The sequence below is a fragment of the Streptomyces sp. NPDC029164 genome, from assembly GCF_055563995.1.
On the sequence record NZ_JBVHWW010000007.1, the window covers coordinates 1 to 56,900 of the forward strand.

Sequence of the window (56,900 nt, forward strand, 5' to 3'; positions counted from 1 at the left end):
TTGGTGTCGAGGGGGGGGGGGGGGGTGGGGGGGGTGTGTGGGGGGGGGGGGCGGGGGGGGGGGGGGGGGGGGGCGGGGGTGGGGGGGGGGGGGGGTCGCCCCCTCCCCCCCCCCCCCCCCACCCCGGCGACCTAAACTGGCGGCTTGCCGTCGAGCAGCAGGGAGCAGGACATTGGGGACCGTGGCACCGGAGCAGACCGCAGTCGGCGCTCCTCCCCCCGACCCCGTCCCCGGTCCCGCCCGGCGGCCCCGCCGCCGGGCCGCGCGGCTCTGCGGGCCGCTGCTCGCCTTCTTCGTCACCTCGGCCGCCTTCTGCGCGGCGTGGGTGGCGCGTGGCACGTTCCCCCTCGGCGACACCGGCCGCGCCCTCAACGACCAGGCCAACCAGTACGTGCCCTTCCACCGGGCGCTGTGGGACCTGGTCCACGGGCAGGCCGCCGGTGACCTGCTCTTCACCTGGCGCGGCGGCTTCGGACAGCAGTTCCTGTCCGACTACTACACGTACCTCGGCAACCCCTTCTCCTGGCTGGCCGTCCTCGTCCCGCGCGCCCACGTCGACCTGGCCGTCTTCGCGATCACCCCGCTCACGATGGGCGCCGCCGCGGCCGTGATGACGGTGTACCTCGGCAAGCTGCGCCCCGGCCCGTGGTGGCAGCGGGGCGTGCTCGGAGCCACGTACGGCCTGTGCGGCTGGGCGCTCAGCGACGCCTCGTACATCCCGATGTGGCTGTGGGGCCTGGTCGCGCTCCCGCTGCTCGGCATCGCCGTCGAGTGGTGCCTGGAGGAACGCCGCTGGCCGGGCGTGGCCCTGCTGGTCGCCCTCGCCTGGTTCGGGAACTTCTACACCGCGATGATGGCCACGATGGCCGCCTGCCTCCTGCTGGCCATCCGCCTGATCACCCGTGACATGACGGGCCGGCAGAGGCTGCGCGCCGTGTGGCGGGCCGCGACGGCCGCCGGGACCGGGATCCTGCTCACCCTCCCGCTCCTCCTGCCGTCGTTCCTGTCCAGCGGAGCCGCGCAGCCCACCAAGGCCGCCGCCTTCGACCCCGTACGCGTCGAGGTGTTCTTCGCGGGCATGCTCCCGGCCACCCACCTGTGGGGCGGCCGGCCACGGCTGTACGTGGCCTCGCTGGGCCTGATCCTGGCAGGAAGCTTCCTCCTCAACACCCGGGTCGCGAAGCGGACCCGCCTGGTGTGGGCGGCGGCGACCCTGCTCGTGCTCGCCTCCTTCCAGTTCCCGCCGACGCAGTTCGTCTGGCACGGGCTGGCGGTGCCGAACGGCAACCCGTACCGCGAGACCTTCGTCTTCAGCGGCATGGTGGTGATCGTCGCCTGGCTGGCGCTCGCCAACCGGCCGCGTCCCCTCCACCTGGCCCTGGTCGCCGCCCTGCTCGTCGCGGCCACCTTCGTCCTGCGCCGCACCGACGACTTCGGCGGCTGGACCTGGCCCGCCGTCCTCGGCGGCGGCGCGGTTTCGCTGCTCGCGCTCCTCCTGCTCTCCCTCGGCGAGAAGCGCCGCCTCCTCATCCCCGTGGCGGCGGCCCTGATGATCGGCGTGGTCTTCGCGGAGTCCACCGTCGCCGCGGCGAACGCCGATTCCCGCCGGGCCCGCGAGCGCTGGGCCAAGCCGATCGCCACCTCGAACCGGACGATCACCGGCCACTTCGACGCGGTCCGCGGCGTGGCCGGCTGGCCGGCGTACCGCACCGACTCGGGCGCACCCCAGACCTCGTACAACGACGCCCTCGCCCTGCGGGCGGAGGGCCCGCAGTACTACAGCAGCTATCTCCCGGAGGCCACGTACCAGGCCCTCGAACCCCTCGGCTACGGCTTCAAGAACGACGGCCGGACCTTCTTCGGGGCCGACAACCCGGTGCTCGACGCGATCTTCTCGATCGGCGCGCGGGTCCGCCCGGGTTCGGCCCCGGGCACCTGGACGGCCTCGAAGTTCCCCGCGCCGCCGCTCGTCACCGTCCGCAGCGGCCCCTACGCCTCCCCCAACCCGGCCGACAGCGTCTACGCCCGCCAGGAGAACGTCCTGGGCGCGACCGTCTACCAGGTCCCGCAGGTCACCCGCGCGGGCAGCGCCACCGAGCAGACGTACGCCGCCCGGTGCACCCCCGGCTCCGAGGCCTACTGGTTCTCCCCCGCCCTCTACGGAACCCTCGAAACGGGCGGCGCCCAGCACCGGCTGGAGGACGAGATGACCGGAGTCGTCCCGCTCGGCCCGGTCCCCGCTTCCGGCCGGATCGACGCGACGGTGCGGACGCAGACCAAGGACGCCACCGCCGGCGACCACCCGCTGGGCTGCCTGAACCGGGCGGACCTCGACACGGCGGTCCGCCACCTCACCAGCACCGGCGCCACGAAGGTCACCACGGGCGGCCACTCCATCGAGGCCACCCTCCCCCAGGACGCCACCGGCACGGCGGTCCTGGCGATGACCGACATCCCGGGCTGGGAGTGCTCCGCCCCGGCCAAGAGCTTCCACGGACTGCTCTCCGTGGACCTCCCCCCGGGCACCCGCAAGCTCTCCTGCACCTTCACCCCCAGGGGCCTCACCCCAGGCCTCGCAGCCGGCACCCTCGCCCTGATGATCCTCCTCGCCGTCACCACCACCCCCCTCCTCCGCCGCCGCGCCTGAGCCCGTCCCCGGGGCCCGTCCGCGTCCCCCGGGTCCCGTGGGACGGGGGACCCGGGAACGAGGAAACCCCCCGCCGCTCCTCTCGGAGCGACGGGGGGTTTCTTCATACGATCTCTCAGCCGTTGTACGGGCCGTAGTCGTAGTCCTCCAGCGGGACAGCCTGGCCGGAGCCGGTGCCGAAGGGCGAGTAGTCGATGTCGTCGTAACCGACGGCCGAGTACATCGCGGCCTTGGCTTCCTCGGTGGGCTCGACCCGGATGTTGCGGTAGCGGGCGAGGCCCGTACCGGCCGGGATGAGCTTACCGATGATGACGTTCTCCTTGAGGCCGATGAGGCTGTCGGACTTGGCGTTGATCGCCGCATCCGTCAGGACTCGGGTCGTCTCCTGGAAGGAGGCGGCCGACAGCCAGGATTCCGTCGCCAGCGAGGCCTTGGTGATACCCATCAGCTGCGGACGGCCGGAGGCGGGGTGACCGCCCTCGGTGACCACACGACGGTTCTCGGTCTCGAACTTCGACCGCTCGACCAGCTCGCCCGGCAGGAGCTCCGCGTCGCCGGACTCGATGATCGTCACGCGGCGCAGCATCTGCCGGATGATGATCTCGATGTGCTTGTCGTGGATCGACACGCCCTGCGAGTTGTAGACCTTCTGGACTTCGCCGACCAGGTGGACCTGGACGGCACGCTGGCCGAGGATGCGCAGCACGTCGTGCGGGTTGGTGGCACCCATGGTGAGCTTCTGGCCCACCTCGACGTGGTCGCCCTCGTGCACGATGACCTTGGCGCGCTTCGAGATCGGGAACGCCGTCTCGTCGCTGCCGTCGTCGGGCGTGATGACGATCTTCTTCGTCTTCTCGGTCTCCTCGATCCGCACGCGGCCGGCGGCCTCGGAGATCGGGGCGACACCCTTCGGGGTACGGGCCTCGAAGAGCTCGACGACACGCGGCAGACCCTGCGTGATGTCGTCACCGGCCACACCACCGGTGTGGAAGGTACGCATCGTCAGCTGGGTACCGGGCTCACCGATGGACTGGGCGGCGATGATGCCGACCGCCTCACCGATGTCGACCAGCTTGCCGGTGGCGAGCGAGCGTCCGTAGCAGAAGGCACAGGTGCCGACCGCGGACTCACAGGTCAGGACCGAGCGGGTCTTGACCTCCTCGACGCCGTTGGCGACCAGGGCGTCGATGAGCACGTCACCGAGGTCGACGTTGGCCGGCGCGATGACCTTGCCGTCGATGACGACGTCCTCGGCCAGCATGCGGGCGTAGATCGAGGTCTCGACGTCGTCGGCCTTGCGCAGCACGCCGTCCTCGCCGCGAACGGCGATCTTCAGCTTCAGACCGCGCTCGGTGCCACAGTCCTCCTCGCGGATGATCACGTCCTGCGAGACGTCCACCAGACGACGGGTCAGGTAGCCCGAGTCGGCGGTACGCAGGGCGGTGTCCGCCAGACCCTTACGGGCACCGTGCGTGGAGATGAAGTACTCCAGGACGGTGAGGCCCTCACGGAAGGACGCCTTGATCGGACGCGGGATGGTCTCGTTCTTCGCGTTCGACACCAGACCACGCATACCGGCGATCTGTCGCATCTGCATCATGTTTCCTCGGGCACCCGAGTCAACCATCATGAAGATGGGGTTCGTCTTGGGGAAGTTCGCGTTCATCGCCTCGGCAACCTCGTTGGTCGCCTTGGTCCAGATCGCGATGAGCTCCTGCGTGCGCTCGTCCTTGGTGATCAGACCGCGCTCGTACTGCTTCTGGACCTTCTCGTCCTGCGCCTCGTAACCCGCGACGATGGCCTTCTTGGCCTCGGGCACGACGACGTCGGAGATGGCCACGGTGACGCCCGAACGGGTCGCCCAGTGGAAGCCGGCCGCCTTCAGGTTGTCGAGCGTCGCCGCCACGATGACCTTGGGGTAGCGCTCCGCCAGGTCGTTGACGATCTCGGAGAGCTGCTTCTTGCCCACCGAGTAGTCGACGAACGGGTAGTCCTCGGGCAGCAGCTCGTTGAAGAGCGCGCGGCCCAGGGTGGTGCGCAGACGGAAGCTGTCGCCCGGCTGGAACTCCTGCTCGCCCTCCTCGGCGACCGGCGCCACCCAGCCACGCGGCGGGATGGTGCCCACCGGGAAGCGGATGTCGACGGACGACTGGAGCGCCAGCTCACCGTTGTCGAACGCCATGGTCGCCTCGGCCGTGGAGCCGAACGCGCGGCCCTCGCCCTTGGTGTCACGGAGCTCACCGTCGGTGGTCAGGAAGAACAGACCGAGGACCATGTCCTGGGTCGGCATCGTGACCGGACGGCCGTCGGCCGGCTTCAGGATGTTGTTCGAGGACAGCATCAGGATGCGGGCCTCGGCCTGCGCCTCCGCGGAGAGCGGCAGGTGCACGGCCATCTGGTCACCGTCGAAGTCCGCGTTGAACGCGGTGCAGACGAGCGGGTGGATCTGGATGGCCTTGCCTTCGACCAGCTGGGGCTCGAAGGCCTGGATGCCGAGGCGGTGCAGCGTGGGCGCACGGTTCAGGAGGACCGGGTGCTCGGCGATGACCTCTTCGAGCACGTCGTACACGACCGTGCGGCCGCGCTCGACCATGCGCTTCGCCGACTTGATGTTCTGCGCGTGGTTCAGGTCGACCAGGCGCTTCATCACGAACGGCTTGAAGAGCTCCAGCGCCATGGCCTTGGGCAGACCACACTGGTGCAGCTTCAGCTGGGGACCGACGACGATCACGGAACGCGCGGAGTAGTCCACGCGCTTGCCGAGAAGGTTCTGACGGAATCGACCCTGCTTGCCCTTCAGCATGTCGCTGAGGGACTTCAGGGGACGGTTGCCGGGACCGGTCACCGGACGACCACGACGACCGTTGTCGAAGAGGGCGTCGACGGCCTCCTGGAGCATGCGCTTCTCGTTGTTCACGATGATCTCGGGGGCACCGAGGTCGAGAAGGCGCTTCAGGCGGTTGTTGCGGTTGATCACGCGGCGGTACAGGTCGTTCAGGTCGGAGGTCGCGAAGCGGCCACCGTCCAGCTGCACCATCGGACGCAGGTCCGGCGGGATCACCGGCACGCAGTCCAGAACCATGCCCTTGGGCTTGTTGCTGGTCTGCAGGAACGCGGAGACGACCTTGAGGCGCTTGAGCGCACGGGTCTTCTTCTGGCCCTTGCCGGTACGGATGATCTCGCGGAGGCGCTCGGCCTCCTCCTCGAGGTCGAAGGACTCCAGGCGCTTCTGCAGCGCGGCGGCGCCCATGCAGCCGTCGAAGTACGTGCCGAAGCGGTCACGCAGCTCGCGGTAGAGGAGCTCGTCGCCCTCCAGGTCCTGGACCTTGAGGTTCTTGAAGCGGGCCCACACCTCGTCGAGGCGGTCGATCTCGCGCTGGGCGCGGTCACGGAGCTGCTTCATCTCGCGCTCGGCACCTTCGCGCACCTTGCGGCGTACGTCGGCCTTCGCGCCCTCGGCCTCAAGCTCGCCCAGGTCGGTCTCGAGCTTCTTGGCACGGCCTTCGAGGTCCGCGTCACGGCGGTTCTCGATCTGCTGGCGCTCGACGGAGACGTGCGCCTCCAGCGACGGGAGGTCGCGGGTGCGACGCTCGTCGTCGACGAACGTGATCATGTACGCGGCGAAGTAGATGACCTTCTCGAGGTCCTTCGGCGCGAGGTCCAGCAGGTATCCGAGGCGCGACGGGACGCCCTTGAAGTACCAGATGTGGGTGACGGGAGCGGCAAGCTCGATGTGGCCCATCCGCTCACGGCGCACCTTGGCGCGCGTGACCTCGACGCCACAACGCTCACAGATGATGCCCTTGAAGCGGACACGCTTGTACTTGCCGCAGTAGCACTCCCAGTCCCGGGTAGGACCGAAGATCTTCTCGCAGAAGAGTCCGTCCTTCTCGGGCTTGAGGGTGCGGTAGTTGATGGTCTCCGGCTTCTTGACCTCGCCGTGCGACCAGGTTCGGATGTCGTCCGCGGTGGCAAGGCCGATCCGCAGCTCGTCGAAGAAGTTGACGTCGAGCACTGTGCGTCAATCCCTCTTTCGGGGTCGAGTCTCAATCATGGTCTGAACGGTCCCGGGGATGACGGGGGGCTCTTGAGCGAGCCCCCCGTCAGGCCCGTCAGACCTCTTCGACGCTGCTCGGCTCGCGCCGGGACAGGTCGATACCGAGCTCCTCCGCCGCGCGGAAGACGTCCTCGTCGGTGTCGCGCATCTCGATGGACATGCCGTCCGAGGACAGCACCTCCACGTTGAGGCAGAGCGACTGCATTTCCTTGATGAGCACCTTGAAGGACTCGGGAATGCCCGGCTCGGGGATGTTCTCGCCCTTGACGATGGCCTCGTAGACCTTCACGCGGCCGGTGACGTCGTCGGACTTGATGGTCAGCAGCTCCTGGAGGGCGTAAGCGGCGCCATAAGCCTCGAGCGCCCACACCTCCATCTCACCGAAGCGCTGGCCACCGAACTGAGCCTTACCACCCAGCGGCTGCTGCGTGATCATGGAGTACGGACCGGTCGACCGCGCGTGGAGCTTGTCGTCGACCAGGTGGTGGAGCTTGAGGATGTACATGTACCCGATCGAGATCGGGTCCGGGAACGGCTCGCCGGAGCGGCCGTCGAACAGACGCGCCTTGCCGGACGGGAGGACCAGGCGGTCGCCGTCACGGTTCGGGATGGTGTGCTCGAACAGGCCCGCGAGCTCGTCCTCACGCGCACCGTCGAACACCGGGGTGGCGACGTTGGTACCCGGCGCGACCTTGTCGGCGCCGATGACCTTCAGTCGCTCGGCCCATTCCTCGCCGAGCCCGGAGACGTCCCAGCCGCGGCTGGCGAGCCAGCCGAGGTGGATCTCCAGGACCTGTCCCGGGTTCATTCGGGACGGGACACCCAGCGGGTTCAGGATGATGTCGACCGGCGTGCCGTCCTCAAGGAAGGGCATGTCCTCGATCGGAAGGATCTTGGAGATGACACCCTTGTTGCCGTGGCGGCCGGCGAGCTTGTCACCGTCGGTGATCTTGCGCTTCTGGGCGACGTAGACGCGGACCAGCTGGTTCACGCCCGGAGGAAGCTCGTCGCCCTCCTCGCGGTCGAAGACGCGGACACCGATGACCTTGCCGATCTCACCGTGAGGGACCTTGAGCGAGGTGTCACGCACCTCGCGGGCCTTCTCACCGAAGATCGCGCGGAGCAGGCGCTCCTCCGGGGTCAGCTCGGTCTCACCCTTGGGCGTGACCTTGCCGACCAGGATGTCGCCGGCGACGACGTCCGCACCGATGCGGATGATGCCGCGCTCGTCGAGGTCCGCGAGGACCTCCTCGGAGACGTTCGGGATGTCCCGGGTGATCTCCTCGGGGCCGAGCTTGGTGTCACGGGCGTCGACCTCGTGCTCCTCGATGTGGATCGAGGAGAGGACGTCGTCCTGCACGAGGCGCTGCGACAGGATGATCGCGTCCTCGTAGTTGTGACCTTCCCACGGCATGAACGCGACGAGCAGGTTCTTGCCGAGGGCCATCTCGCCCTCTTCGGTCGCCGGTCCGTCGGCGAGGACCTGGGACTCGATGATCCGGTCACCCTCGTTGACGATGACCTTCTGGTTGACCGAGGTGCCCTGGTTCGAGCGGGAGAACTTGGCGACGCGGTACGTGGTGTACGTGCCGTCGTCGTTGGCGACGGTGATGTAGTCGGCCGAGACCTCCTGGACGACACCGTCCTTCTCCGCACGGATCGAGTCACCGGCGTCGACCGCACAGCGGTACTCCATGCCGGTGCCGACGAGCGGGGCCTCCGCCTTGATGAGCGGAACGGCCTGGCGCATCATGTTCGCGCCCATGAGGGCGCGGTTGGCGTCGTCGTGCTCCAGGAAGGGGATCATCGCGGTCGCGACGGACACCATCTGGCGCGGGGAGACGTCCATGTAGTCGACGTCGTCGCCGGCGATGTAGTCGATCTCGCCGCCACGACGGCGCACCAGCACGCGGTTCTCGGTGAAGCGCATGTCCTCGGACAGGCCGGCGTTGGCCTGGGCGATGACGAAGCGGTCTTCCTCGTCGGCCGTCAGGTAGTCGACCTCGTCGGTGACGACGCCGTCGATGACCTTGCGGTACGGGGTCTCCACGAAGCCGAACGCGTTGACGCGGCCGTAGGAGGCGAGCGAGCCGATCAGACCGATGTTCGGGCCTTCAGGGGTCTCGATCGGGCACATGCGGCCGTAGTGCGACGGGTGAACGTCACGGACCTCGAAGCCGGCCCGCTCACGGGACAGACCGCCGGGGCCCAGCGCCGACAGGCGGCGCTTGTGGGTCAGGCCCGAGAGCGGGTTGTTCTGGTCCATGAACTGCGACAGCTGGCTGGTGCCGAAGAACTCCTTGATGGAGGCGACGACCGGCCGGATGTTGATCAGGGTCTGCGGCGTGATGGCCTCGACGTCCTGCGTGGTCATGCGCTCGCGGACGACGCGCTCCATACGAGCCAGACCCGTGCGGACCTGGTTCTGGATGAGCTCGCCGACGTTGCGCAGACGACGGTTGCCGAAGTGGTCGATGTCATCGGTCTCGACCACGATCGAACGGCCGGACTCGCCGGTCGTCTCGGTCTCGCCGGCGTGCAGCTTGACCAGGTACTTGATCGTCGCGATGACGTCGTCGGTGGTGAGCACACCGGCGTCGAGCGGCTCGTCGGCGCCGAGCTTCTTGTTCACCTTGTAGCGGCCGACCTTGGCGAGGTCGTAGCGCTTCGGGTTGAAGTAGAGGTTCTCGAGCAGCGTCTGAGCGGCCTCGCGGGTCGGCGGCTCGCCCGGGCGCAGCTTGCGGTAGATGTCGAGCAGCGCGTCGTCCTGACCCTGGGTGTGGTCCTTCTCCAGGGTGGCGCGCATGGACTCGTACTCGCCGAACTCCTCGAGGATCTGCTCGGTGGTCCAGCCGAGAGCCTTCAGGAGGACGGTGACGGACTGCTTGCGCTTGCGGTCGATGCGTACACCGACCATGTCGCGCTTGTCGATCTCCATCTCCAGCCAGGCACCCCGGGACGGGATGATCTTGGCGGAGAAGATGTCCTTGTCGGACGTCTTGTCGATGGAGGAGTCGAAGTAGACACCAGGGGAGCGGACAAGCTGCGACACGACGACACGCTCGGTGCCGTTGATGACGAAGGTGCCCTTGTTGGTCATGAGCGGGAAATCGCCCATGAAGACCGTCTGAGACTTGATCTCTCCGGTCTCGTTGTTCGTGAACTCGGCCGTGACGAACAGCGGAGCCGCGTACGTGAAGTCGCGCTCCTTGCACTCGTCGACAGAGTTCTTCGCCGGCTCGAAACGGTGGTCGCGGAAGGTCAGCGACATCGACCCGGAGAAGTCCTCGATCGGCGAGATCTCCTCGAAGATCTCTTCCAGACCGGACTTGGTGGGGACGTCCTGTCCACTCTCAAGCGCCGACTCGACGCGAGACTTCCAGGCAGCATTGCCGAGAAGCCAGTCAAAGCTCTCGGTCTGCAGCGCCAGGAGGTTCGGAACCTCGAGGGGCTCCTTGATCTTTGCAAAGGAGATGCGCAGCGGGGCGGTGCTGGCACCGTTGTTCGTATTGGTCGAGGCGTTGCGCGAGGCGGCCAAGAGGGGGTCCTTCCGAGGGCTCGGACTCACTACGCGCGTACCGGTCCCAGCAGACACAGAAGACAAGCCCCCCAAATCCAGCTGAAAAGCCAGGTCAGGGTGGATCAATCAAGTGTGCTCAAGCGTGGGCATGTCCCTGGCGACGGGCAGGGGACAGCTAACAGGCAGCGCAAAGGGTCAGTGTAGCCACTTGGCTCACTGATGTCCAGACCAGGTTTCCGGAAACCGGCAACAGGCCTTCCCCAACTCGTTCCACCAGCGCAGTGGTCATCCGACCCTGCGTCCAACGCGTGCGGCTCTCGTACACAGAGCGCGTATCAGTACTGCCCTCTTCGTAGTCGATCCATGCCTCGGATCTCGGATCGAGGCGGTCGACCTCTCGACGGGTCTGAGAATTGCGCGCCGCGTCCCGTTCGTCAAGGCCCCCTGCTCCGAGCGGATCATCTTCGGACCCTGCTTCGGGGCAACGATGATCACCCTACTCCCCAACGAGACCAGGGCAAGTCAGGCACTGCGGGTACGCCAAAGGGCGACCACCCTTACGGGTGATCGCCCTTGGTTGAGGCCTCAGAGAGGCCTCAGAGGTGTTACTTGACCTCGACAGCCGCGCCGGCAGCCTTGAGGGACTCGGCGGCCTTGTCAGCGGCCTCCTTGGCGACCTTCTCGAGGACCGGCTTCGGAGCGCCGTCCACGAGGTCCTTGGCCTCCTTGAGGCCCAGGGAGGTCAGCTCACGCACGACCTTGATGACCTGGATCTTCTTGTCGCCGGCACCGGTGAGGATGACGTCGAACTCGTCCTGCTCCTCGACGGCCTCGGGGGCGGCAGCGCCACCGGCCGGGGCAGCGGCGACGGCCGCGGCGGCGGTGACGTCGAACTTCTCCTCGAAGGCCTTCACGAACTCAGAGAGCTCGATGAGGGTCATCTCCTCGAACTGGGCGAGGAGGTCGTCCTGAGAGAGCTTCGCCATGATGGGCGATCCTTCCACTAATTCGGCAGGTGCCGGATGTATATAGAGGCGGGCGTAACGGCCCGCTACGACCCACGCACTAGGCGGCGTGGATCAGTGCGCGAGCCGAATTACTCGGCACCGCCCTGCTCGGCGAGCTTGACGCGAAGCGCTTCCGCGGTGCGGACGAACTTCGACGGCAGCGCCTGGAAGAGCGAGGCAGCCTGAGACTGCTTGCCCTTGAACGCGCCGGCCAGCTTGCTGAGCAGAACCTCGCGGGACTCGAGGTCCGCAAGCTTCTTGATCTCATCGGCGGTGAGCGCCTTACCATCAAGGACACCCGCCTTGATGATGAGATTCGGGTTGTCCTTGGCGAAGTCACGCAGGCTCTTCGCCGACTCCACCGGGTCACCGGTGATGAAGGCGACCGCGGTCGGACCAGCGAAGTGCTCGTCCAGCGCGGTGATCCCGGCCTGGTTGGCCGCAATCTTGGTCAGCGTGTTCTTCACCACGGCGTACTGGGCGTTCTCACCGAGCGAACGACGCAGCGTCTTGAGCTGCGCGACGGTGAGACCCCGGTACTCGGTCAGCACGGCGGCGTTCGAGCTCTGGAACTGGTCCGTGAGCTCGGCTACCGCGGCAGCCTTGTCGGGCCTTGCCATAGAGCGTCGGCCTCCTTCCGGGTGATGAGGACCGCTCAGAAGGGGCTGAACAAAACGAAACGCCCCGGCGCAAGCGCACGGGGCTTAAGCTCGACCGAATCACTCCGGGAGCTTTTCCACGAACACCTGCGCAGGACGTCCGCACTCAGCGGATCCTTCGGCCGCCGCAACCCTTGCGGGCACGGCAACGACCAGCGGTCTTTGGCTTCTCCGGAAGAGTACGTGAAGGCCGCCAGTCGAGGCAAATCGCCTCGGCCCCGCCCTCTCGGGAGGGGCCGAGACCGGGCTCAGGAGCCGCCGAGACCGCCCAGTCCGGCGTCCCGCAGCGTCTTGTCGGCCTCCTTCAGGTCCGCGTCGACGTCCTTCAGCTTCTGGTCCGTCTCCTTCAGGCTCTCGCGGGTGTCCTTCAGGCTCTGGTCGGTCTCCTTCAGGCTGTCGTCCAGGTCGACGACCTGGTCGGCCGGCGGGGCCTGGACCGGAGCGGCCTTGCCGAAGTCCGAGAACCTCGCCGTGGTCTTCGTGGAGCCGGTCCCGTCCGTGCTCACACTGTCGACGCGGACGGGGTAGCCGTCCTCGTCGATCCACAGGTCCACCTCGAAGGTCTTGACGTTCTTCACGGACTCGTGGAGGTACTGGCGGTTCTTCTCCTCCATGACCTTGGTGGACTCGTCCGCCTTGAGCAGGTCCTCGTTGGTGAAGGTGCCCTTGTAGTGCTGGGCGTCGATGCCGTCGGTCTTCTCGGCCCCGACGTGGGTCAGCTTCTCCTGGCCCAGCGCCATCGCCAGGTACTCGGCCGGGTCGTCGTTCAGCCGGACCCCCGGCTTGCCGTCCTTGGCCAGGCTCATCCTCATCCAGGTCTTGCCCTTGAGGGGCTTGTCCAGCTGGGTGTAGATGAGGTCCTCGATCATGATCGAGCGGGCGTCGGGCCGCTCGCCCTTCAGCAGCACGTCGTGGCTGGACGGGTACCAGCCCTTCGTACCGGACTGGGCGCTGGTCTTGCCGTCGGCCCCGACGATGGTCAGCTCCGCCTTGGCGAACTTCGCGGCCACCGTCTTCAGGTAGGACGCCTTCACCGCCTCCACGGGCGAGTGCGCCTTCGCGTCCGCCCCGTGGCCCCCCTCGGCCTTGCCGCTGCCCGCGTCGGCCTTGTCGCCGCCGCAGGCCGTGAGGCCGCCCACGAGCAGTGCGGTACCCGCGATCGCGATACCGGCTCGGGTCCGGACAGCCTTGTGCATGTGTTTCTCCCCCATGATCGTGCGTCGAATTCAACGCGACCTTACGTGCCCCCTCGGCCGGATCTCGCCCCCATTACGCCCGTATCGGGGGAGATGTGGCCCGGAACACGGAAACGGGCCCCTCGCCGCCCTGTGAAGGGGGCGAGGGGCCCGTTCAGCCACTCAGCGAGCCGTCAGGCTCAGACAGCAGCCGGGTCTTCCTCGACGAGGAGGTTCCGGGTGCGGTTCGAGTCCAGCTGGATGCCGGGACCCATCGTGGTGCTCAGGGCGGCCTTCTTGATGTAGCGGCCCTTCGCGGCGGACGGCTTCAGACGAAGGATCTCGTCGAGGGCCGCGCCGTAGTTCTCGACCAGCTGCTCATCGGAGAAGGAGACCTTGCCGATGATGAAGTGCAGGTTCGAGTGCTTGTCGACGCGGAACTCGATCTTGCCACCCTTGATCTCGGTGACAGCCTTCGCGACGTCCATCGTGACGGTGCCGGTCTTCGGGTTCGGCATGAGGCCACGGGGACCGAGCACGCGGCCGAGGCGGCCGACCTTGCCCATGAGGTCCGGGGTGGCCACAACGGCGTCGAACTCGTTCAGGCGGTTGCCCTTGGCGATCTCGTTGATCAGCTCGTCGTCGCCGACAATGTCGGCGCCGGCGGCTTCCGCGGCCGCAGCACGGTCACCGGTCGCGAAGACCAGGACCCGGGCGGTCTTGCCGGTGCCGTGCGGGAGGTTCACGGTGCCACGCACCATCTGGTCGGCCTTGCGCGGGTCGACACCCAGGCGGAAGGCGACCTCGACGGTGCTGTCGAACTTGGTCGCGGAGGTCTCCTTGGCGAGACGGACGGCCTCGAGCGGGGCGTACAGCTTCTCCCGGTCGACCTTGGCGTCCGCAGCGCGGAGAGTCTTGCTGCGCTTCACTTCTGCTCCTGTTTGTTTTCTTCAGGCGTGGAGTCGTGGTGCGGACCAGCGCTTGGTCCTACCACTGGTGGTGCTGGAGGGGGGCTTGATCAGCCTTCGACGGTGATGCCCATCGAGCGCGCGGTGCCGGAAATGATCTTCACGGCGGCGTCGATGTCGTTGGCGTTCAGGTCGGGCATCTTCAGCTCGGCGATCTCCTTGACCTGGGCAGCCGTGAGCTTGGCGACCTTGGTCTTGTGGGGCTCGCCGGAGCCCTTCTCCACGCCCGCGTGCTTCAGGATGAGGCGCGCGGCCGGCGGAGTCTTGGTGATGAAGGTGAAGGAGCGGTCGTCGTAGACCGTGATCTCCACCGGCACGACCATGCCACGCTGCGACTCGGTCGCGGCGTTGTAGGCCTTGCAGAACTCCATGATGTTGACGCCGTGCTGACCGAGCGCGGGGCCGACCGGCGGAGCCGGGTTGGCCGCACCGGCCTTGATCTGGAGCTTGATGAGCCCCGTGATCTTCTTCTTCTTGGGAGGCATTGCTCTCTCCGGGTCCTAGTGAGAGTTTTTCGCCGCCAACCGGTCATCCGGATGGAGGCATACCGCACCACGATAACGGGTATCGGTGCGGGGCTGAAAACCGAGCAGGTCAGACCGCCCTTTACGGGGCGATCTGACCTGTCCGGAAGCGTTGTCTCAGAAGATCAGTTCTTCTGGATCTGGTCGAAGCTGAGCTCGACCGGGGTCTCGCGACCGAAGATCTCGACGAGGCCCTTGACCTTCTTCGAGTCGGGGTTGATCTCGTTGATCGTCGCCTGCAGCGTCGCGAACGGGCCGTCGGTGACGGTGACCGAGTCGCCGACCTCGAAGTCCAGGACCTCGATGGTGCGCTTGACGGCGGGCGCCGGCAGACCGGCGGCCTCCGCGGCGGCCTTGTCGGCCTTCTCCTTGGCCTCCGGCGCGAGCATCTTGACGATCTCGTCCAGGGTCAGCGGGTACGGGTCGTACGCGTTGCCGACGAAGCCGGTGACACCAGGCGTGTTGCGGACGACGCCCCAGGACTCGTTCGTCAGATCCATGCGGACGAGAACGTAACCGGGCAGCTTGTTCTGCCGGACGTTCTTGCGCTCGCCGTTCTTGATCTGGACGATCTCTTCCTCGGGCACCTCGGCCTGGTAGATGAACTCCTCGACGTTCAGCGAGACGGCGCGCTGCTCCAGGTTGGCCTTCACGCGCTTCTCGTAGCCGGCGTAGGTGTGGATCACGTACCACTCGCCGGGAAGCAGACGAAGCTCGTCGCGCAGGGCCTGGACGGGGTCCACGGGCTCGGCGGGCTCGACCGGAGCGGCCTCTTCGGCCTCTGCGTCGTCAGCCTCGGCCTCGGCCTCGACGTCCGTCTCGGCCTCGTCGGCGGCCTCTTCGAACTCGGCGTCGTCCTCGATCTCGGCGTCGGCGTCGATCTCGTCCTCGACGTGCAGCGCGGCCTCCTCGGCGGCGACACCCGCCTTGGCGTCGGCGTGCTCGGCCTCATCGGGGTCCACAGCGTCTGCCGCCTCGACGATGTCGAGCTCGTCCTCGACGGACTCGACGGAGTCGTGGCTCGCGTTCAGGTTCGGGTCAGACACGGTGGCTGCTTCTTCCTGGATACAAAAGGTGGTGGTACATGCGAAAACGGGCGACACCCATCAAGGCGCCGCCCTCCGCGGGGATCAGCCGAAGACGAACTTGATGGCTTTTTCGAACCCAAAGTCAATCACGGTCACGAGACCGATCATGATGACGACGAAGACAATCACCACAGTGGTGTACGTCGTGAGCTGGTTGCGAGTGGGCCAGACAACCTTGCGGAGTTCCGCGACGATCTGGCGGTAGAAAAGCGCGAGCCGGCCCAGAGGGCCCTTCTTGCCGCGCTTGCCGCCCTTGCGGGCCTTCTTCTCGCGCGTCTCGTCCTCGGCGTCAGGCATGTCGATGGAGCCCAGGGCGTCCGTCACGTCTCTCACCTGAATCCGGGTCGTGGCCGTACCGCGCCCGGTTGCGCCGCACGGCGTTGCATCTAAGTACGTACCTGCGCACACACATCCGAGAAGGAGTGTGGAGCAGGGCCGGAGGGACTCGAACCCCCAACCGCTGGTTTTGGAGACCAGTGCTCTACCAATTGAGCTACGACCCTTTGCGTCCCCCAACCTACCGCATCCGGGCGAGTGCACGGAGTGCTCACGCTTTGCAGCGGCTGGCGAGGTCCAACGACAGGTGAGTGTACGTGAACTGGGCCCTGACGTCGAACAGCACCCGCGCTGACATGCTCCGGTCGCCGTCCGGTGGGATGTCGGCGCGTGTCCGTCCCATGTGCCGTGCGGGTCCGGTCCGATGACTGAAACGGTGTGCGGCGCTTCTTTGCCGTCTGGGACGATTGCTCGTATGACCTCTGCAACGCCTTCCTCCGAGCGCCGGGTGTCCGCCCGTATCGGCGCCATTTCCGAGTCCGCCACCCTCGCCGTCGACGCCAAGGCCAAGGCCCTCAAGGCCGCCGGGCGCCCGGTGATCGGCTTCGGTGCCGGCGAGCCCGACTTCCCGACCCCGGACTACATCGTCGAGGCGGCGGTCGAGGCCTGCCGCAACCCGAAGTACCACCGCTACACGCCGGCCGGCGGCCTGCCCGAGCTGAAGGCCGCGATCGCCGCCAAGACGCTCCGCGACTCCGGCTACGAGGTCGACGCGTCGCAGGTCCTGGTGACCAACGGCGGCAAGCAGGCGATCTACGAGGCCTTCGCGGCCGTCCTGGACCCGGGTGACGAGGTCATCGTCCCGGCTCCGTACTGGACCACCTACCCGGAGTCCATCCGTCTCGCCGGCGGTGTCCCGGTGGAGGTCGTCGCCGACGAGACGACGGGCTACCGCGTCTCCGTCGAGCAGCTCGAAGCCGCGCGCACCGAGCGCACCAAGGTCGTCCTCTTCGTCTCCCCGTCCAACCCGACGGGCGCGGTCTACAGCGAGGCCGACGCCCGCGCGATCGGCGAGTGGGCCGCCGAGCACGGCCTGTGGGTGCTCACGGACGAGATCTACGAGCACCTCGTCTACGGCGAGGCGAAGTTCACCTCGCTGCCGGTCCTGGTCCCGGCCCTGCGCGACAAGTGCATCGTCGTCAACGGCGTCGCCAAGACGTACGCGATGACCGGCTGGCGCGTGGGCTGGGTCATCGCCCCGCAGGACGTCATCAAGGCGGCGACCAACCTGCAGTCGCACGCCACCTCCAACGTCTCCAACGTGGCCCAGGTCGCCGCGCTGGCCGCCGTCTCGGGCAACCTCGACGCGGTCGCGGAGATGCGCAAGGCCTTCGACCGCCGCCGCCAGACGATGGTGAAGATGCTCAACGAGATCGACGGCGTCTTCTGCCCGACGCCCGAGGGCGCGTTCTACGCGTACCCGTCGGTCAAGGAGCTCATCGGCAAGGAGATCCGCGGCAAGCGCCCGCAGAGCTCCGTCGAGCTCGCCGCCCTGATCCTCGACGAGGTGGAGGTCGCGGTCGTCCCCGGCGAGGCCTTCGGCACCCCGGGCTACCTGCGCCTGTCCTACGCCCTGGGCGACGAGGACCTGGTCGAGGGCGTCTCCCGCATCCAGAAGCTCCTGGCCGAGGCCAAGGCCTAGGCAAGGTCCCGAGCGGCGCCACCCCGAACAGGGGTGGCGCCGCTCAGCCATGTCCAGCCCCGCCGGCGTTTGAGGCGCGGGCCCGGGCAGCGCCCGGCACCCCACACGCACGCCCCGCTCTCGCGTTCGGGCAAGCCCCCAAAAGGTAAAACCCCCTCCCGCCGAGCGCAGCGGTACGGCAGGATCAACAAATGGAGCACGCACGCGATCTCACGCTTCTGCCGAAAGCCCACCTCCACCTGCACTTCACCGGGTCGATGCGACCATCGACCCTCCTGGAGCTCGCCGACAAGTACGGGGTGCGCCTCCCGGACGCCCTCACCGCCGGCGAGCCCCCGAAGCTCCGCGCCACCGACGAGCGCGGCTGGTTCCGCTTCCAGCGGCTCTACGACGCCGCCCGCTCCTGCCTCCGTGAGCCCGACGACATCCGCCGCCTCGTCCGCGAGGCCGCGGAGGAGGACGTACGGGACGGCAGCGGCTGGCTGGAGATCCAGGTGGATCCCACCTCCTACGCCCCCCTGCTCGGCGGCATGATCCCGGCCGTCGAGATCATCCTCGACGCCGTCGACGCGGCCTCCCGCGAGACCGGCCTCGGCATGCGGGTCCTCATCGCCGCGAACCGCATGAAGCACCCCCTCGACGCCCGCACCCTCGCCCGCCTCGCCGTCCGCTACGCCGACCGCGGGGTCGTCGGCTTCGGGCTCTCCAACGACGAGCGCCGCGGCATGGCCCGCGACTTCGACCGGGCCTTCGCCATCGCCCGCGAGGGCGGCCTCCTCGCCGCCCCGCACGGCGGCGAGCTCACCGGCCCGTCCTCGGTCCGCGACTGCCTCGACGATCTGCACGCCGCCCGGATCGGGCACGGCGTGCGGGCCGCCGAGGACCCCCGGCTGCTGAAGCGGCTCGCCGACCGGCAGATCACCTGCGAGGTCTGCCCGGCCTCCAACGTCGCCCTCGGGGTGTACGAGCGGCCCGAGGACGTCCCGCTGCGCACGCTCTTCGAGGCCGGGGTGCCGATGGCGCTGGGCGCGGACGACCCGTTGCTGTTCGGGTCCCGGCTCGCCGCCCAGTACGAGATCGCCCGCCGCCACCACGGTTTCACGGACCCGGAGCTCGCCGAGCTGGCCCGCCAGTCCGTCCGCGGCTCGGCCGCGCCCGCCGACGTACAGGAGAAGCTGCTGGCCGGGATCGACCACTGGCTCACCGGGTGAGCCGCAGGTCCCCCTCGTAGCAGTCGGCCCGCACCCGGTGCCCGTCCTGGAAGCCGATCTCCAGGTGGGTGCGGCCCTGCTCGGGCAGCGCGAACTCGGCGACCGAGGCGACGGTCTCGCCGAGGTGGCGCAGGAAGGGGTGGTCGCCGAGGTCCTCGCCGACCTCGATGCGGCCCCACTCCCCCATGTCGTACGGCTCGTGGGGCGAGGCGGACTCGACGATGAGGCACTGGTCGGACCCGGTGGTGATCCGGATCGAGTCGCCGACGCTGTCGATCAGCCAGACGTCGAGGGGCGCCTCGGAGCGTTCCCCGTCACTGATGTGCCAGGACGCGACGACTCTGCTGAGCGTGCGGCCCACGAGGCGGGTGGGGTCCGTACCGGCCCCGTGCAGGGGACAGAGCATGGGCGGCCGGGGCTCCTCAGATGCTGACGCCGACCGTCACCGGCTCGTTGACCAGGGTGACGCCGAAGGCCGCGTGGACGCCCGCGACGACCTCGCGGGCCAGGGTGAGGAGGTCCTCGGTGGTGGCCTCGCCGCGGTTGGTGAGGGCGAGGGTGTGCTTGGTGGAGATGCGCGCGGGGCCGGTGCCGTAGCCCTTGGTGAAGCCGGCCTTGTCGATCAGCCAGGCCGCGCTGGTCTTCGTACGGCCGTCGCCGGCGGGGTAGGCGGGCGGGGCGGTGTCGGGGCCGAGGCGGTCCTGGACGCGGGCGAGGAAGGCGGCGTACGCCTCGTCGGTCAGGACCGGGTTGTGGAAGAAGGAGCCGGCCGACCAGGTGTCGTGGTCGGCGGGGTCGAGGACCATGCCCTTCCCGGCGCGCAGGCGCAGCACGGTCTCGCGGGCGGTGGCGGCCGGGACCCGGTCGCCCGCCTCGACGCCGAGGGCGCGGGCGGTCTCCGGGTACTTGATCGGCGCGGAGAGGCCGCCGGCGTCCTCCAGGGCGAAGCGCACGCGCAGGACGACGTAGCGCTCGGGCTGGTCCTTGAAGGTGCTGTTGCGGTACCGGAAGGCGCACTCGGCGGCGGTCAGGGTGACCGTCTCGCCGCTGCCGCGGTCGTAGGCGACGACCTCGGTGATCGTGTCGCAGACCTCCTGGCCGTACGCCCCGACGTTCTGGATGGGCGTGGCACCGGCAGAGCCGGGGATGCCGGCGAGGCACTCGATGCCGGCGAGGCCGGCCTCGACGGTGCGGGCGACGGCGTCGCTCCAGTTCTCGCCGGCCGCGAGCTCCAGGGTGGTGCCGTCCAGGACGAAGCCGGTGGTGGCGATGCGCAGGGCGGTGCCGTCGAAGCCCTTGTCTCCGATGACCAGGTTGCTGCCGCCGCCGATGACCAGGAGCGGAGTACCGCTCTCGTCCGCGGCGCGCACGGCGGCGACGACCTCGGCGTCGGTGGTCGCGGTGACCAGGCGGGCAGCGGGGCCACCGAGACGGAAGGTGGTCAGCGGGGCGAGGGGGGCGTCGTGGAGTTCCTGCACGTGGACAAGAGTACGGTCCGTGCCCCTCGCATCCCTGCGGGGCCACGGACCGTGACTCACGAGGCGGCCTTCTGTTCGGCCAGCCGGCGCTCGGCCTCCTCCCAGCCGATGGGCAGTTCGCCGGCGCGCACGGTCCAGAAGGTGAAGGCCGATTCCTTCATGAACGCGGCGGCCGCGCGGGAGCTGGACCGGTGTGGCTCGCTCCGCGCGAACCGGTAGAGCGCGTCCCGGTCCTCCCAGGCGGAGAGGGTCAGGAAGGTGCGCCGCAGGACCCGGGCCCGCAGGGCGACGCCGTGGGCGCCGGGAGCCTTGCGGATCTGCAGGACGATGCCGGGGGACTTGAGGAAGAACTTGAAGGCACCGACGAGGCCGGCGGTCTCGAAGCGGGAGGCCATGACGTAGACCTCGGCGTCGGGGGCCGCCTGGGTCGGGGTGGACCAGGGGATGTCGGGCATGGCGGACTCTCCTTAACGATGAGTCGTACGGATCTTCGTGCGCGGGCGGTGCTGCGGTTCTCCCGGCCACCTCCCGCGCGGGCCCCGGCCGGCGAGCGGGGTCGGGGGCCCGGGTCAGCGGGCGGCGGGCACCTTCGCGGGGGTCGCGACGGCGTCGACGGCGGCGGGGACCGGGGCGGGCTTCGGCCGGCGCGGCAGGAGCAGGGCGAAGGCGGCGGCCAGGGCGACGGCGCCGGCGCCGATCCACAGGGCGGGGATGGTGCCGTCGGTGAAGGCCTGGGGGGATTCGTAGCCGCCCTGGGCGGAGAAGACCGAGGCCAGGACGGCGACACCGAGGGCTCCGCCGACCTCGCGCAGGGCGCTGTTGGTGCCGGAGGCCTTGCCCTGGTCGGCGGGGGCCACGGTGGACATCAGGACGTTCGCGGAGGGGGCGAAGTAGAGGGCCATGCCGATCCCGCTGAGGATCAGCGGCGGCAGCTGGGCGGCGTACGAGACGTCCGTGCTCAGGACCGCGGCGAACCAGCCGAGGCCGAGGGCCTGGAAGGCGAGCCCGGCGGCGACGACGGGGCGGCCGCCGATGCGGTCGGAGAGGATGCCGGCGAGCGGGGCGACGATCATCGGCATGCCGGTCCAGGGGAGCATGCGTAGGCCGGCCTCGGTGGGCGAGTAGCCGGCGACGCCCTGGAGGAACTGGCTGAGCAGGAAGATCGAGCCGAACATGCCCAGGAACATCAGCAGGCTGGCGATGTTGATCCCGAGGAAGCCGCGGTCCTGGAAGAGCCGCATGGGGAGCATGGGGTTGGCGTTGTTGAAGCCGTGGTGGATGAAGCCGCCGACGAGCGCGGCTCCGACGACCAGGCCGGTGAGGACGGGGGCGCTGGTCCAGCCCTCGGAGTTGGCGTTGACCAGGGCGTAGACGATGCCGAAGAGGCCGCCGCTGATGAGCAGGGTGCCGGGGATGTCGAGCCGGGCGCCCGGCGCGGTGGACTCGGCGAGCCGCAGACGGGCCAGCGGAATCAGCGCCAGCCCGACGGGGACGTTCAGCCAGAAGATCCACTGCCAGGAGATGTGCTCGGTGAGGCTGCCGCCGATCAGGGGCCCGCTGGCGACGGCGAGGCCGGTGACGGCTCCGTAGATGCCGAGGGCCATGCCGCGCCGGGCGGGTGGTACGGCGGCGGTGAGCAGGGTGAGCGTGAGCGGCATCATGACCGCGGCGCCTACGCCCTGGACGGCGCGGGCGGCGATGAGCGCGTCGATGCCGGGCGAGAGGGCGGCCGCGGCGGAGGCGCCGGTGAAGACCGCGAGCCCCGCTATGAACAGCCTCCGCCGCCCGAACCGGTCACCGAGGGCGGCGCCGAACATCAGGAGGACGGCGAAGGTGAGCGTGTACGCGTTCACCGTCCACTCCAGGTCCTCCAGCCGGCCGCCGAGGTCCTCGCGGATGGCGGGGAGGGCGGTGGTGACGACCAGGTTGTCGAGTGCGGCCATGAAGCTGGCCGTGCCGGTGAGGATGAGAGCCCACACGGCTGGCCCCCGGAGCTTGGTGTCCTTGTCCTGAGTGGTCACGCTTCCCCCTGCTAGTTGTTAGTTATTGCTGACTAACTTCCATGGTCATGAAGATGCGCGAGCGGATCTCGCGCACCCTCACTCCTCCGGGCGAGCCTTGGCGCGGGCCGACGGGTAGAGCCCCTCCCAGACCCGGTGCTCGGGCGGGAACCCCATGGCGGCGAGGGTGTTGATCAACATCCCGTACGCCATGAAGGTCGTGGTCTCGCCTACGTCCCCACCGAAGGGCACGTGGACCGTGTCCCAGAGCTCCATCCAGCCCTTGCGCACGAGCTCGCCGAGCTCGTGGTCCCCGGCCGCCTCGGCGGCGGCGACGGTGACGTACATCTGGAGTTGCATCTGGAGCTTGTCGGGATCCTCGGCGATCAGCCGGGCATAGGCCTCCGCCATGGCATGGGTGGCCTCCTCGCCGTGCAGCCCTTCGGCAGCCTCGGCGAAGACCGCCCGCGTATCCCTCAGGCAGCGCTCGGCCGCGGCGAGGAAGATGGCGGGCTTGTTCGGGAAGAGCCGGAAGAGATACGGCTGCGAGACACCCACCCGCTTGGCGATCACCTCGGTGGAGGTGCCGTAGTAACCCCCGCGCGCGAACTCGTGCATCGCCGCACGCACAACGCTCTCCCGCCGCTCATCTGCACTCATCCTTGCCATGCCGCAAAGTTAGTACTCAATCACTAACTAAGTCAAGGCCCCACAGACGGGCTCCGAAGGGGAGCTCCGGAAGGGAACTCCGGAAGGGAACTCCGGAAGGGAGCTCCGGAAGGGAGCTCCGGAAGGGAGCTCCGGGAGGGAGCTCCGGAAGGGGCCGGCCCAAGACGGCGGGCAGACGCCGAGACCTGCGAAGCGCGTAGCGATCGTTGGCGGCCCATGTCCAGCCCAGGACGGCCGGCAGACGCTGAGACGTGCGAAGCGCGTAGCGATCGTTGTCGCGCACCGGAGCCCCCGCCCGGAAGGCGCCGACGTGGCCGTCCCTGAAAGTAGGACCCGGCCCGTCCTCTTGGGGGTTTCTCGGCTGTCTTCGGGTTTCCGTGGCGGGTCGGTCGGTCAAGGGTGGCCGTAGGCCATCGCGTAGCGACGCGACGAAGGAGCGCCCTTGAGGGACCGACCCGCCACGGAAGGACGATGAGACCGACGGGAAACCCCACGCCGTCCCTGATCCCGCCCACTCCGATCCCGCCCACTCCGATCCCGCCCAGCCGGGCTCCGGCCCCCGAAGCCCGGCCTCAAGCGGCCACCTCAGGCCAGTGCGACCACCGCGCGGGACATGCCCAGGACCTTCTGGCCCTCACTCATGGCCGTCAGGTCGACGCGGACGCGGTTGTCGTCCAGCTTCGCGGCGACCTTGGCGGTGACCTCGATCAGACCGCCCCTGTCGTCGTTCGGGACCACGACGGGCTTGGTGAAGCGCACGCCGTATTCGACGACCGCGCCCGGGTCGCCCACCCAGTCGGTGACCACGCGGATCGCCTCGGCCATGGTGAACATGCCGTGCGCGATCACGTCCGGCAGTCCGACCTCCTTGGCGAACTTCTCGTTCCAGTGGATCGGGTTGAAGTCGCCCGAGGCGCCGGCGTACTGGACGAGCGTGGCGCGCGTCACGGGGAAGGACGCCGCCGGCAGCTCGGTGCCGACCTCGACGTCGGCGTACTGGATCTGCGCTGCCATGTCAGGCCTCCTCGGGGGCGCGGGAGACGAGCTTCGTCCACGCCGTCACCACGTGCTCGCCGGTCTCGTCGTGGACCTCACCGCGGATGTCGATGATGTCGTTGCCCGCCATGGACCTCACGGTCTCGATGGTGGAGGTGACGGAGAGCCGGTCACCCGCGCGCACCGGGCGGGAGTACGCGAACTTCTGGTCGCCGTGCACGACGCGGCTGTAGTCCAGCCCCAACTGCGGGTCCTCGACGACCTGGCCGGCCGCCTTGAACGTGATGGCAAACACAAAAGTCGGCGGCGCGATCACATCGGAGTAGCCGTACGACTTGGCCGCTTCGGGGTCGGTGTAGACGGGATTGGCGTCACCCACCGCAACCGCGAATTCGCGGATCTTCTCCCGGCCGACCTCGTACGGATCGGTGGGCGGGTAGCTCCGCCCCACGAAGGACTGGTCGAGAGCCATGCTCACTACCTCCTGTTGAAGGGACACGAAAGACAGAAGAACAAGAAGAAAGAAGACAAAGGTGGGTGCGGAAACGACACGAGGCCGCCCCCCAATGAAGGGGACGACCTCATGACGGTGCCTGTTATTCGAGACTTCGCTGGGGTCAGCGGGTCTCGCGGTGCGCGGTGTGCGAGTTGCAGCGCGGGCAGTGCTTCTTCATCTCAAGACGGTCCGGGTTGTTACGCCGGTTCTTCTTGGTGATGTAGTTCCGCTCCTTGCACTCCACGCAGGCCAGCGTGATCTTCGGGCGGACGTCGGTGGCAGCCACGTGAGTGCTCCTTGACGGAAATTGGGACGGATGAACGCATACAAGAGTAGCCGACCGGGAGACCGACCCCGCAATCGGCTACTGTGTGTAGCGGCGACCGGACTTGAACCGGTGACACAGCGATTATGAGCCGCTTGCTCTACCGACTGAGCTACGCCGCTTTGATGTGATCAGCTCCCCACCCGAGGGCGGGGAACCTCTCTCACCAGAGCCCCAATGCGGAATCGAACCGCAGACCTTCTCCTTACCATGGAGACGCTCTACCGACTGAGCTATTGGGGCGAGCGATGAAGACATTACACGGTTGCCCGCCGATCGCCCAAATCCTTTGCGGGGACAGGGCTCCGAGGGGGTCGTGCGCCCCTTCTCGATCAACCCACCGACCACTCCCGCCTCACTTTTCTACCGGAATGTGTGCGGGCTCACACTCACGCGGGCGCCAAGTACCCCCGGCCCGACCCCGGCCCGGCCCAGCCCGGCCCAGCGCGGCCCAACCCACGGGGCGCACACGCGGGCGCCCCCACGCACGGGCACCCCGCCCACCACGCACGAGCACCGCACCCACCACGTACGGGGCACCCGACCCACCACGTACGCCCACCCCACCCACCACGTACGGGCACCACACCAGTACGACTATTGCGCTCTTCCGTGAAGCGGGGTGCGCCGCGCCCTAGGCTCTGAGCACGCTGCGTGATCTTGGGCCGCGGGCCGCGGCCAGGGCCCAGGACCCGCCCGAGCCACCGCAGGAGCGCGATGTCCGACAGCCAGCCGCAGCAGCCGTTCCAAGCCCCCCGTCCTGGCAACGGCAACGCGGCCGCAGCCGAGGCCACCACCCTGCTGCTCGCCGGAGCCCGCCTCACGGACGGCCGGACCGTCGACGTCCGCCTCAGCGGCGGACGAATCCAGGCCGTCGGCACCGCGGGCAGCCTCCCCTCCCCCGCGCTCTCCCGGGTCGACCTGGGCGGCTACCTGCTGCTCCCCGCCCCCGCCGAGCCCCACGCCCACGGGGACACCGCGCTGACCGCCGACGGCGAGGGCCCCGTCTCGTACACCCCCGACGAGGTCCAGCGCAGGGCCACCGAGGCGGCCCTGCTCCAACTCGGCCACGGCGCCACCGCCGTGCGCTCCCACGTCCGCATCGGCGACATGCACGGCCTCGGCCCCATGGAGGCCGTCCTCCAGGCCCGCCGCTCCCTGCGCGGGCTCACCGACCTCACCGCCGTGGCCGTGCCCCGGCTGCTGACCGGAGTGGCCGGCGCGGACGGGCTCGCGATGCTGCGCGACGCGGTCAAGATGGGCGCCTCCGTGATCGGCGGCTGCCCGGACCTGGACCCGGACCCGACGGGCTTCCTCGAAGCCGTCCTGGACCTCGCCGCCGAGCACGGATGCCCCGTGGACCTGCACACGGACGGTGACGACCCCGGCCGCCTCTCCCGGCTCGCCGCGATGGCGGGCGGGCTGCGCCCCGGGGTGACCATCGGCCCCTGCGGCGGTCTGTCCCGGCTCCCGCTGGACGCGGCGGCCCGCGCCGCCGACCAGCTGGCGGCGGCCGGCGTACGGGTGACCTGCCTGCCCCAGGGCGACTGCGCGGCCCTGGAACGCCGCGGCTTGCGCACCGCCCCCGTCCGGCTCCTGCGCACGGCCGGGGTGCGGGTCGCCGCCGGCAGCGGAGCCCTGCGGGACGCCGGCAACCCGGTCGGCCGCGGCGACCCGCTGGAGGCCGCGTACCTGCTGGCCTCCCAGGGCGGATTGCGGGCGGGCGAGGCCTACGACTCGGTGAGCGCCTGCGCCCGCGAGGCCATGGGCCTGCCGGAGGTGCGGGTGGAGGCCGGCTTCCCGGCGGAGCTGCTCGCCGTGCGCGGGGACCGGATCGCGGGCGTGCTGTCCCTCGCCTACAGCCGGATCGTGATCCACCGGGGGCGGGTGGTAGCCCGTACGAGTGCCGTACGGGAGTACTGCGACTCCGCGGTCGCGGTGGCGCTCGACCTGCCCCGGCAGGGCCGTACGGAGCCCGGTCCCTGAAGTTCGCCGTGCGTTCGCGGGCGTGGGCGCCCCGCTCGTCGTACGGTCGGGGCATGCGCATCGTCATCGCGGGTGGACACGGTCAGATCGCGCTGCGGCTGGAGCGCCTGCTCGCCGCGCGCGGGTACGAGGTCGCGGGCATCATCCGCGATCCGGCACAGGGCGACGACCTGAGGGAGGCGGGGGCCGAGCCGGTGCTCTGCGACCTGGAGTCGGCCTCGGTGGAGCACGTGGCGGGGATCCTGCAGGGCGCGGACGTGGCGGTGTTCGCCGCCGGCGCGGGGCCCGGCAGCGGCATCGGGCGCAAGGACACCGTGGACCGGGGCGCGGCGGTGCTGTTCTCGGACGCCGCCGAACGGGCCCGTGTGCGCCGCTTCCTGATGGTGTCTTCGATGGGCGCGGACGCGCACCACGGGGGTGACGAGGTCTTCGACGCCTACCTGCGGGCCAAGGGCGAGGCCGACGACCACCTACGGACCCGGCTGGGCCTGGAGTGGACGATCCTGCGCCCCGGCTCGCTGCTCGACGACGCCGGGACGGGGCTGGTCCGGCTGGAGGCGCGGACGGGCCGTGGGGCCGTCCCGCGCGACGACGTGGCGGCGGTGCTGGCCGAGCTGGTCGAGACCCCGGCGACGGCGGGTCTGACGCTGGAGCTGGTCTCCGGTCCGACCCCGGTCCAGGTGGCCGTGAAGGACGTGGCGGGCAACTGACGACCGCTCCGGCGGTCGCTCCGACGACCGCTCCGACGGTCGCTCCGACGGCCACCCGGGCGGTGGTTCGGACGGTAGTTCGGACGGTGCTCCAGGCGACGGCTCAGAACCCGGCGTTCACCTTGTCGTCGGACCGCCCGACCGAATCCTGCTGGTACCGGTCCTCGTAGGCCTGCCGGATCCGCTCGATGCGCGTGCTGCGCTCGTCGGCCTCCTTCTCGGGGTACAGCAGGACCACTTCGTACGAGGTCTCGCGGACGACCTTGCCGTCCTTGCCGCGCCACTGGCCGTACCCGTCGTGGAGGGTCAGCCCCTCGGGGAAGGCGGGGGTGATCTCCCGGTCCAGGAACCGCATGAACTCCCGTTCCTCGATGGGCCCGCGCCCGTCGGGGCGTTCGGTGCCGAAGTACAGCCGGGTCTCCTGGTACGGCGCCCCCACGTCCGTGTGCAGGGCCGCTCCCATCAGAGCCGGAATCCCCGCGCCGAGCAGGGCGACGAGCACCCCGCCGCCGACCTTCCCCCGTGTGTCAGATGTCCATTTCACCCCCGGTGAACGAACAGGAGCCCGCGACGATGCGGGCGACGGCGAGAAGCCCGCCCGGCCCGGGTCGTCGGGCTCGGGACGGGCTTCTGGCAGCTGGGGCGATGAGCGGGTGGGCTACCGGGGGCTACCAGTAGATGACCGCGTACCCGTCGCTGCTGCCCGGGTCGCCGGACACGTTGACGCCGCCCGCGGAGCACCATCCGCTGCCGCCCTGGCCCGGCGTGCCGCAGTCGCCCGGACCGCGGTCCGCGGCGCTGCCGCCCCCGCCTCCGGTGCCGCCGGTGTTGTTGCGCGGGGCTTCGGCCGCGGCGCCGTCTCCGTCCACGGCCGGGCCACCGCCACCGGGGTTGTTGCCCCCGGGGTTGTTGCCGTTCCCGTTGTTGCGGGCGGAGCCACCGCCGCCACCGCCGGCGCCCCACGCCTGGACGAATACCGAGGTGACGCCCGGCGGGGCCGTGAAGGTCTTGTCCGAGGTGAACTGCTGCAGACCGTGGAGGACCTCGGGGAGCTTCTTGAGGTCTTCATGGCTGTGCTTCTTGGTCTCGGCCACCTTGGCGTTGTGCTGGTCCGCCGGCTTGGGATCGTCCGCGGACGCGGTCGGTGCCACCGCGATCAGCTGGCCGGTCAGGGCCGCCGCCGCGGCGATGGAGGCGAGCAGAACCCGGGAACGCCCCCGGGGCCGTTGAATCGTCGCCGTCTGATGCTTCAGGTTCATGGCACCCGACCGGCCGCGCCGGGGCTGTGGCCCAGGCAGGTGAGTAGTTCATCTGACCGGAGCAATTCGAGGGTGGGAATCGTTTCCACCGCATTCGGGGTCGAAAGGGATGACGTGCATGCCGGCGTGCACCTCGGCGTCCATGGCGGCGTCCCAGTCGACGCCCTCGGAATCGACGCGGGCGGGGCTTTGCCGCGCGGGGTCGGGGGCGCACGGGCGACCGCCATTCGAATGCAATCTCAGAGCGTCCGAACCAGGGTGCGGGAAATGACCCGCCGGGAGCGATACCACTCGTACGTCTTGCCGGGCTCCATGATCAGGTTCCTCCTCCTCTCCACGTGCAGGGAGAGGAGCAGGAAGGCTGCCCGGCTTGTAACCGAGAGGAAGGGCATCGATGAAGAATCGTCTCGTACTCGCTGGATGTGCCGTGGTGGCGAGCGTGGGCATGTGCATGGCGGCCTCGCCGGCCATGGCGCAGGCGCCGACCAAGGCGACCATCGCCTGCGGCGATGTCGCCGCACTCATCACCGCCGTGGAACAGGCGAATACGAACGGCGGCACGATCAATCTGGCCAAGGATTGTGCGTACCGCTTCACGGACGGCTTCGAAGGTTCGGAAAATGCCCTGCCGGCCATCACCGGGAACGTCGCGATCGTCGGCCACAACTCGACCCTGATCCGCTCCGTGACCGGCGGCAGCCCCCTCTTCCGCCTCCTCTCGGTGGACGAGGGCGGCACCCTCACCCTCAAGGGCACCACCGTGACCGGTGGCCGCACCGACGGGAACGGCGCCGGCATCGCCAACGCGGGCACCCTGCGTCTCGAGGACAGCAAGGTCGCCGGCAACCAGGCGGGCGGGGTCGGCGGCGGCATCGCCAACGAGGGCGGGGACGTCACCCTCGTCGACACCGAGATCCTGACCAACGTGGCCACGTCCGCCACGGACGACGCCGGTGACGGCGGCGGCCTCAGCAACAGCGCGACCGGCACCCTCACGCTCCACAAGACCACCGTCGCGGGCAACACCGCCGACCAGGACGGTGGCGGCATCCAGAACGAGGGCACGCTGAGCGTCGAGCACGGCCTCCTCACGAACAACGAGGCGCGCGACGGCAACGGCGGCGCCGTCAACAACCTGGGCTCCGCGAAGATCAGGCACACCAAGCTCATCGAGAACTGGGCCGGTCTCAACGGCGGGGCCGTCAACAACGCCGCGGGCGGGACCCTGGAGATCCAGCAGTCCACCCTCGCCAACAACAAGGCGGGCAACGACGGCGGCGCCGTCAACAACGCGGGCACCGCGACGCTGAAGAAGACGAAGGTCGAGTCGAACTCGGCCGGGCACGACGGCGGCGGCATCAACAACGCGGAGGAGGCGGGCGGCGACGCCACCCAGCTGACCCTGGAGCACTCGACGGTGGCGGAGAACCGCGCCGCCGGCGTCGGCGGCGGCATCAACAACCAGGCCGGCGCGGTCGTGACCCTCAAGGAGAGCAAGATCATCAAGAACCTGCCCGCGAACTGTGCCGGCACGGTCGCAGGCTGCTCCTGAACTCCCGACCGCGGCGCTGAGGCCAACCCGGCCGTAGCCCCGTGGTCCCGGCGTTAACGAGGAAGCCCCTCTGGTCTGCGTTTCCGCAGACCAGAGGGGCTTCTTTCGCGTGGCGGCGCCAGGGTTCGAACCTGGGTAGGCTGAGCCGGCAGATTTACAGTCTGCTCCCTTTGGCCACTCGGGCACACCGCCAAGAGACGCTGCCATTTTTTCCGCCTCGCGGCGGCGCTCCCTGGCAACGACGTAAACGATACCTGATGACCGGGGGTGCTTCGCCACCGGATTGATCAGCGATGCGGGTGGGTGCGGTGGCTAGGCTTTGCCGAGCGGGCCGGGGATGTCCGGCCGCGCCCTCCGGGGTGATCAAACCGACTTCAAGGAGCCACAGCACATGGCCGACTCCAGTTTCGACATCGTCTCGAAGGTCGAGCGGCAGGAGGTCGACAACGCCCTCAACCAGGCCGCCAAGGAGCTCTCGCAGCGCTACGACTTCAAGGGCACCGGCGCCACGATCGCCTGGTCCGGCGAGAAGATCCTGATGGAGGCGAACTCCGAGGAGCGCGTGAAGGCCGTCCTCGACGTCTTCGAGACCAAGCTGGTCAAGCGCGGGATCTCGCTCAAGGCGCTGGACGCCGGCGAGCCCCAGCTGTCCGGCAAGGAGTACAAGATCTTCGCCACGATCGAGGAAGGCATCTCCCAGGAGAACGCCAAGAAGGTCGCGAAGATCATCCGGGACGAGGGTCCCAAGGGCGTCAAGGCCCAGGTCCAGGGCGAGGAGCTGCGCGTCAGCTCCAAGAGCCGTGACGACCTGCAGGAGGTCCAGGCGCTGCTCAAGGGCAAGGACCTGGACTTCGCGATCCAGTTCGTGAACTACCGCTGACCCAGGTCCGAGACGACCTGCCACCACGCCGGCCTGGCGGTCCTCACCGACCGCCGGGCCGCGGCGTGTGCGGGGGTGCGGAGGTGTGTGCGGGGCGTGTGCGGCGCACGCGCCACCGCGGCCTCCTGTGGGTACTTGGGCGTCGGTGGGTGCGCCCACCAGGCTGAGGGCATCTCATCACCTCGCGGCAGGGGGTTCTCGCATGTCTGGGGCCGGCACGTTTCGCGAAGACTTCGGGGCGTCCGTCGTCGTCGCGCTGGTCGCGTTGCCGCTGTGCGTGGGGGTGGCGGTCGCCTCCGGGGTGCCGGCCGAGCTGGGGATCGTCACCGGGGTGATCGGGGGCCTGGTCACGGGGTGGTTCCGCGGGAGCTCGCTCCAGGTGAGCGGGCCCGCGGCCGGGCTCACGGTGCTCGTCTACGAGGCGGTGCAGACCCACGGGCTGCCCGCGCTCGGGGTGCTGGTGCTGGCCGCGGGGGTGGTGCAGCTGGGCATGGGGGTGCTGCGGCTCGGGCGGTGGTTCCGGGCGATCTCGGTGGCCGTCGTCCACGGGATGCTGGCGGGGATCGGGCTGGTCCTGATCTCCGGGCAGTTGTACGCCCTGGGCGGCGTGGACGCTCCGGGGCACACCCTGGCGAAGCTGGCCGGGGTGCACGAGCTCGGAGCGCAGGCCGACTGGGCCGCCGTACTGCTCGGGGTCGGGACGATCGCCGCCATGGTCGTCTGGCGCCGGATGCCCGCCCGGATGCGGCTCGCGCCCGGAGCGCTCGTCGGGGTGGCCGCCGCCACCGCCGCGGCGGCCCTGCTGCGGCTGCCCGTCGAGAAGGTGCGGGTCACGGGGGTGCTCTCGGCCGTGTCGCCGCCCGCCTGGGGCGATTTCCAGGCACTGGCCTCCTTCGGGGCGGCCGGGACCGTGGTCGCGCTGGCGCTGATCGCTTCCGCCGAGACGCTGTTCAGCGCCGCCGCCGTGGACCGCATGCACGACGGGCCGAGGACCGAGTACGACCAGGAGCTCATCGCCCAGGGCGTCGGCAACAGCGTGTGCGGGCTGCTCGGGGCGCTGCCGATGACCGCCGTGATCGTGCGCAGCGCCGCCAATGTGGAGGCCGGGGCACGCACGCGGGCGGCCCGGGTGATGCACGGCGGCTGGCTGCTGCTCTTCGCCGTGGCGTTCCCGCAGGTGCTGGAGGCCGTGCCGCTCGCCGCGCTGGCCGGGGTGCTGCTGCACGCGGGATGGAAGCTGCTGCCGGCGAAGGCGGTGGCCGCGCTGTGGCGTACGCACCGGGGCGAGGCGGTGGTGCTGCTGGCCACGGCCTCCGCGATCGTGGTCACCAACCTGTTCGAGGGGGTGCTGGTCGGGCTGGGGCTGGCCGTCGCCAAGGCGGCCTGGGAGACCTCCCATGTGCACATCGAGGAGGTGTGGGAGGACGAGGCGCTGTGCGTGCGGATCGTGGGGAACGCCAGCTTCCTGCGGCTGCCCAAACTGCTCGACGCGCTGGACGCGTTGCCGCACGGGCAGCCGGTCCGGCTCGACCTGAGCGGGCTGCGCCACCTCGACCACGCCTGTCTGACCGCTCTGGAGGGCTGGGAGCGGATGCGGACGCCGCTACCCGGCCGGGAGGGCGTCATCTAGCCGGCGTTTCCGACGCCGTCGTCGGCGGGCTCGGCGCGTTGGTCGGCGCCGGTATCTTCGCGGCCCTCGCCCCCGCGGCGCGGGCCGCGGGCGGTGCGCTGCTCGCCGCGCTCGTCCTGGCGGCCCTCGTGGCCTACTGCAACGCGCACTCCTCGGCGCGGCTCGCCGCCCGCTACCCGGCTTCGGGCGGCACGTACGTCTACGGGCGCGAGCGGATCGGGCCCTTCTGGGGCCAACTGGCCGGCTGGGGGTTCGTGGTCGGCAAGACCGCTTCCTGCGCGGCGATGGCCCTGACCGTGGGCGCGTACGTCCGGCCCGGGCGCCGGCATGCCGTGGCCGTCGCGGCGGTCGTGGCGCTGACCGCCGCGAGCTACGGCGGTGTGCAGCAGTCCGCCCGGATCGCCGGGCTGTCGTGGCGGTGGTGTTGGCGGTGTGGCCGGGGTGGTCGTGGTGTGCCTGACCTTTGGTGCGGCCGGGGCGGGGCGGCCGAGCGGCTCGGACTGGGACGCCGCCGGGCTGTTGGGGGGTGCCGGTCTGCTGTTCTTCGCCTTCGCGGGCTACGCCCGGATCACCACCTTGGGCGAGGAGGTGCGCGACCCGGAACGGACGATCCCGCGGGCGGGTGCCGCTCGCGCTGGGGATCGCACTGCTGGTGTACGCCGCGGTGGCGGTGGCGGCGCTGTCGGTGCTCGGTGCCGACGGGCTGGCACGGTCGGCGGCCCCGCTCGCCGACGCGGTCCGGGCGGCCGGCCGCCTGCGGGGCGCGATCGGTTTCTCCTCCTTCGGGGTTGCTCGTCTCCTACGCGATCGCGAACGCCTCGGCGTGGACTCTCGATTCAGGTGTCAAGGGGCGGGCCGTGGCAGCGGTCGGGCTGTCCGGCTGTGTGGTGCCGGCGTGCGCGATGCCCTTCGCGGGGGCGGCGGTGCCGGCGCTCGGCGCGCTGGTCTACGGGGTGCGCAGCCGGCTCAGATCCGCGATCTGAACTCGGCCCAGGGCTCCAGCTCCAGGTCGCACTCCTCCCCCAGGCCGGACTCCTCGCAGAACCAGGCGGTGCCGTCGAGCCAGCCGCGCAGCCAGCCGGCCAGGCTCGGGGTGTCGACGGACCAGGCGAGGTCCGGCTCTCCGAGGCTCGGGTCGAACAGCAGTACTTGGGTGGTTTCGGAACGGCAGTCCACGCAGGCGTACATGGTGCAGCCGAAGTCGGCTATCGGCAGCACGCCCTCGGGCCAGCGCCAGCCTGACGCGCGGTGCGCCTCGTAGCTCCGGATGCTCTGGCTCAGCGACAGCAGCCCGCCTTCGGGGCCGAATCCGCCGTCGCCGACGCGGGTGTACAGCGCGGTGAGCAACGGTGGCAGGGCGAAGCCGAGTATGCCTTCGGCCCGGGTGATCTCCCCGCTGCCCAACGGCGCGGGCAGAGTCCTTCCGTCCCCGCGCGCGGAGTTGTGCGCACGGTCCGTGACTTGCTCCAGCAACTGCTCGGTCTCGTTCATGCGTTCATGGTGACGCACCCCACCGACAGTCCGCCCGGCCTGTGGATAACCCGGTCAGCGGGAGGCGAACGGGGCGTCCGTCGGGACGATTTCGCGACCCAGGGGGAGCAGGGAGAGCGGGACCATCTTGAAGTTGGCGATACCGAAGGGGATGCCGATGATCGTGATGCAGAGGGCGATGCCCGTGACGATGTGGCTCAGGGCCAGCCACCAGCCGGCCAGGATCAGCCACAGGACGTTGCCGATGCAGGAGCCGGCGCCGGCGTCGTGGCGCTCGACGGTGGTGTAGCCGAAGGGCCAGAGGGCGTAGACGGCGATGCGGAAGGCGGCGATGCCGAAGGGGATGCCGATGATGGTGATGCAGAGCAGCACGCCCGCGAGGAGGTACGCCAGGAACAGCCAGATGCCGCTCAGGATGAGCCAGATGACGTTCAGGATTGTCTTCATTGGCGGCGGCCTGCCATCTGTTCGAGCCGGGCGATGCGCTCGGCCATCGGAGGGTGGGTGGAGAACATCTTGGAAAGGCCCTCACCTGGACGGAACGGGTTGGCGATCATCATATGGCTCGCCGTCTCCAGCCGCGGTTCCGCCGGCAGCGGGAGCTGCTTGGTGCCCGCGTCCAGCTTGCGCAGGGCGCTGGCCAGGGCGAGCGGGTCTCCTGTGAGCTGGGCCCCGGAGGCGTCGGCCTCGTACTCGCGCGAGCGGCTGATGGCCAGCTGGATCACGGAGGCGGCCAGCGGTCCCAGGATCATGATCAGCAGCATGCCGAGGAGCCCGGGTCCCTCGTCGTCGTTCGACCGGCCGATCGGAATCAGCCAGGCGAAGTTCACCAGGAACATGATCACCGAGGCGAGGGCGCCGGCGACGGACGAGATCAGGATGTCTCGGTTGTAGACGTGGCTGAGCTCGTGGCCGATGACCCCGCGCAGCTCGCGTTCGTCGAGGATGCGCAGGATGCCCTCGGTGCAGCAGACCGCGGCGTTGCGCGGGTTGCGGCCGGTGGCGAAGGCGTTGGGGGCCTCGGTGGGTGAGATGTAGAGGCGTGGCATGGGCTGGCGCGCGGACGTGGAGAGCTCGCGCACCATGCGGTAGAGCTGAGGGGCTTCGAACTCGCTGACGGGGCGGGCGCGCATCGCGCGTAGAGCCAGCTTGTCGCTGTTCCAGTACGCGTAGGCGTTCGTCCCCAGGGCGATGACGACGGCGACGATCAAGCCGGTCCGTCCGAAGAAGCTTCCGATGAGGATGATGAGTGCGGACAGCCCGCCGAGGAGTACGGCGGTCTTGAGCCCGTTGTGCCGGCGGTGCACGGTACGCCCTCCAAGTGGTGCGGCAGGGGGAGCCCCGTCATGGGTCTGAGGGTCTACGGTCCAGTGGACCCTCCCTTCCTGGTCAACGCGAGGTGAGGGCGTCTGGTTCCCAGGGCGCACGGGGGCGGCCGGCCGCCGCCGCCCCTTCCTGAGGGGCGGCGGGGCCGCGGCGGGCCTTGCTCCGAACGGGTGAGGGCGGTCCGGCGGCGTACGGGCTACTGCGCGAAGAGGCTGCCCGACGCGACGCGCAGGACCAGCTGCGGGGCGCCCGAGAGGACGATCGCGGTGATCGCGGTGACGACGATGGCGGCGGTCACCGGCCAGGGGGCCTTCGTACGGGTCCGCGCGCCCTCGGCGGCCTCGGCGCCCTCCGGGCCGCGGAAGAGCAGCGCGGTCCACCGCAGGTAGTAGTAGAGGGCGATGACGACGTTGACCGCCATGACCACGGCGAGCCAGCCCAGGCCGGCGTCGACCGCGGACCGGAAGACCGTGACCTTGGCGAAGAGCCCGATGATGCCCGGCGGCAGGCCCGCCAGGCAGAGCAGGAAGAAGGCCAGCGAGAGGGCGGCCAGCGGGCGCTCGGCGTACAGGCCCCGGTAGTCGCTGATCCGGTGGAGCGGCTTCGTACGGGCGACGAGGGCGGCCACGGCGAAGGCACCGAGGTTCACAGCGGCGTACATGAGGGCGTAGGCGACGGTGGAGCCGATCTGGTCGCGGCCGGAGTACGCGGCCGCGGCGATCGGGACCAGCAGGTAGCCGGCCTGGCCGACCGAGGACCAGGCGAGCAGCCGTACGGCGCTGTTCGGGCGGTCGGCGGACTGGCGCAGCGCGCCGGCGTTGCCCACGGTCATGGTGAGCGCGGCGAGGACGGCGAGGGCCGGGCCCCAGATGTCGGAGTACGCCGGGAAGGCGATCACGGTGACGAGGATGAGGCCGGTGAAGCCGACGGCCTTGCCGATCACCGAGAGGTAGCCGGCGATGGGCAGGGGGGCGCCGACGTAGGTGTCGGGGACCCAGAAGTGGAAGGGGACGGCGGCGGTCTTGAAGGCGAAACCGACGAGGGTGAGCGCGACGCCGGCCATGGCGAGGGTGTCGAGCTGCCTGGGGACGTCTTCGAGGCGGTCGGCGACCTGGGTGAGGTGCAGGGAGCCGGTGGCGGCGTAGACGAAGCTGACGCCCATCAGCGACACGGCGGTGGCGGTGACGGAGGAGAGGAAGAACTTGAGGGCGGCTTCGGAGGAGAGCCTGTCGCCGCGGCGCATGCCGACGAGGGCGAAGGCGGGCAGCGAGGCGACTTCGAGGGCGACGATCAGGGTGGCGAGGTCGCGGGAGGCGGGCAGCAGGGCCGCGCCGGCGGCGGAGGAGAGCAGCAGGAACCAGTACTCGCCGGCGGGCATGCGGAGGTCGCGGACGGCGGTGACCGACAGCAGCGCGGTGAGGAGGGCTCCGGCCAGCACCAGGAACTGGATGACCAGCGTGAAGTGGTCGGCGACGTAGCTGCAGGCCGCCGGGTCGCCGGTGAGGCAGAAGGTGGTGCGGTCGCCGGCGCGCAGCGGGAGCAGGGTGGCGGTCGCGGCGGCCAGGCCGGCGACCGAGATCCAGCCGAGGACCGGCTTGCGGTGCTCGGGCAGGAAGAGGTCGGCGACGAGGACGAGCAGGCCGACGGCCGCGGTGATCACCACGGGCGCGATGGCGAGCCAGTCGACGGACTGAACCAGGCTGGGGGGCTCGGCGGCGAGGACCGTCAGGGCCGTCAGGGCCGTCAGGGCCGTCATGAGTTGCCTCCTGCGAGGAGCTTCTGGACGGCCGGGTCGGTGAGGCCGAGGAGGACCGCGGGCCACAGGCCGGCGAGGACGGTGAGGGCGACGAGGGGGGTCCAGGCGGCGAACTCGTACCGCTGGATGTCCGCGACGGCGAGCTCGGGGCCGGCCTTGGGGTCTCCCATGCAGACGCGTCGTACGACGATCAGCAGGTAGGCGGCGGTGAGCAGGGTGCCGAACGCCCCGATGGCCATGTAGGTGAGGAAGGCGGGGCGGGAGAGGCCCTCGGCGGGGTCGAAGGCACCGAAGAGGGCCAGCATCTCGCCCCAGAAGCCGGCCAGGCCCGGCAGGCCGAGGGAGGCGACGGCGGCGAAGGCGAGGAAGGCGCCCATGCGGGGGGCGCGGCCGTAGAGGGCTGCGCCGGTGGCCCCGGCGAGGGTGTCGAGGTCGGCGGTGCCGTAGCGGTCCTTGAGGGCGCCGACCAGGAAGAAGAGGAGGCCGGTGATCAGGCCGTGGGCGATGTTGGCGAAGAGGGCGCCGTTGACTCCGGTGGGGGTCATGGAGGCGATGCCGAGGAGGACGAAGCCCATGTGGCCGACGGAGGAGTACGCGATGAGGCGCTTGAGGTCGCCCTTGTTGCCCTTGCGGGCCAGCGCGAGGCAGGCGAGCGATCCGTAGACGATGCCGACGGCGGCGAAGGCGCCCAGGTACGGGGCGAAGGTGGCCATGCCGTCGGGGGTGACGGGGAGCAGGATGCGGACGAACCCGTACGTGCCCATCTTGAGCAGGACGCCGGCCAGCAGGACGGATCCGACGGTGGGCGCGGCCGTGTGCGCGTCCGGCAGCCAGCTGTGCAGCGGCCACATCGGGGTCTTCACGGCGAGGCCGATCCCGATGGCGAGGACGGCCAGCAGCTGGGTGGTGTGGGTGAGTTCGCGGCCGTTGTCAGTGGCCAGTGCCACCATGTCGAATGTGCCGCTCTGCAGTCCGATCAGCAGCAGACCGAGCAGCATGACCACGGAGCCGAGGAGGGTGTAGAGGATGAACTTCCAGGCGGCGGCCTGCCTCTGAGCACCGCCCCAGCGGGCGATGAGGAAGTACATCGGGATGAGGACCATCTCGAAGGCGAGGAAGAAGAGCAGCAGGTCGAGGACGGCGAAGGTCGCGAGGGTGCCGGACTCGAGAACGAGGAGCAGCGCGACGAAGGCCTTCGGGGAGGGGCCTGCGGGGAGCTTGAAGTAGCTGTAGAGCGCGCAGAGGAAGAACAGCAGCGCGGTCATCAGGAGGAGGGGGAGCGAAATGCCGTCGACACCGAGGTGGATCCGGACGTCGAGCGCCGGGATCCAGCTGATGTCCGTCGTCGCCTGGAAGCGGGACGGGGCGTCGTGGTCGAAGCCCAGGGTGAGGGCGATCGTCGCGGCGAGGATCACGCCGGTCACGGTCACGCCGTGGCGGAGCACGGCCTGTTCTGGGCCGCGGCCCTTGAGGCCGGGTGGGGCCGGCAGGAGCGCGGCGACGGCGCCGAGGAGCGGTGCGGCCACGATGAACGCCAGAAGGAACTGCATCACGGACGGGCTGATATCAATCACGGCTGACTCACGGCTCACGATCCGGCGTTGACGTTGGCGAGGACGGCGGTGGCGATCGCCAGGACCACGGCGCCGGCGAGCAGGGCGCTCAGGTAGCTCTGCACGTTGCCGGTCTGGGCGCGGCGTACGAGGCTGCCGAGCAGCCGGGGGCCGGCGCCCGCGCCGCGGACGTACGTGTCCACGACCTCGCGGTCGAGGAAGCGGACGAGGCTTGCCGCCGCCCGGACGGGGCGGACGAAGAGCCGGTCGTAGACGGCGTCGAGGTGGAAGCCGTCGGCGGCGTGGCGGTGCAGCGGGCCGAGGAGCGCGCGTCCGGGGTCGGGGGCGGGCCCGGCCGGGACGGCGGGGTGGTCGTGGGTCACCTCGGCGACCTCGGGGGTCTCGGCGGCGGACTCGGCGGCTGCCGTGGCCGCGGATGCGGCGGCGGCCACGGCGGCGGGCTGCGGGGCGGCCGCTCCGGTGCCGGGGACGGCTCCGGGGACGGCTCCGGCGGTGGCGGGGGTCGTGGCCGTGCGGGCCGCGGCGCGCTGCCAGAGGGCGTAGGTGAGCATCACGCCGATGACCGCGGCGCCCGTGCCGAGGACCGAGGTGACCAGGGTCGGGGTGAGCTCTCCGCTGTCGAACCAGTCGGCGATGGGGCTCGCCGCGAGGCCGAAGCCGAGCGACGGGATCGCGAGCAGCCACAGCACGCCGGTCATGGCGACGGGCTCCTTGCCGTGGTCGGGGGCGGCCGCGCCCCGGCCGCGGAAGGCCATCAGCCACAGCCGGGTGGCGTAGGCGGCGGTGAGCAGGGCGGTCAGCACGCCGGCGACGAGCACCAGCCAGCCGGCGCTGGTGGGCGCGAGGTCCGAGTGGCCGGTGGCGGTCTGCTCGGCGGCGACGAGGACGGCTTCCTTGGAGAAGAAGCCGGCGAAGGGCGGGATCGCGGCGAGCGCGAGCAGCGCGATCGTCATCGTCCAGAAGGCGTCGGGGATGCGCTTGGTCAGGCCGTCCATACGGGACATGGCGGCCAGGGAGTTCGTACCGGCGGCGTGGATGATCACGCCCGCACCGAGGAAGAGGAGCGCCTTGAAGACACCGTGGGACAGGAGGTGGAAGACGGCGGCGCCACGGTCGCCGACGGCCAGGGCGCCCGTCATGTAGCCGAGCTGGCCGATCGTGGAGTAGGCGAGCACCCGCTTGATGTCGTCCTGGGCGAGGGCGGCGAGGGCGGAGCCGACCATCGTGACGGCCGCCATGACGGCCATGACCACCAGTGCGGCGCGGGAGGCCGCGAAGACGGGGAGGAGACGGGCGATGAAGTAGACACCGGCGGCGACCATCGTCGCGGCGTGGATCAGCGCGGAGACCGGGGTGGGGCCCGCCATGGCGTCGGGGAGCCAGGTGTGCAGCGGGAACTGCGCGGACTTGCCCGCGACTCCGGCGAGCAGGAGCAGCGCGATCAGCGTCGGGTGGTCGAGGCCGCCGGCGCCGACGGTGCTCAGGATCTTCGTGATCTGGAAGGAGCCGGCGTCGGTGGCGAGCGCGAACAGGCCGATCAGGAAGGGGACGTCACCGAGCTTGGTGACGAGGAAGGCCTTCAGGGAGGCGGAGCGGGCCGCCTCGGTCTCCCAGTAGTGGCCCACCAGGAAGTACGAGCAGATGCCCATGACCTCCCAGCCGACCAGCAGCACCATCAGGTCGCCGGAGTAGACGACGAGCAGCATCGCGGAGGTGAACAGTGAGACGAGAGCGGCATACGACGGGTAGCGCGGGTCCTCACGGAGGTACGCCGTCGAGTAGAGCTGTACGCAGGTGGCGACGAGCCCGACCAGGATCGCGACCAGCACGGCGAAGCCGTCCAGGTAGAGCGAGAGGTCGATCGGCACCGAGCCGGTCGGGGTCAGCTCGGTCGCCGTGCTGATGGCCGGGCCGCCGCCCTGGCGGACGGCGACGATCACGGCCAGTACGGCGGCGCCGAGCGTCGGCAGGATCGCGAGCGGCCGGACGAACCCGGGGGCGGTGCGGCCGAAGAGCAGTCCCGCCACAGCGCCCAGGAAGGGGAGCAGCGGGACGAGGACGGCGAGGGTCGTGGTGCTCACGCGGTGACCTCGCTCGGGGTGTTCGGGGAGTTCGGGGACTTCTGGGCGGGCTCGTGGCCTTCGGCGGTGTCGCGCAGCCGGTCGACGTCCGAGGTGCCGCGGTTGCGGTAGACCATCAGCACGATCGCGAGGCCGATGCCGATCTCGGCGGCGGCGATGGCGATGGTGAAGAGGGTGAGGGCCTGGCCGGCGTGCAGGGCGTCGCGGAGCCAGACGTCGAAGGCCACCAGGTTGAGGTTGACGGCGTTGAGCATCAGCTCGACGGACATCAGGACCAGGATGGCGTTGCGGCGGGCGAGTACGCCGTACAGGCCCGTGCAGAAGAGGAGCGCCGCGAGTACGGCGGGGTAGGCGAGGTGCATCAGCGCTGCCCCTTGTCGCTGGCGTCGGCGTCTTCGGCGGGGTCGGTCCTGCGGGACAGCACGATGGCGCCGATCAGGGCCGCGAGGAGGAGGACGGAGAGCGCCTCGAAGGGCAGCACCCAGTGCTGGAAGAGGATCTCGCCGGAGACCTTCGTCGAGCCCTGGACCGGCCCGTCGAGGTCGATCCAGGTCGTGCGGAAGGCGTCGACGACGACCCAGACCAGTGCCACGGCGGCGACGGCGGCGACACCGAGGGCGATCAGGCGGTTGCCGGAATCCGCGTCCGGGGACCGCCCGATGGGCGCCTTGGTGAGCATCAGCCCGAAGAGGAGGAGGACGACCACGGATCCGAGGTAGATGAGGACCTGGACCCAGGCGATGAACTCGGCGGTCAGCAGCAGGTACTCGACGGCGATGCCGCCGAGTGCGACGACCAGCCAGAGGGCGGCGTGCACGAGCTGCCGGGTGGTGACCGTGACGAGGGCCGCGCCGAGGGTGGCGAGTCCGACGAGCACGAAGGCGATCTCGACGCCGGTCGGGGAGAGGAAACCGGGCCCGGTGGCGGCGGCCTGGGCTGCGGCCAGGGTGGCGGCGGGGGTCACGCGTCTCCCTCCGGGGTCGGGGTGGTCGGGGGTTCGGTTCCGCCGTCCGCGGCCGCGGCCTCGGCGGCGGCTGCTGCTTCGGCGGCGGCTGCTGCTTCGGCGGCGGCTGCTGCTTCGGCTGCCGCGGCGGCGGCCGCCGCGGCTTCGGCCTTCTCCACTGCCTTGCGGGCGGCGGCGATCTCCTTGGGCTCCTCGGCGGCCGGGTCCAGCGCGGGCGGGGCCGGGACGGTCCACATCCACTCGCGGAGCTTGTCGCGCTCGTGGGTCAGCTCGTGGATGTCGGTCTCCGCGTACTCGAACTCCGGCGACCAGAAGAGGGCGTCGAAGGGGCACACCTCGATGCAGATCCCGCAGTACATGCAGAGGGAGAAGTCGATGGCGAAGCGGTCGAGGACGTTGCGGCTGCGCTCGCGGCCACCGGGGGTGGAGGCGGGAACCGTCTCCTTGTGGGAGTCGATGTAGATGCACCAGTCGGGGCACTCACGGGCGCACAGCATGCAGACCGTGCAGTTCTCCTCGAACAGGCCGATGACCCCGCGGGAGCGGGGCGGGAGTTCGGGCTGGACCTCGGGGTACTGGGCCGTGTGCGAGCGCTTCGTCATCGTGCGCAGCGTGACGGCCAGGCCCTTGGCGAGTCCGGATCCGGGGATGGGCATCAGTTCATCGCCACCTTCACGATGCCGGTGAGCGCGATCTGGGCGAGCGCGAGCGGGATGAGTACGGTCCAGGCGAGCTTCTGGAGCTGGTCCTCGCGCAGGCGCGGGTAGCTCACGCGGAGCCAGATCACGACGAAGGCGAGGATCCCGGTCTTGAGCAGGGTCCAGACCCAGCCGAGGCCGTCGGCGCCGAAGGGGCCCTGCCAGCCGCCGAGGAAGAGGACGGTGGTGAGGGCGCAGAGGACGACGATGCCGGCGTACTCGGCGAGGAGGAACAGCGCGAAGCGCAGGCCGGTGTACTCGGTGTACGCGCCGAAGATGATCTCCGAGTCGGCGACGGGCATGTCGAAGGGGGGCCGCTGCAGTTCGGCGAGGCCGGCGGTGAAGAAGACGAGCGCGCCGGCGATCTGCCAGGGCAGCCACCACCACTGGAAGCTCTCCACGATGCCGGGGAGGGAGACCGTTCCGGCGGCCATCGCGACGGAGGCGGCGGCGAGCAGCATGGGGAGCTCGTAGGCGAGCAGCTGGGCGGCGGTGCGCAGGCCGCCGAGCAGGGAGAACTTGTTCGCGGAGGCCCAGCCGGCCATGAGGGAGCCGAGGACTCCGACGCCCATGACGGCGAGCACGAAGAACAGGCCGGCGTCGATGACCTGGCCGACCGCGCCCTCGCCCGGGCCGATGGGGATGGCGAGGAGGACGAGGAGGTACGGCAGCAGGGCGACGGCGGGGGCCAGCTGGAAGATCCGGCGGTCGGCGTTGGCCGGGACGATGTCTTCCTTCTGCGCGAACTTCACGCCGTCGGCGACGAGCTGGGCCCAGCCGTGGAAGCCGCCGGCGTACATGGGGCCGAGGCGGCCCTGCATGTGGGCCATCACCTTGTGCTCGGTCTGCCCGACGACGAGCGGGAGCACGAGGAAGACGGCGAAGACGACGATCAGCCGCAGGGCGACGTCGAGGACGTCGTTCACGCGTCGCCTCCGTTGTCGGTGGTGGGGTGGGTCTGGGTGGGGTGGGGGGCGTCCGCGTCCGCGGGTGCCTCCGGCGGGGTCTGCGGGGTGTCGGCCTGCGGCTCGGTGGCCGCGGGCTTCGCCGCGTCCGCGTCTGCCTTCGGCGCGGTCGGCTTCGGCTCGGGCTCGGGCTTCGTCGGGGCCGTCGGCTCCTCGAAGGCGGGCTTCGGGTCGTGCCAGGGGGCGTCCGAGCTGCGGGGCGCGACCCGGCGGGGCGCGGGCTGCGGCGCGTCCGGGGTCTGGCTCGCGGAGCCCTCCGTCGCCGAGCGGGTACGGCGCGGCGTGCGGGCCGGGGCTTCGGTGTTCGGGGTCGCCGGGGTGGCCTCGGTCGGCGGGACCTCCGGGGCGGAGGAAGTGCGGCGGACCGGAGCTTCGGCGGTCCGGGTCGCCGGGGTCTCCCCCGGCTCCGGGGCGGTCGGGGCCTGGCTCGCGGAACCGTCGCTCGCGCTGCGGGTACGGCGCGGCGTGCGGGCCGGGGCTTCGGTGTTCGGGGTCGCCGGGGTGGCCTCGGTCGGCGGGACCTCCGGGGCGGAGGGAGTGCGGCGGGCCGGGGCTTCGGCGTTCGGGGTCGCCGGGGTGGCCTCGCTCGGCGGGGTCTCCTCCGGCGCCACGGGCGCCTGGCCAGCGGAGCCTTCCGCTACCGAGCGGGTGCGGCGGGGTGGGCGGGCCTCGGCTGCCGGAGGCTGGGTGGCCGAGCCCTCGGCGACCGAGCGGGTGCGGCGGACCGGGGCGCCCTCGCGCGGGGTGCCGGCGGCACGCGGGGTGCGGGCCGGGCGGGCGGGGGCCGGCGGCAGCTGGCCCTTCATCGGGCCCCAGTCGTTGGGGTCCGGGACGCCCGGCGGAAGCATCTGACGGCGCTTCGGCGCGTCCGGGTCGTGGGCCTCGCCCGGTTCCTTGGCGCCGGGCCAGGCCTTGGCGACGCGCGCGGCCAGGACGAAGTCCTTGCGCAGCGGGTGCCCCTCGAAGTTCTCCGGGAGGAGGAGGTGGACGAGGTGCGGGTGGTCGGTGAAGACGACCCCGAACATCTCGTACGTCTCGCGCTCGTGCCATTCCGCTCCCGCGTAGACGGCGATCGCCGACGGCAGGGAGGGGGCGCTGTGCGGGACGGTCGTGCGCAGCAGGAGGCGGCGTACGCGGTGGTTCTCCAGCGAGGCGACGTGCGCGCAGATCCGGAAGCCGGTGCCGGGCTCGTCGACCGCGCTCAGCCAGTCGAAGTAGGTGCAGCCCAGCTTGTCGCGGGCGATTTCGAGGGCGGCGATCCAGCTGCCGACGGGCACGTCCACGGTGAGGACGTCGTACGAGAACTCGGCGACGGCCTCGGCCCCGAAGACCGTCGGCGCCGCGTCGGGGAGGGAGTCGTAGAGGTTCACGCGCCGCTCCCGGGGGCCGGCGGGGCCGTGACCAGGCCGCTGGTGAGCTGGGAGACGGACGGCCCGGCCGCGTAGCGGTCGGCCAGCGACTCGCGGGCGATCTTCTCCTGGAGCTTGAGGATGCCCTGGAGGAGCGCCTCAGGGCGCGGCGGGCAGCCGGGGACGTAGACGTCGACGGGGATGATCTGGTCGACGCCCTTGGTCACCGAGTACGAGTCCCAGTACGGGCCGCCGCAGTTGGAGCAGGCGCCGAAGGAGATGACGTACTTCGGCTCCGGCATCTGCTCGTAGAGCCGCTTCACGGCGGGGGCCATCTTGTCCGTGACGGTGCCCGAGACGATCATGAGGTCGGCCTGGCGCGGCCCGGGCGCGAAGGGGATCACGCCGAGGCGGATGAAGTCGTGCCGGGCCATGGAAGCGGCGATGAACTCGATCGCACAGCAGGCCAGGCCGAAGTTGAAGACCCACAGGCTGTACCGGCGGCCCCAGTTCAGGACCACCTTCATGGGTTCCGGGGCGAGGCGGGAGAGGACTCCCAGGCGCTTGGGCTCCGGGAGAAGCTCCGGCTGAGGTGTCACGTCCATTCGAGGACGCCCTTCTTGTACGCATAGAGCAGGCCGACGGCCAGGAAGCCCAGGAAGATGAACATCTCCACCAGCGTCGTGGCGCCGTAACCGGCGGCGGCGAACACCGTCGCCCACGGGAACAGGAAGATCGAGTCGACGGCGAAGATGACGTAGAGGAACGCGTAGACGTAGTAGCGGACCTGGGTGTGCGCCCAGCCCTCGCCGACCGGGTCCACGCCGCATTCGTACGTCAGCAGCTTCTCGTGGGTCGGGACCACGGGCCGCAGCAGGCGGCCGGCGCCGAAGGCCACGGCCACGAAGAGCACACCGAGGGCTGCCAGCAGACCGACGACCGAATAACTCCGGAAGTAGTCCGCCGCGAGCACGGTTACGGTCGATACCGTTGGTTCGGGCACGTCCGTTCCTCGCTCCTCGGTCACTGTCGACGATCTGGTACGGACGGGAGTCTAGGGCCTGCCTCACACAGGGTGGGGTTATCCCCCGTTCACAGCACCCCGGACACCCCATGGCATCAGCGGGTCGCTCTTGACAGGCTGTGGCCCATGACCATGAGCCATGCCCTCCCCGACAACGATCGGCCTCCTCCCGTGCGCGCCGCTTTCAGCGCCGTGACGTGGAAGGAACTCGCCTATCTGCTGACCAATCTGCCGTTGGCGATCGTCGGATTCGTTTACGCGGTTGTCATGGTTTCCGTCACGGGCGGTCTTTCCGTGACCGCGATCGGAATTCCCCTGCTCGCATGCGGTCTCTATCTGTCTCGGCAAATGGGACGGCTGGACCGGGCACGCGCCCGCGTGCTGCTCGGCGTACGGGTGGACGAGCCGACCCCGATCCCCGGTCCGAAGCGGTCCGGCGGATTCTTCCCCTGGTTGTGGACGAGCATCAAGGACCCGGTGGGCTGGCGGACCGTGCTGTACCAGCTGATCCGGCTGCCGTGGGGGGTGCTCACCTTCACGGTAGCCCTGACGGGCCTGTTCGTGCTCTGGCCGGTGCTGCCGTACGTGGCACGGCTGCTGGCGAACGCGGACCGGGCGATGGTACGGGGGCTGCTGTCGCCCTCCGACGACCTGGAGCGGCGGATCGCGGAGCTGGAATCCGACCGCGGCGTGGTCGTCGACACCGCGGCGGCCGACCTGCGGCGCATCGAGCGGGACCTGCACGACGGAGCGCAGGCACGGCTGGTGGCGCTCGCGATGGGGCTGGGCCTGGCGAAGGAGAAGCTGCTGGAGGACCCGGAGGGCGCGGCCGCGATGGTCGACGAGGCCCACGGGGAGGTGAAGCTGGCGCTCCAGGAGCTGCGGGACCTCGCGCGGGGGATCCATCCCGCCGTGCTGACGGACCGGGGGCTGGACGCGGCGCTGTCGTCGGTGGCTTCGCGGTGCGTGGTGCCGGTGAAGGTTGCGGTGGATCTGCCGGAGGCGCGGCCGGCGGAGGCGATCGAGGGGATCGCGTACTTCGTGGTGTCCGAGCTGCTGCAGAACGTGAGCAAGCACGCGGGGCCGGGGGCGCGGGGCGCGAGCGTGGAGGTGTGGCGGGCGGGGGCGCGGCTGCTGATACGGGTGTCGGACGACGGGCGGGGCGGAGCGGGGGCCTCCGGCGGTGGGAGCGGGTTGGCGGGACTGGCGGAGCGGCTGGGGGCGGTGGACGGGGTGCTGGTGGTGGACTCGCCGGCCGGTGTCGGGACGACGGTGACGGCGGAGCTGCCGTGGCGTGACCGGGGCTGAGGCCCCCGGGCCCCCTTCCTTCTTTGTTGCTGGTGAGCGGGGCCCCTGCCCGGGTGGGCGGGGGTCCCGCTCCCGCCTGTGGGTGTGCGGGTGCCGGTGCGTGGGCGGGTGTCCGAGCCGGTGCGTGTGCGGGTGCGCCGCCCCAGACCCCGCGCCTCAAACGCCGGCGGGGCTGAAAGACCCGGGCTCCGCCCCGTACGCCGCGCCACGCCGGCGGGGGCTGGAATCGCGTGGGCGGTGGGGTTAACCCCCCGGTCGAGAGGCCGACTCGCCGCATGGTTCGGGGGTGTGGGGGGCGGCAGGGTGGGGGTGTAGCTGAGGAGCGGAAGGGTGGGTCGGGATCATGGACAACGGCAAGGGCACGGGCGGTGGTGTCGTGGCGGTGCTGCGGGCTCCGGTCGCGGGGCGGACCTGGCGGGAGTTCGGGTACCTGCTGATCGGGCTGCCGCTGAGCACGCTGTACTTCTCGCTCGCCATCACCGGGGTGAGCCTCGGCGCCGGGCTGCTCGTCACCTTCCTCGGCGTGCCGGTCCTCGCCGGCGTGCTCGCCATGTGCCGCGGGTTCGGCGCGGTGGAGCGGGCCCGGGTGCGCGTGCTGCTCGGGGCGGACATCGCCGGCCCCGCGCCGATCCGGGCCAAGAAGGCCGGGCCCCTCGCCGCGATGGGTGCGCTGCTCAAGAGCGGGAGCGCCTGGCGGCACGTGCTGTACTCCGTGATCCACTTCCCGTGGGCGGTGTTCGGGTTCTGCCTGGCACTGACGTTCTGGGCGTCGGGCTGGACGCTCCTGCTGTACCCACTCTGGTTCTGGGTCATCCCGACCTACACCGACCAGCCCGGGATGATGCTCTTCCAGAACGACGACTACTCCTTCTTCGTCGATTCCCCCGTGGAGATCGCCCTCGCCTGCCTGGCCGGGCTGGCGCTCACCCTCGCCACCCCCTGGGTGATCCGGGCCCTGACCACCGTCGACCGGGTCATGGTCGGTGGGCTGCTCGGGCGCTCCCGGCTGGCGAGCCGCGTCACGGAGCTGGAGTCGGACCGGGGCGTGGTGGTGGACACCGCGGCCGCTGACCTGCGGCGCATCGAGCGGGACCTGCACGACGGGGCGCAGGCCCGGCTGGTGTCGCTCGCGATGGACCTGGGGCTGGCGAAGGAGAAGCTCACCGAGGACCCGCAGGCCGCGGCACGCATGGTGGACGAGGCACACGGCGAGGTGAAGATCGCCCTGCAGGAGCTGCGGGACCTCGCGCGGGGAATCCATCCCGCCGTGCTGACGGACCGGGGCCTGGACGCGGCGCTGTCGTCGGTGGCCGCGCGGTGCGCGGTGCCGGTGCGGGTGGCCGTGGACCTTCCGGCCCGGCCGGTGGCGGCGATCGAGGGGATCGCGTACTTCACGGTCTCGGAGCTGCTGCAGAACATCAGCAAGCACGCGATGGCCCGCTCGGCCTCGGTGGACGTGTGGAAGTCCGGGGAGCGGCTGCTGATCCAGGTCGCGGATGACGGGCGGGGCGGGGCGGATGCCTTGGGTGGGGGGAGCGGGCTGGCGGGGTTGACGGGGCGGCTGGACGCGGTGGACGGGGTGCTGGTGGTGGACTCGCCCGCCGGTGTCGGGACGACGGTGACGGCGGAGCTGCCGTGGCGTGACCGGGGCTGAGGCCCCCGGGCCCCCTTCTTGTGTTGCCGGTGAGCGGGGCCCCTGCCCGGGTGGGTGGGGGCCCCGCCCGTGTGTGCGGGTGCCGGTGCCGGTGCCGGTGCCGGTGCGTTTCCCGGGGCGCCGCCCCAGACCCCGCGCCTCAAACGCCGGCGGGGCTGGATTCGGCGTCGCCGGCGGGGCTGGATTTGGCGCGGCTGTGGGGCGGCATGTGACCGTCCGGTTCGGGAAAACTGCCGCCGGACGCCCACGTGTTGTCTCGGCTCTGCCTTCACCAGGACTTAAGGCTGGGATGCTTGGCTGAGTCGTGTAGTGCGGGAACGAGTGGACGCGGGAGCTGCTGAGTCGTGGAAGACAGGGTGCGGGTGGTCATCGCCGAGGATTCAGTGCTGCTGCGTGAGGGCCTGACCCGGTTGCTGACCGACCGGGGGCATGACGTCGTGGCGGGCGTCGGGGACGCTGAGGCCCTGCTCAAGACGATCGCGGAGCTGGCGGCCGAGGACGCGCTGCCGGATGTGGTGGTGGCCGACGTACGGATGCCGCCGACGCACACCGACGAGGGCGTACGGGCGGCCGTACGGCTGCGCCGGGACCATCCCGGGATAGGCGTGCTCGTGTTGTCGCAGTACGTGGAGGAGCAGTACGCCACCGAACTCCTGGCCGGTTCGAGCACCGGGGTGGGGTACCTGCTCAAGGACCGGGTGGCCGAGGTACGGGAGTTCCTGGACGCGGTGGTCCGGGTGGCCCGGGGCGGTACGGCCCTGGACCCCGAGGTCGTCGCCCAGCTGCTCGGCCGCAGCCGCAAGCAGGACGTCCTGGCGGGGCTGACCCCGCGCGAGCGCGAGGTGCTCGGGCTGATGGCCGAAGGACGCACCAATTCCGCCGTGGCGAAACAACTGGTCGTGAGCGACGGAGCGGTGGAAAAGCACGTCAGCAACATCTTCATGAAGCTGGGCCTCTCGCCGAGTGACGGGGATCACCGGCGTGTACTGGCCGTTCTCACCTACCTGAAATCTTGATCCACTGACAGTCTGTCAGATACGGCATACCGGTCGGACCGTCTCAAGGGGCGGTCCTACGGTCCAGAATGTGATCGCCTCCGGGGAGCCTGATCCCTACGGACGTAGGGTGGGTTCTGGGGGTGCCCACGCCTCGAAGGAGGTCCAGTTCAGTGACCAGCCAGGTCAGCAGCCCAGCCGAGCAGGCCGACGGGGCCGGGGGTGCGGTTGGTGGACAACGCACCCCGGTGAGCCCGGGCAGCAAGGAAGTACGCCGTCTCGATCGTGTGATCATCCGGTTCGCGGGTGACTCCGGTGACGGTATGCAGCTCACCGGTGACCGGTTCACTTCGGAGACGGCGTCGTTCGGAAACGACCTGTCGACGCTGCCGAACTTCCCCGCCGAGATCCGCGCCCCCGCCGGAACCCTCCCAGGGGTCTCCTCCTTCCAGCTCCACTTCGCCGACCACGACATCCTCACGCCGGGCGACGCCCCGAACGTGCTGGTGGCGATGAATCCGGCGGCGCTGAAGGCGAACATCGCGGACGTGCCGCGCGGCGCGGAGATCATCATCAACACGGATGAGTTCACCAAGCGCCCCATGGCCAAGGTCGGCTACGAGACCTCGCCGCTGGAAGACGGATCCCTGGACGCGTACAACCTCCACCCGGTACCGCTGACCAGCCTGACGGTCGAGGCGCTGAAGGACTTCGGGCTCTCCCGCAAGGAGGCCGAGCGCAGCAAGAACATGTTCGCGCTGGGCCTGCTGTCGTGGATGTACCACCGGCCCACCGAGGGCACCGAGAAGTTCCTGCGGCAGAAGTTCGCGAAGAAGCCGGAGATCGCCGAGGCGAACATCGTCGCCTTCCGGGCCGGCTGGAACTTCGGGGAGACGACGGAGGACTTCGCGGTCTCCTACGAGGTCGCGCCCGCCACCCGCGCCTTCCCCACCGGCACCTACCGCAACATCTCGGGGAACCTGGCCCTCTCCTACGGCCTCATCGCCGCGAGCCAGCAGGCCGACCTGCCCCTCTACCTGGGCTCCTACCCGATCACCCCGGCCTCGGACATCCTGCACGAGCTGTCGAAGCACAAGAACTTCGGTGTGCGGACCTTCCAGGCCGAGGACGAGATCGCCGGCATCGGCGCGGCGCTCGGGGCGGCCTTCGGCGGGGCGCTCGGGGTGACCACCACCTCCGGGCCCGGTGTGGCGCTCAAGTCGGAGACCATCGGTCTCGCGGTGTCGCTGGAGCTTCCGCTGCTCATCGTGGACATCCAGCGCGGCGGTCCCTCCACCGGTCTGCCGACGAAGACGGAGCAGGCGGACCTCCTCCAGGCCATGTACGGCCGCAACGGCGAGGCGCCCGTCCCGATCGTGGCCCCGCGGACCCCCGCGGACTGCTTCGACGCCGCCCTGGACGCGGCCCGGATCGCGCTCACCTACCGGACTCCGGTCTTCCTGCTCTCCGACGGCTACCTCGCCAACGGCTCCGAGCCCTGGCGGGTCCCGGAGGTCGCGGACCTGCCCGACCTGAAGGTCAAGTTCGCCACGGGCGCGAACCACACCCTCGCCGACGGCACCGAGGTGTTCTGGCCGTACAAGCGGGACCCGGAGACCCTCGCCCGGCCGTGGGCCGTTCCCGGCACGCCCGGCCTCGAACACCGCATCGGCGGCATCGAGAAGCAGGACGGCACCGGCAACATCTCCTACGACCCCGCCAACCACGACCTCATGGTCCGCACCCGGCAGGCGAAGATCGACGGCATCCGGGTACCGGACCTGGACGTCGACGACCCGGACGGGGCAACCACCCTCGTCCTGGGCTGGGGTTCCACCTACGGCCCCATCACCGCGGCCGTGCGCCGGCTGCGGACCGCCGGACTCCCCGTCGCGCAGACCCACCTGCGCCACCTGAACCCCTTCCCCCGGAATCTCGGCGAGGTTCTGGAGCGTTACGAGAAGGTAGTGGTGCCGGAGATGAACCTCGGGCAGCTCGCCACCCTGGTCCGGGCGAAATACCTGGTCGACGCGCAGTCGTACACCCAGGTCAACGGAATGCCGTTCAAGGCCGAGCAGCTCGCAAAGGTCCTCGAGGAGGCCATCAATGACTGAGGTGACCGTGACCGACGGGTCCCGCACGCTGCTTTCGCTGGTGCCCAAGGCCGAGTCCAAGCAGTCGATGAAGGACTTCAAGTCGGACCAGGAGGTCCGCTGGTGCCCCGGCTGCGGCGACTACGCCGTGCTCGCCGCCGTTCAGGGCTTCATGCCCGAACTGGGGCTGGCGAAGGAGAACATCGTCTTCGTCTCCGGCATCGGCTGCTCCTCCCGCTTCCCGTACTACATGAACACGTACGGGATGCACTCCATCCACGGCCGCGCGCCCGCCATCGCCACCGGCCTCGCCACCTCCCGACGCGATCTGTCCGTCTGGGTGGTCACGGGCGACGGCGACGCGCTGTCCATCGGCGGCAACCACCTGATCCACGCCCTGCGCCGCAACGTCAACCTCAAGATCCTGCTGTTCAACAACCGGATCTACGGGCTGACCAAGGGGCAGTACTCCCCCACGTCCGAGGTCGGCAAGATCACCAAGTCCACGCCGATGGGCTCGCTGGACTCGCCCTTCAACCCGGTGTCGCTGGCGATCGGCGCCGAGGCCTCCTTCGTCGCCCGCACGGTCGACTCCGACCGCAAACACCTCACTGAGGTGCTGCGCGCGGCGGCCGACCACCAGGGCACGGCGCTCGTGGAGATCTACCAGAACTGCAACATCTTCAACGACGGCGCCTTCGAGGTCCTCAAGGACAAGGACCAGGCGCTGGAGGCCGTGATCCGGCTGGAGGACGGCCGGCCGATCCGCTTCGGCACGGACGGCGCGAAGGGCGTCGTGCGCAACCCGGCCACCGGCGATCTGGAGGTCGTCGACGTCACCCCGGCCAACGAGTCGCGGGTCCTGGTCCACGACGCGAAGACCGCCAGCCCCACGACGGCGTTCGCGCTCTCCCGCCTGGCCGACCCCGACACCCTGCACCACACCCCCATCGGGGTCTTCCGCAGCGTCGAGCGGCCCGTCTACGACACCCTCATGGCCGACCAGCTCGACACGGCCGTCGACCGCAGCGGCAAGGGCGACCTCGGTGCGCTGCTCACCGGCAACGACACCTGGACCGTCGTCGGCTGACCCGCACGGCACGGACACGCGACACGGACACGCGACACGGACACGGCCGTACGGAGCCGCACGAAGCCCGGATCTCGCAGGAGATCCGGGCTTCGGCGCGCAAGCCCCTGGAGATGTCATGAGTATCTCGCGATTACGGGCATGACATCCGGGCCGTGCGGCGCTACGGTCGTGAAGTTGGCTGGAAGTCGCACAGGAGGCCCCGTGAAGGCGGAGAACGAGCAGCGCACGGGTTTGCTCTACGGATTCGGCGCATACGGGATGTGGGGGCTGGTCCCCCTCTTCTGGCCGCTCCTGATGCCCGCGGGGGCCGTGGAGATCCTCGCCCACCGCATGACGTGGTCCCTGGCCGTGGTCGGGCTGGCGCTGCTCGCGGTGCGCCGCTGGGGCTGGATACGGGAGCTGCTGCGCCAGCCGCGCAAGCTCGGCCTGACCGCGCTGGCCGCATCGGTGATCGGCGTGAACTGGGGCCTGTACATCTGGTCGGTCAACAACGGCCACGTCGTCGAATCGAGCCTCGGCTACTTCATCAACCCGCTGGTCAGCATCGCGATGGGCGTGCTCCTCCTGGGCGAGCGGCTGCGCCGCGTGCAGTGGGTGGCGGTCGGCCTCAGCTTCGTCGCCGTCCTCGTGCTCGCCATCGGCTACGGGCGGCCGCCGTGGATCTCGCTGGTCCTGGCCTGCTCTTTCGCGACGTACGGGCTGATCAAGAAGAAGCTCAACATGGGCGGGCTGGAGTCGCTGGCCGCCGAGACGGCCATGCTGTTCCTGCCGGCCCTGGGCTACCTGGTGTGGCTGACCGCGCAGGGCCAGTCCACCTTCGCCGCACAGGGCGTCGGGCACGCGCTGCTGCTGGCCGCGACCGGACTGGTCACCGCGATCCCGCTGGTGCTCTTCGGGGCGGCCGCCATCCGCGTCCCGCTGTCCACCCTCGGGCTGCTCCAGTACATGGCCCCCGTCTTCCAGTTCGGGCTGGGCGTCCTGTACTTCCACGAGGCCATGCCGCCCGAGCGCTGGGCCGGCTTCTCCCTGGTGTGGGCCGCGCTCGCCCTCCTGACCTGGGACGCGCTGCGCACGGCACGGCGCTCCCGGGCAGCCCTCGCGGCAGCCCCCGTCGTCGTGGCGGCGCCGGCCCGCGAGCCCGCGTAACAGGACCGCCGCCGGGTACGCACCGGCAAACGCTCCACCCTCACGATCCCCGGTACGGACCACTCGTACCGGGGGTCGTCCGTTTTCCGAACTGCCGTGACCGGATTATGGTCTTGACGGACAGTCATACTCTCGCTGAACATCAGGCTCGCACTGACGCACTAACGCTCACCTGCTCTATCCCGCTCGTTCCGTCATATCCCCGCGGAATCCCGGAGCCCCCACATGAGCCTGTCCGTCTCCCGGCGCCTTGCCGCCGTGACCGCTTTCGCGGTCGCGGGCCTGATCGCCTCCACCGCACCCGCCGCCCTCGCCGCCCCCACGGCGGTCACCGCGGCGCCGACCCCGCCCGACATACCGCTGGCCAACGTCAAGGCCCACCTGTCGCAGCTCTCCACGATCGCCGCGAACAACGGCGGCAACCGCGCGCACGGCAGGGCCGGCTACAAGGCCTCGATCGACTACGTGAAGGGCAAGCTCGACGCGGCCGGCTTCACGACCACGCTGCAGACCTTCACCTCCAGCGGCGCCACCGGCTACAACCTGATCGCCGACTGGCCGGGCGGCGACCCCAACTCCGTGCTGATGGCGGGCGCGCACCTCGACTCCGTGACCTCGGGCGCGGGCATCAACGACAACGGCTCGGGCAGTGCGGCCGTCCTGGAGACGGCCCTCGCGGTCTCCCGGGCCGGCCTCCAGCCCACCAAGCACCTGCGCTTCGGCTGGTGGGGCGCGGAGGAGCTGGGCCTGGTCGGCTCGAAGTACTACGTCAACAACCTGCCGGCCGCCGAGCGCGCGAAGTTCTCCGGCTACCTGAACTTCGACATGATCGGCTCGCCGAACCCGGGCTACTTCGTCTACGACGACGACCCGACCATCGAGCAGACCTTCAAGAACTACTACGCGGGCCTCGGCGTGCCCACCGAGATCGAGACCGAGGGCGACGGCCGCTCCGACCACGCCTCGTTCAAGAACGTGGGCATCCCGGTCGGCGGCCTGTTCACCGGCGCCAGCAACACGAAGTCCTCGGCGCAGGCCCAGAAGTGGGGCGGCACGGCCGGTCAGGCCTTCGACCGCTGCTACCACTCCTCCTGCGACAGCCTGTCGAACATCAACGACACGGCCCTGGACCGCAACGCCGACGCCATCGCGTACGCGATCTGGAACCTCGGGGCGGCCACCCCGGTCCCGCCGGGCGCGTCCTTCGAGAGCACGACGGACGTGAACATCCCCGACTCCCCCGCCGCCGCGGTCAACTCGCCGATCACGGTCTCGGGCGTCGCGGGCAACGCCCCGGCCACCACCAAGGTGGACGTGAACATCGTCCACACGTACCGCGGTGACCTGGTCGTCGACCTGGTGGCGCCGGACGGCACGGTCTACAACCTGCACAACCGCACCGGCGGCAGCGCCGACAACCTCGTGCAGTCGTACACCGTCAACGCCTCCAGCGAGGTCGCGAACGGGGTCTGGAACCTCCGGGTCAAGGACGCGGCCGCGCAGGACGTCGGCTACGTCAACAGCTGGAAGATCACCTTCTAGGCGCACCGCCGGCCCTGCCGCACACGCGCCGATCCCCAAGGGCTCCGGCACGATCCCACCCGATCGTGCCGGGGCCCGTCGCCGTCCCGGACAGGGCCTACGCGTCCTCGGAGCGGCCCTGCAGCGAGGCGGGCAGCGGTTCCTGGATCCGGGCGCGCAGCTCCTCGGCGACGGCCGCGATGTCCGCGCGCCCCAGCTTCGCCGCCTCCACGAGGTCGCCGAGCTCCTCCGGCGAGGGCAGCTGCCGGGCCCCGGCCACCCGCAGGTACGAGCGGGTCGCGGCGGCCGCGTAGAACTCGTTCATCGGGGATTCCAGCGCCGGGCACACCGCGAGGGTGTGCAGAAACGCGGCAGCCCGCCACGCGGTGTCCGGGGCGGGCTGTTCGGGCACGAGGACGAGGTCGTTCTGGTGCCGGGCGACCGCGGCGGCCACCCCGGAGGGATCCCACACCGCGGGGTCGGACGGGAGATGGTGGGCCAGAGCGGTCCAGGCCCACTCCATGGTGATCTTCAATGGCCGAACCGCTCCTGGAAGTAGCTCCAGTGGTCGGCGAACTCCTCTATGCCCGACAGGAACTTCTTCCGGTCCTCGTCGAGTTCGCGTTCCGTGACCTCGGTGATCAGCGCGGTGACCGTCGTCCCCAGCGCCGCCGCGCGCGCCTTCAGGCGTTCGTGGAACTCTTCGTCCAGGCGGATGGTGACGTGTCTCGACATGTCCAACACCGTACAGCGGCTGTGCTGTACGGGCAGCAGGAATGCCGCGAGGGTGGGCAGGGACACAGTCCCGGCCCACCCTCGCGGCGCTCTCGTGCGGGGTGACGCCCGAGTGACTACTTGTTGGCGTCGGCCGCCTTCACCAGCGCGTCCTTGGTGACCGCGCCGACGTAGACCTTGCCGTCGTCCGTGACCAGGGCGTTGACCAGGCGGGTCGACAGGACCCGGCCCTCACCGAACTTCCCGGTGACCTTGTCCCCGAGGGAGTCGAGGAACTGCTTGGCCTCCTTCGGGGCGTTCTTGTCGTTCGCC

50 protein-coding genes, 4 tRNA genes and 1 pseudogene (1 of these 55 running past the window's edge) are annotated in these 56,900 nt (G+C 70.2%); 16 read left to right on the forward strand and 39 right to left on the reverse strand.

Features of this window, described 5'->3' with window-relative positions:
- The first annotated feature begins 181 nt into the window (after positions 1–181).
- Positions 182–2,647: a YfhO family protein gene (locus ACZ4VT_RS08800; RefSeq protein ID WP_467947849.1), complete on the forward strand. Its 2,466-nt coding sequence runs from the start codon at positions 182–184 to the stop codon at positions 2,645–2,647.
- Positions 2,648–2,762: 115 nt separating this feature from the next.
- Here the strand turns inward: ACZ4VT_RS08800 and ACZ4VT_RS08805 are convergent, their stop codons facing one another.
- From ACZ4VT_RS08805 to ACZ4VT_RS08850, 10 genes are all read right to left on the reverse strand, one after another.
- Positions 2,763–6,662: a DNA-directed RNA polymerase subunit beta' gene (locus ACZ4VT_RS08805; RefSeq protein ID WP_362814593.1), complete on the reverse strand. Its 3,900-nt coding sequence runs from the start codon at positions 6,660–6,662 to the stop codon at positions 2,763–2,765.
- A gap of 97 nt (positions 6,663–6,759) precedes the next feature.
- A complete protein-coding gene (gene rpoB, locus ACZ4VT_RS08810) occupies positions 6,760–10,242 on the reverse strand; it encodes a DNA-directed RNA polymerase subunit beta (RefSeq protein ID WP_030710308.1) in 3,483 nt (1,160 codons plus the stop codon).
- Positions 10,243–10,829: 587 nt separating this feature from the next.
- On the reverse strand, positions 10,830–11,210 hold the full coding sequence (gene rplL / locus ACZ4VT_RS08815; RefSeq protein WP_467947851.1) for a 50S ribosomal protein L7/L12: 381 nt from the start codon (positions 11,208–11,210) through the stop codon (positions 10,830–10,832).
- Between the two features lie 110 nt (positions 11,211–11,320).
- Positions 11,321–11,851, reverse strand: a complete 531-nt coding sequence (gene rplJ, locus ACZ4VT_RS08820) for a 50S ribosomal protein L10 (RefSeq protein WP_030710304.1) — start codon at positions 11,849–11,851, stop codon at positions 11,321–11,323.
- Positions 11,852–12,138: 287 nt separating this feature from the next.
- Entirely contained in the window at positions 12,139–13,086 is a 948-nt protein-coding gene (locus ACZ4VT_RS08825) for an SCO4651 family lipoprotein (protein WP_467947853.1), read from the reverse strand.
- A gap of 179 nt (positions 13,087–13,265) precedes the next feature.
- Positions 13,266–13,994 carry a 50S ribosomal protein L1 gene (rplA, locus tag ACZ4VT_RS08830; protein WP_030710300.1) on the reverse strand — a complete coding sequence of 243 codons (729 nt, stop codon included), beginning with the start codon at positions 13,992–13,994 and terminating at the stop codon, positions 13,266–13,268.
- 89 nt (positions 13,995–14,083) lie between these two features.
- Positions 14,084–14,518 carry a 50S ribosomal protein L11 gene (rplK, locus tag ACZ4VT_RS08835; RefSeq protein ID WP_030710298.1) on the reverse strand — a complete coding sequence of 145 codons (435 nt, stop codon included), beginning with the start codon at positions 14,516–14,518 and terminating at the stop codon, positions 14,084–14,086.
- Between the two features lie 164 nt (positions 14,519–14,682).
- On the reverse strand, positions 14,683–15,603 hold the full coding sequence (nusG, locus tag ACZ4VT_RS08840; RefSeq protein ID WP_467947856.1) for a transcription termination/antitermination protein NusG: 921 nt from the start codon (positions 15,601–15,603) through the stop codon (positions 14,683–14,685).
- 84 nt (positions 15,604–15,687) lie between these two features.
- Positions 15,688–15,969: a preprotein translocase subunit SecE gene (gene secE, locus ACZ4VT_RS08845; RefSeq protein ID WP_030388883.1), complete on the reverse strand. Its 282-nt coding sequence runs from the start codon at positions 15,967–15,969 to the stop codon at positions 15,688–15,690.
- A gap of 106 nt (positions 15,970–16,075) precedes the next feature.
- Positions 16,076–16,148 (reverse strand) — tRNA-Trp (locus ACZ4VT_RS08850).
- A 248-nt stretch (positions 16,149–16,396) separates the two neighbouring features.
- Here ACZ4VT_RS08850 and ACZ4VT_RS08855 point away from each other — a divergent pair.
- Both ACZ4VT_RS08855 and ACZ4VT_RS08860 read left to right on the forward strand, forming a co-directional pair.
- Positions 16,397–17,623 carry a pyridoxal phosphate-dependent aminotransferase gene (locus ACZ4VT_RS08855; protein WP_467947858.1) on the forward strand — a complete coding sequence of 409 codons (1,227 nt, stop codon included), beginning with the start codon at positions 16,397–16,399 and terminating at the stop codon, positions 17,621–17,623.
- Positions 17,624–17,814: 191 nt separating this feature from the next.
- Positions 17,815–18,834 (forward strand): adenosine deaminase, encoded by a 1,020-nt coding sequence (locus ACZ4VT_RS08860; RefSeq protein WP_319726601.1) that lies wholly within the window; start codon positions 17,815–17,817, stop codon positions 18,832–18,834.
- Here ACZ4VT_RS08860 and ACZ4VT_RS08865 read toward each other — a convergent pair.
- From ACZ4VT_RS08865 to ACZ4VT_RS08910, 10 genes are all read right to left on the reverse strand, one after another.
- Positions 18,824–19,240 (reverse strand): hypothetical protein, encoded by a 417-nt coding sequence (locus tag ACZ4VT_RS08865; RefSeq protein ID WP_351295335.1) that lies wholly within the window; start codon positions 19,238–19,240, stop codon positions 18,824–18,826. The two genes, ACZ4VT_RS08860 and ACZ4VT_RS08865, sit on opposite strands and share 11 nt — an antisense overlap.
- A 16-nt stretch (positions 19,241–19,256) precedes the next feature.
- Positions 19,257–20,372 (reverse strand): UDP-N-acetylmuramate dehydrogenase, encoded by a 1,116-nt coding sequence (locus tag ACZ4VT_RS08870; protein ID WP_467947860.1) that lies wholly within the window; start codon positions 20,370–20,372, stop codon positions 19,257–19,259.
- On the reverse strand, positions 20,369–20,767 hold the full coding sequence (locus ACZ4VT_RS08875) for a DUF3291 domain-containing protein (RefSeq protein ID WP_467947862.1): 399 nt from the start codon (positions 20,765–20,767) through the stop codon (positions 20,369–20,371). The genes ACZ4VT_RS08870 and ACZ4VT_RS08875 overlap by 4 nt, the downstream gene beginning before the upstream one ends.
- A gap of 114 nt (positions 20,768–20,881) precedes the next feature.
- Complete coding sequence (locus ACZ4VT_RS08880; protein ID WP_467947864.1) at positions 20,882–22,333, reverse strand: MFS transporter; 1,452 nt, start codon at positions 22,331–22,333, stop codon at positions 20,882–20,884.
- A 78-nt stretch (positions 22,334–22,411) separates the two neighbouring features.
- Entirely contained in the window at positions 22,412–22,981 is a 570-nt protein-coding gene (locus tag ACZ4VT_RS08885; protein ID WP_467947866.1) for a TetR/AcrR family transcriptional regulator, read from the reverse strand.
- Positions 22,982–23,566: 585 nt separating this feature from the next.
- Entirely contained in the window at positions 23,567–23,995 is a 429-nt protein-coding gene (locus ACZ4VT_RS08890; protein WP_467947868.1) for a MaoC family dehydratase, read from the reverse strand.
- A 1-nt stretch (position 23,996) separates the two neighbouring features.
- Positions 23,997–24,449 (reverse strand): FAS1-like dehydratase domain-containing protein, encoded by a 453-nt coding sequence (locus ACZ4VT_RS08895; RefSeq protein ID WP_467947870.1) that lies wholly within the window; start codon positions 24,447–24,449, stop codon positions 23,997–23,999.
- 145 nt (positions 24,450–24,594) lie between these two features.
- Positions 24,595–24,759, reverse strand: a complete 165-nt coding sequence (rpmG, locus tag ACZ4VT_RS08900; protein WP_003956487.1) for a 50S ribosomal protein L33 — start codon at positions 24,757–24,759, stop codon at positions 24,595–24,597.
- Positions 24,760–24,847: 88 nt separating this feature from the next.
- Positions 24,848–24,920 (reverse strand) — tRNA-Met (locus tag ACZ4VT_RS08905).
- A 48-nt stretch (positions 24,921–24,968) separates the two neighbouring features.
- Positions 24,969–25,041: transfer RNA gene (locus tag ACZ4VT_RS08910), tRNA-Thr, on the reverse strand.
- Between the two features lie 474 nt (positions 25,042–25,515).
- On the opposite strand from ACZ4VT_RS08910, the gene ACZ4VT_RS08915 reads away from it, so the two are divergent.
- Both ACZ4VT_RS08915 and ACZ4VT_RS08920 read left to right on the forward strand, forming a co-directional pair.
- Positions 25,516–26,784, forward strand: coding sequence for an amidohydrolase family protein (locus ACZ4VT_RS08915; RefSeq protein ID WP_467947872.1), 1,269 nt, complete (start codon positions 25,516–25,518; stop codon positions 26,782–26,784).
- 53 nt (positions 26,785–26,837) lie between these two features.
- Positions 26,838–27,494 (forward strand): SDR family oxidoreductase, encoded by a 657-nt coding sequence (locus ACZ4VT_RS08920; RefSeq protein ID WP_467947874.1) that lies wholly within the window; start codon positions 26,838–26,840, stop codon positions 27,492–27,494.
- A gap of 103 nt (positions 27,495–27,597) precedes the next feature.
- Here ACZ4VT_RS08920 and ACZ4VT_RS08925 read toward each other — a convergent pair whose 3' ends face one another.
- The gene (locus ACZ4VT_RS08925) at positions 27,598–28,038 is read right to left on the reverse strand and encodes a DUF3574 domain-containing protein (RefSeq protein ID WP_467947875.1); all 441 of its coding nucleotides are present in this window, start codon (positions 28,036–28,038) and stop codon (positions 27,598–27,600) included.
- 124 nt (positions 28,039–28,162) lie between these two features.
- Positions 28,163–28,753, reverse strand: coding sequence for a hypothetical protein (locus ACZ4VT_RS08930; RefSeq protein ID WP_467947877.1), 591 nt, complete (start codon positions 28,751–28,753; stop codon positions 28,163–28,165).
- Positions 28,754–29,147: 394 nt separating this feature from the next.
- Here ACZ4VT_RS08930 and ACZ4VT_RS08935 point away from each other — a divergent pair, with 394 nt between their 5' ends.
- Positions 29,148–30,305, forward strand: coding sequence for a hypothetical protein (locus tag ACZ4VT_RS08935; protein ID WP_467947878.1), 1,158 nt, complete (start codon positions 29,148–29,150; stop codon positions 30,303–30,305).
- A 110-nt stretch (positions 30,306–30,415) separates the two neighbouring features.
- On the opposite strand, the gene ACZ4VT_RS08940 is transcribed toward ACZ4VT_RS08935, so the two are convergent.
- A tRNA-Tyr gene (locus tag ACZ4VT_RS08940) sits at positions 30,416–30,497 on the reverse strand.
- Between the two features lie 199 nt (positions 30,498–30,696).
- Between ACZ4VT_RS08940 and ACZ4VT_RS08945 the strand changes: the two genes are divergently transcribed.
- The 3 genes and pseudogenes from ACZ4VT_RS08945 (at position 30,697) to ACZ4VT_RS08955 (ending at position 33,798) form a co-directional block, all read left to right on the forward strand.
- Positions 30,697–31,185: a YajQ family cyclic di-GMP-binding protein gene (locus ACZ4VT_RS08945; RefSeq protein WP_030009008.1), complete on the forward strand. Its 489-nt coding sequence runs from the start codon at positions 30,697–30,699 to the stop codon at positions 31,183–31,185.
- A 202-nt stretch (positions 31,186–31,387) separates the two neighbouring features.
- Positions 31,388–32,815 (forward strand): SulP family inorganic anion transporter, encoded by a 1,428-nt coding sequence (locus tag ACZ4VT_RS08950; RefSeq protein WP_467947880.1) that lies wholly within the window; start codon positions 31,388–31,390, stop codon positions 32,813–32,815.
- Positions 32,767–33,798, forward strand: a pseudogene (locus ACZ4VT_RS08955) (amino acid permease). The gene ACZ4VT_RS08950 and the pseudogene ACZ4VT_RS08955 overlap by 49 nt, the downstream one beginning before the upstream one ends.
- On the opposite strand, the gene ACZ4VT_RS08960 reads toward ACZ4VT_RS08955, so the two are convergent.
- The 13 genes from ACZ4VT_RS08960 to ACZ4VT_RS09020 form a co-directional block, all read right to left on the reverse strand.
- The gene (locus ACZ4VT_RS08960; RefSeq protein WP_467947882.1) at positions 33,782–34,306 is read right to left on the reverse strand and encodes an SMI1/KNR4 family protein; all 525 of its coding nucleotides are present in this window, start codon (positions 34,304–34,306) and stop codon (positions 33,782–33,784) included. The pseudogene ACZ4VT_RS08955 and the gene ACZ4VT_RS08960 sit on opposite strands and share 17 nt — an antisense overlap.
- Positions 34,307–34,360: 54 nt before the next feature.
- Positions 34,361–34,753, reverse strand: coding sequence for a YccF domain-containing protein (locus ACZ4VT_RS08965; RefSeq protein ID WP_467947884.1), 393 nt, complete (start codon positions 34,751–34,753; stop codon positions 34,361–34,363).
- Positions 34,750–35,613, reverse strand: coding sequence for a zinc metalloprotease HtpX (gene htpX, locus ACZ4VT_RS08970; RefSeq protein ID WP_351290608.1), 864 nt, complete (start codon positions 35,611–35,613; stop codon positions 34,750–34,752). The genes ACZ4VT_RS08965 and htpX overlap by 4 nt, the downstream gene beginning before the upstream one ends.
- A gap of 215 nt (positions 35,614–35,828) precedes the next feature.
- Positions 35,829–37,388, reverse strand: a complete 1,560-nt coding sequence (locus ACZ4VT_RS08975) for an NADH-quinone oxidoreductase subunit N (protein WP_467947886.1) — start codon at positions 37,386–37,388, stop codon at positions 35,829–35,831.
- Complete coding sequence (locus ACZ4VT_RS08980) at positions 37,385–38,938, reverse strand: NADH-quinone oxidoreductase subunit M (protein WP_467948147.1); 1,554 nt, start codon at positions 38,936–38,938, stop codon at positions 37,385–37,387. Before ACZ4VT_RS08980 ends, ACZ4VT_RS08975 begins: the two co-directional genes overlap by 4 nt.
- Before the next feature lie 38 nt (positions 38,939–38,976).
- Positions 38,977–41,043, reverse strand: coding sequence for an NADH-quinone oxidoreductase subunit 5 family protein (locus ACZ4VT_RS08985; protein WP_467947888.1), 2,067 nt, complete (start codon positions 41,041–41,043; stop codon positions 38,977–38,979).
- A complete protein-coding gene (gene nuoK / locus ACZ4VT_RS08990) occupies positions 41,040–41,405 on the reverse strand; it encodes an NADH-quinone oxidoreductase subunit NuoK (RefSeq protein WP_467947890.1) in 366 nt (121 codons plus the stop codon). Before nuoK ends, ACZ4VT_RS08985 begins: the two co-directional genes overlap by 4 nt.
- On the reverse strand, positions 41,405–42,007 hold the full coding sequence (locus ACZ4VT_RS08995; RefSeq protein WP_362805847.1) for an NADH-quinone oxidoreductase subunit J family protein: 603 nt from the start codon (positions 42,005–42,007) through the stop codon (positions 41,405–41,407). Before ACZ4VT_RS08995 ends, nuoK begins: the two co-directional genes overlap by 1 nt.
- Entirely contained in the window at positions 42,004–42,666 is a 663-nt protein-coding gene (locus tag ACZ4VT_RS09000) for a NuoI/complex I 23 kDa subunit family protein (RefSeq protein WP_467948149.1), read from the reverse strand. The genes ACZ4VT_RS08995 and ACZ4VT_RS09000 overlap by 4 nt, the downstream gene beginning before the upstream one ends.
- Entirely contained in the window at positions 42,663–43,631 is a 969-nt protein-coding gene (locus ACZ4VT_RS09005; protein ID WP_467947892.1) for a complex I subunit 1/NuoH family protein, read from the reverse strand. The genes ACZ4VT_RS09000 and ACZ4VT_RS09005 overlap by 4 nt, the downstream gene beginning before the upstream one ends.
- Positions 43,628–45,040: an NADH-quinone oxidoreductase subunit C gene (locus ACZ4VT_RS09010; protein WP_467947894.1), complete on the reverse strand. Its 1,413-nt coding sequence runs from the start codon at positions 45,038–45,040 to the stop codon at positions 43,628–43,630. The genes ACZ4VT_RS09005 and ACZ4VT_RS09010 overlap by 4 nt, the downstream gene beginning before the upstream one ends.
- Positions 45,037–45,624, reverse strand: a complete 588-nt coding sequence (locus tag ACZ4VT_RS09015) for an NADH-quinone oxidoreductase subunit B (protein WP_361753679.1) — start codon at positions 45,622–45,624, stop codon at positions 45,037–45,039. The genes ACZ4VT_RS09010 and ACZ4VT_RS09015 overlap by 4 nt, the downstream gene beginning before the upstream one ends.
- The gene (locus ACZ4VT_RS09020) at positions 45,615–46,022 is read right to left on the reverse strand and encodes an NADH-quinone oxidoreductase subunit A (RefSeq protein WP_030710243.1); all 408 of its coding nucleotides are present in this window, start codon (positions 46,020–46,022) and stop codon (positions 45,615–45,617) included. Before ACZ4VT_RS09020 ends, ACZ4VT_RS09015 begins: the two co-directional genes overlap by 10 nt.
- Positions 46,023–46,169: 147 nt before the next feature.
- Between ACZ4VT_RS09020 and ACZ4VT_RS09025 the strand changes: the two genes are divergently transcribed.
- The 7 genes from ACZ4VT_RS09025 to ACZ4VT_RS09055 all read left to right on the forward strand — a co-directional run bounded on the left by ACZ4VT_RS09025 (position 46,170) and on the right by ACZ4VT_RS09055 (position 55,874).
- On the forward strand, positions 46,170–47,351 hold the full coding sequence (locus ACZ4VT_RS09025) for a sensor histidine kinase (RefSeq protein WP_467947897.1): 1,182 nt from the start codon (positions 46,170–46,172) through the stop codon (positions 47,349–47,351).
- A gap of 343 nt (positions 47,352–47,694) precedes the next feature.
- Complete coding sequence (locus ACZ4VT_RS09030) at positions 47,695–49,005, forward strand: sensor histidine kinase (RefSeq protein WP_467947899.1); 1,311 nt, start codon at positions 47,695–47,697, stop codon at positions 49,003–49,005.
- A gap of 356 nt (positions 49,006–49,361) precedes the next feature.
- Positions 49,362–50,021, forward strand: a complete 660-nt coding sequence (locus ACZ4VT_RS09035) for a response regulator transcription factor (RefSeq protein ID WP_351290710.1) — start codon at positions 49,362–49,364, stop codon at positions 50,019–50,021.
- Between the two features lie 152 nt (positions 50,022–50,173).
- The gene (locus tag ACZ4VT_RS09040; RefSeq protein ID WP_467947901.1) at positions 50,174–52,114 is read left to right on the forward strand and encodes a 2-oxoacid:acceptor oxidoreductase subunit alpha; all 1,941 of its coding nucleotides are present in this window, start codon (positions 50,174–50,176) and stop codon (positions 52,112–52,114) included.
- Positions 52,107–53,183, forward strand: coding sequence for a 2-oxoacid:ferredoxin oxidoreductase subunit beta (locus ACZ4VT_RS09045; protein WP_467947903.1), 1,077 nt, complete (start codon positions 52,107–52,109; stop codon positions 53,181–53,183). Before ACZ4VT_RS09040 ends, ACZ4VT_RS09045 begins: the two co-directional genes overlap by 8 nt.
- A gap of 204 nt (positions 53,184–53,387) precedes the next feature.
- Positions 53,388–54,332, forward strand: a complete 945-nt coding sequence (gene rarD, locus ACZ4VT_RS09050; protein WP_467947905.1) for an EamA family transporter RarD — start codon at positions 53,388–53,390, stop codon at positions 54,330–54,332.
- 225 nt (positions 54,333–54,557) lie between these two features.
- The gene (locus ACZ4VT_RS09055) at positions 54,558–55,874 is read left to right on the forward strand and encodes a M28 family metallopeptidase (protein WP_467947907.1); all 1,317 of its coding nucleotides are present in this window, start codon (positions 54,558–54,560) and stop codon (positions 55,872–55,874) included.
- A 97-nt stretch (positions 55,875–55,971) separates the two neighbouring features.
- Here the strand turns inward: ACZ4VT_RS09055 and ACZ4VT_RS09060 are convergent, their stop codons facing one another.
- From ACZ4VT_RS09060 to ACZ4VT_RS09070, 3 genes are all read right to left on the reverse strand, one after another.
- Entirely contained in the window at positions 55,972–56,388 is a 417-nt protein-coding gene (locus ACZ4VT_RS09060; protein WP_467947909.1) for a hypothetical protein, read from the reverse strand.
- Positions 56,385–56,588: a hypothetical protein gene (locus tag ACZ4VT_RS09065; protein WP_234323499.1), complete on the reverse strand. Its 204-nt coding sequence runs from the start codon at positions 56,586–56,588 to the stop codon at positions 56,385–56,387. Before ACZ4VT_RS09065 ends, ACZ4VT_RS09060 begins: the two co-directional genes overlap by 4 nt.
- Positions 56,589–56,704: 116 nt before the next feature.
- Positions 56,705–56,900, reverse strand: the final stretch of a protein-coding gene (locus ACZ4VT_RS09070) for a LolA family protein (RefSeq protein WP_467947911.1). It continues 1,028 nt past the right edge of the window; the window shows 196 of its 1,224 coding nt (coding positions 1,029–1,224); its start codon lies off the right edge, out of view — the gene reads right to left on this strand; it ends in the stop codon at positions 56,705–56,707.

Excerpts from the sequence above, each read along its gene's own strand:
- ACZ4VT_RS08825 (WP_467947853.1), bottom strand. The coding sequence starts at position 13,086 with ATGCACAAGGCTGTCCGGACCCGAGCCGGTATCGCGATCGCGGGTACC.
- ACZ4VT_RS08930 (WP_467947877.1), bottom strand. The coding sequence starts at position 28,753 with ATGAACCTGAAGCATCAGACGGCGACGATTCAACGGCCCCGGGGGCGT.
- rplJ (WP_030710304.1), bottom strand. The coding sequence starts at position 11,851 with ATGGCAAGGCCCGACAAGGCTGCCGCGGTAGCCGAGCTCACGGACCAG.
- nuoK (WP_467947890.1), bottom strand. The coding sequence starts at position 41,405 with ATGCACCTCGCCTACCCCGCCGTACTCGCGGCGCTCCTCTTCTGCACG.
- ACZ4VT_RS09030 (WP_467947899.1), top strand. The coding sequence starts at position 47,695 with ATGGACAACGGCAAGGGCACGGGCGGTGGTGTCGTGGCGGTGCTGCGG.
- ACZ4VT_RS08855 (WP_467947858.1), top strand. The coding sequence starts at position 16,397 with ATGACCTCTGCAACGCCTTCCTCCGAGCGCCGGGTGTCCGCCCGTATC.
- ACZ4VT_RS08935 (WP_467947878.1), top strand. The coding sequence starts at position 29,148 with ATGAAGAATCGTCTCGTACTCGCTGGATGTGCCGTGGTGGCGAGCGTG.
- ACZ4VT_RS08890 (WP_467947868.1), bottom strand. The coding sequence starts at position 23,995 with ATGGCAGCGCAGATCCAGTACGCCGACGTCGAGGTCGGCACCGAGCTG.
- ACZ4VT_RS09045 (WP_467947903.1), top strand. The coding sequence starts at position 52,107 with ATGACTGAGGTGACCGTGACCGACGGGTCCCGCACGCTGCTTTCGCTG.
- ACZ4VT_RS08980 (WP_467948147.1), bottom strand. The coding sequence starts at position 38,938 with ATGCAGTTCCTTCTGGCGTTCATCGTGGCCGCACCGCTCCTCGGCGCC.
- ACZ4VT_RS08875 (WP_467947862.1), bottom strand. The coding sequence starts at position 20,767 with ATGCCCGACATCCCCTGGTCCACCCCGACCCAGGCGGCCCCCGACGCC.
- ACZ4VT_RS08860 (WP_319726601.1), top strand. The coding sequence starts at position 17,815 with ATGGAGCACGCACGCGATCTCACGCTTCTGCCGAAAGCCCACCTCCAC.
- ACZ4VT_RS08960 (WP_467947882.1), bottom strand. The coding sequence starts at position 34,306 with ATGAACGAGACCGAGCAGTTGCTGGAGCAAGTCACGGACCGTGCGCAC.
- ACZ4VT_RS08915 (WP_467947872.1), top strand. The coding sequence starts at position 25,516 with ATGTCCGACAGCCAGCCGCAGCAGCCGTTCCAAGCCCCCCGTCCTGGC.
- ACZ4VT_RS09065 (WP_234323499.1), bottom strand. The coding sequence starts at position 56,588 with ATGTCGAGACACGTCACCATCCGCCTGGACGAAGAGTTCCACGAACGC.
- rplK (WP_030710298.1), bottom strand. The coding sequence starts at position 14,518 with ATGCCTCCCAAGAAGAAGAAGATCACGGGGCTCATCAAGCTCCAGATC.
- ACZ4VT_RS08885 (WP_467947866.1), bottom strand. The coding sequence starts at position 22,981 with ATGGCAAGGATGAGTGCAGATGAGCGGCGGGAGAGCGTTGTGCGTGCG.
- ACZ4VT_RS08950 (WP_467947880.1), top strand. The coding sequence starts at position 31,388 with ATGTCTGGGGCCGGCACGTTTCGCGAAGACTTCGGGGCGTCCGTCGTC.
- ACZ4VT_RS08865 (WP_351295335.1), bottom strand. The coding sequence starts at position 19,240 with ATGCTCTGTCCCCTGCACGGGGCCGGTACGGACCCCACCCGCCTCGTG.
- ACZ4VT_RS08975 (WP_467947886.1), bottom strand. The coding sequence starts at position 37,388 with ATGACGGCCCTGACGGCCCTGACGGCCCTGACGGTCCTCGCCGCCGAG.
- ACZ4VT_RS09025 (WP_467947897.1), top strand. The coding sequence starts at position 46,170 with ATGACCATGAGCCATGCCCTCCCCGACAACGATCGGCCTCCTCCCGTG.
- rplL (WP_467947851.1), bottom strand. The coding sequence starts at position 11,210 with ATGGCGAAGCTCTCTCAGGACGACCTCCTCGCCCAGTTCGAGGAGATG.
- ACZ4VT_RS08945 (WP_030009008.1), top strand. The coding sequence starts at position 30,697 with ATGGCCGACTCCAGTTTCGACATCGTCTCGAAGGTCGAGCGGCAGGAG.
- ACZ4VT_RS08895 (WP_467947870.1), bottom strand. The coding sequence starts at position 24,449 with ATGGCTCTCGACCAGTCCTTCGTGGGGCGGAGCTACCCGCCCACCGAT.
- ACZ4VT_RS09055 (WP_467947907.1), top strand. The coding sequence starts at position 54,558 with ATGAGCCTGTCCGTCTCCCGGCGCCTTGCCGCCGTGACCGCTTTCGCG.
- ACZ4VT_RS08965 (WP_467947884.1), bottom strand. The coding sequence starts at position 34,753 with ATGAAGACAATCCTGAACGTCATCTGGCTCATCCTGAGCGGCATCTGG.
- ACZ4VT_RS09015 (WP_361753679.1), bottom strand. The coding sequence starts at position 45,624 with ATGGACGTGACACCTCAGCCGGAGCTTCTCCCGGAGCCCAAGCGCCTG.
- ACZ4VT_RS08920 (WP_467947874.1), top strand. The coding sequence starts at position 26,838 with ATGCGCATCGTCATCGCGGGTGGACACGGTCAGATCGCGCTGCGGCTG.